This window comes from Rufibacter sp. JT3400010, assembly GCF_054956755.1.
The window spans coordinates 171,842-229,512 of the sequence record NZ_JBUDXA010000006.1 but is presented as its reverse complement, the minus strand read 5'-3'; the positions used below and the strand labels follow the sequence as shown (position 1 = coordinate 229,512).

Genomic DNA, 57,671 nt, shown 5'->3' with positions numbered 1-57,671 from the left:
CCGTCTGCGTTGTAGGGAGAGATATTGGGGGCTAATACAAAGCCAATACGGCCTAAACCTGCCACAGAGAATCCGGCACCAGGAAGGGAACCGCTGTTAGGTGCCTGGTTAAAGCCATTGGTATAGTTGATGTTTCCCTTCAAGCTAAGCCAGTCGGTTACTTTCTGGGTTAGGTTTAAACGGGCAGACTTCCGCTGGAACTCATTGTTCTTGATAAAGCCTTCCTGGTCAGAATAACCGGTAGAGAAGTAATACGTGGTCTTTTCTGTACCACCAGACACGGCCAAGGCATGGTTATGGGAGATCGCCTTGCGATAGATCAAGTCTAACCAGTCTGTGTCCACCAAAGAACCATCTGCGTTATAAGAAGGAAAGAAGCCCGGTGCGCTTGGCGTAGCAGTATTGGCTAGCGCTCTGTTCTTATGGTCCATGTACTGCTGGGCGTTCAATAAGTCAGGCAGTCTGGTGGCCTGATTCATGCCCACCCATCCGTCATAGGTTACTCTTGCGCTGCCTTGCTTTCCTTTTTTAGTGGTAATGATCAATACCCCATTGGCCGCTCTGGAACCATAGATAGAGGTAGAGGCCGCGTCTTTCAAGATGTCAATAGACTCAATATCTGACGGATTAATGGTAGACAGTACGTTGTTAGCGGCACTGTTATCCCCAATCTCATCACTTGATACCGGAACCCCATCCAATACAATCAGAGGAAAAGAGCTTAAGGAGATAGAGTTGACGCCCCGCACCCTGATAATAGGAGGGTTGTTCAGCAAGCCGTTAGGTTGAACGATGTTTACCCCAGATGCCTTTCCTGTCAAGGCCTGGCCGAAGCTTTGTACCGGGCGGTCCTGAATGGATTCACCGGTTACCGTGGAGGCTGCTCCCGTAAATTCCTGCCGGGTTTGCACACCATACCCGGTTACAACCACTTCACTGATTGTGCGGGCATCTGTGACAAGGCGTACGTTGATAGTGGACTGGCCTCCTATGGCTACTTCCTGGTTGCCATACCCAATAAAGGTGAAAACTAATGTGCCTCCGGCAGAAGGGACATTGATGGAGTAATTCCCGTTTACATCTGTAGGAGCAGCCGTACTGGTTCCTTTCAGCTGAACGGTCACACCGGGCATTCCTTCGCCATTGGCTGCGTCTGTCACGCGTCCGGTTACAGTTCGTCCCTGCGCCCACACTTGCCCGGCAAGTGTCAGCAGCAGCACGAAGCTTGCTAGTAGGTTTTTCATCATGTGGTTTGGTTGGTTTGGTTTTTTGAAATATTTATATTCTTAAATATATAAGTAAAAAATTGCTGTACAAACGTTTGACTTTCTTTGTCTTGAAGAGGTAAATGGTCTCGTAACTTGCCTTTATTGGAAGATGGCAGGATTTCTGTGAAAAAATTATGGTTTTAGCAATGGAAATCGATTAGTGGTTGATAAGTTTAAATATTTAGTAGAAATTGATGTGAAAAAAAATATTTGAAAGCATTATTCAAGTAAATTTCGCAACTACGTTGATGTGGGTCCTTGCCCAGATGCCAAAAAGGGACTTGTTGAGGAATATACTGGAGAAATAAACAAGTTTAGGCACCCATGCAACCTTAAGTAGCATTTGGGTATCTAGTAGAAAACCTATCACTATGAGACCTTTTTACGCCTTCTGTCTTTTCTATCTGCTCACCCTAACTTCCTGCGAAGAGGAACAGGTGAATAAGGTATGCGTGGTAGAAAACCCAACTCAGGAAATAGAATGGCTGAAGGTAAAGGTGCAGGAACTCCAGAAATCTGAGTACTGCCAATTTGTGCAACGCGGCAATCTTGAGGGTCGCACGGTCTATGTGCTGGGAAATTGCGAGCCGAATATCAACTCTATCAGTTCTGTGTATGACTGCGACGGCAATCTGCTCTGTTATGCCGGCGATGAGACGTGTCCCAATTTTTCCTTAGAAGTGAAAGACGTGCAGCTGGTTTGGACAAACGGGAAATGATAGGGCTATCAGTTTAGTTTTTTGGCTGAATGTGCTTGTTCATCTGGAATTTGGGCCTTTTGTGCATGGGGTTTGCCTGTTGCTGGCGTGGCGGCTGGTTGATGAGGTGCCCTTATGCTTTTGTTGTTGTATCTTTTCCCTCCGTGCGCTCACGGCCGCAAGGCCCCGTCTTCCCCTCGCGCACTGCCCTTTCGGCCTGAGCTGCCTTTTGCGCTTAGTTTCGCCAATTCAGGGCCAAAAGCGAGGCGCGCTCGGGAAAGACTGGAACTGGCAATGTGTAGGGGAAAGTAGCAACGGGCTTCTACCTTTCTAAAGCAGAGATTCACCCTTTGAAAGGGGCGAAGGGGGATGTTTACACAAGCAGATCACACACATTGCTATCTCATTCAGGGGTTATCCCCAAAGAACATGATTCAAGTCTGTGACTTGGACCTACCATGACCGGAAGTTTGCAACTTCCGTGAGGCGAGAGCCTCAAATGGGAATTGCTGAATCACGGGCAGCAGTCATCGGCGGGGAGCAGCAATACCGTCCACGCAAAAGACCTCGTAATGTGCGCAGCTCCTACGAGGGTCTACATCTATACAGTATCAAGCATGTTCTCTGAAAATACCCCGTAAACAAGAAGGGCACCTCCAAAGAGGTGCCCTTCTTGTTTACGGGGTATTTTCAGGAAAACTAAACCAATTTGTTTTCTACCAGGTACTCGGCAATTTGTACCGCATTGGTGGCGGCGCCTTTCCGGAGGTTGTCGGCTACTACCCACATGTTGATGGTGTTGGGTTGGGTTTCGTCCAGTCTGATGCGGCCAACCAGTACCTCGTCTTTGCCGTGGGCATCTTTGGGCATCGGGTATTGGAGGTTAGCGGTATCGTCTACCACTACTACCCCGGGGGTTTGCTGCAGCAGCCGGTACACTTCTTCCAGGGTGAAATCCTTCTCAAATTCCACGTTCACAGATTCTGAGTGACCACCCATTACCGGAATCCGAACGGCCGTAGCTGTTACTTTGATGGAGTCGTCGCCCATGATTTTCTTGGTCTCGTTCACCATCTTCATTTCTTCCTTGGTGTACCCATTGGCCTCAAACACATCAATATGCGGAATCACGTTCAGGTCAATAGGATAGGCGTACGCTTTTTCGCCTTCTTTGCCGGCGCGCTCGTTCATTAACTGGTCTACCGCTTTCTTGCCAGTGCCCGTTACAGACTGGTAAGTGCTGACCACAATACGCTTCGCCTTAAGGGCTCTGTGTAGGTTATTCAAGGCCACTACCATCTGAATGGTGGAGCAGTTAGGGTTGGCAATGATCTTGTCTTCTGGGGTTAACTCAGAGGCGTTGATTTCCGGAACCACCAGCTTTTTGCTGGGGTCCATGCGCCACGCAGAAGAGTTGTCTACCACGGTAGTGCCCGCCTTGGCAAATTTAGGGGCCATCTCCTTGCTCACGCTTCCGCCCGCCGAGAAAATAGCGATCTGCGGTTTCTGTGCGATGGCTTCCTCCATCCCGATGACGGTGTATTCCTTACCCTTGAAGCTCATCTTCTGACCCACCGACTTCTCAGAGGCCACTAATAACAATTCGTCTACCGGGAAGTTACGCTCCGCCAGAACTTTCAGCATTTCGCCACCCACCAAGCCGGTGGCACCTACTACAGCTACTTTCATGTAAGGGTGTGTAAATTAATAAGTATCACATGGGATCCAGCGAAAAACACGGTCATGTCTGCCTCTGGAGATCTGGCCCAAATTGTTTCCAGCTTGTTTTCTGAGAATCAGGCAGAAAAACGCTTTAGGCCGGTTGCAAAGTAAGCCAACTTTTCACGATAATTAAAGTACAGCCTATGCATGAGGCAATTCTTTCTTCTATTATTTATATGGTTGGCCTTTATACCCGTTCTGCAGGCCCAAATACAGGAATCTTTCACAGACGGAGACATCACCCAGAACCCGGTTTGGTCGGGCGACCAAGAATACTTTCAGGTGAATGCTGCCAGGCAATTGCAGAGCAAAGGTCCTGCGGTAACCGGTACCGTTCTGCAATTGTCTACCCCAAACAGGTTGGCTGTTGGCGCACAGTGGGAGTTCTATGTGCAACTGGAGTTTGCCACTTCCTCCAATAATCTAGCTGAGATCTACCTTACTTCTGACCAGCCTGATTTGAAAAGCGACCTGCGCGGCTACTTCGTGCGTCTGGGCGACACCGAGGATGAAGTGAGTCTCTACCGAAAGGATGGCACCACCGCCACTAAGATTATAGATGGGGTAGATAAAACCGTAGCCTCCACAGATAATAAAGTATGGGTAAGAGTTACCCGCTCGGCCACTCACCTCTGGACACTGGAACTTGACATAACCGGAACTCGGCAGAAATACGAGGTGCAAGGCACCGTGCAGGATGCGCGCTATACCACCTCGGCGTACGCCGGAATTCTTTTTCGGTACTCGCAGACCAATGCTCAACGGTTTTATTTCGATGATTTCACGTGTAAAGACATAGGTGTTACTAGTCTGGTAAGCACGGAGGCCACTGGCCCCAGAACGTTGAAATTGACATTTTCAGAGCCTTTACAGAAAACGGAGGCGATTCAGTTAGCCAATTACCGGCTCAACAGGAGCGTGCTACCGGTTGCCGCAGAGTGGGACGCCGCCGCTCCGCACATGGTCGGTTTGCAGTTCAACCAGGATTTTACAACTGGCACCAACCAGATAGAAGTGCTGCGCGCCCTGGACGCAGAGGGTAACCTCACGCAGAACCTGGCCGGTTCGTTTGTCTATTCTGCATCTGCGCAGCCCGGTGATGTGAGAATTACCGAAATCTATGCCGATCTCAACCCCCTGCAAGATTTACCAGCCGCCGAGTTTATTGAGATTTACAACCGAAGCGACAAGGCTTTCAACTTGCAAGGATGGCGGTATTCAGATGCAACCAACAATTCGGGGACTTTCCCCAGTTATCTCTTGCAGCCCGGCGCTTACTTAATTATATGTGCCGCCGCAGATACCGCATTATATCGGGCGTTTGGTCCGGTAGTGGGGCTTCCCTCGTTTCCTTCCCTCAATGACAGCGGCGATGACGTAGAAATTTTCAATGCCACCGGACAGTTGATTGATTTTGTACGCTATAGTAACGTCTGGTATCGCGATGTCGCCAAAAGAGAAGGTGGTTGGAGTTTAGAACTCCTTACTATAAGGAGTACCTGCACGGGCGCTTCCCAGTGGAAAGCCTCTGTACACCCGCGGGGCGGAACGCCGGGGCAGCCCAATTCTGTGCAGGAAGTAGACCAAACGGCGCCAATTCTCCAGCAAGTGGTAGCCACTAGCCCAACGCGCATTCTTCTTACCTTCAATGAACCCTTAGACAGTGCCCAAGCCAGTCAGGGAAATAGGTACAGCATTTCTTCGGGAGTTACCATACAGAAAGCAACGGTCTTGTCTCCGGCGCTAACGCAGGTAGAGCTGCTGCTTTCAGCGCCTTTGCAGGAAAACGAGCGTTATACCGTAACGGTGCAGAACGTACGGGATTGCTCTGGTAACACACTGGAGACGCAGCAACAAACCGTGCTTCTTCCGGCTGCTCCTGCCCAAGGCGATGTGGTCATCAATGAGATCCTGTTCAACCCCAGGCCCAGCGGAGTAGATTTTGTGGAAATAGTGAATAGGTCTGCCCGGTACCTGAATCTGCAGAACTGGAAATTGGCAAACCGAGCCAGTGATGGTGCGGTAGCCGGTGCCCGTGAAATAACCAACCAACATCTTCTTCTTGCCCCCGGCGAATACCTGGTAGTAACCACCAATTCCGCTGCCTTGCAAAGTGAATACTCCCTGGCGCGCAAAGAAAGGTTTCTGGAGATGTCTTCTTTGCCGTCTTTCCCAGATGAAGACGGTGCCGTGGTGTTGCTTTTGCCAGATGGTGCCGTGATGGACGAGGTAAGCTATAGTGAAAACCAGCACTTCAGGCTTATTTCTGATCCCGAAGGAGTCTCTTTGGAGCGGATTTCTCTGGCTGGACCCTCCACCGCGGCAAACTTCCATTCAGCGGCAACCGATGTGAAAGCCACACCCGGTTACGTAAATTCCCAATCCAGAGAAAACCTAGCTGCAACGGAAAAGCTGACCCTTCAGCCCAAGATCATTACCCCAGACGGCGACGGGATAGATGATGCCTTGTTGTTGCAGTTCAAATTGCCGCAAGCCGGTTTTGTGGCTTCCGTTACCATCTTTGATGCCCACGGGCGGCATATCCGAAAACTCTTCGCCAACACCTTGTTAGGAGCGGAAAGTGTTTTGCAATGGGATGGCTTGACTGAAGCTGGCTCCAAAGCGGCCATTGGTTATTATGTGGTATTGGTAGAACTCTTTAACCTACAGGGGCAGAAGGAAGTATTGAAGCAAACCGCCGTAGTAGGCGGTCGTTTTTAGGTTGTTTTGCTGGAAATAAGTTAAAATCACTACTTCCGGTACGCAGGTTTTGATTAGCCCATACATTTTCAGAATCTTTGCAGTTTCACCTGCCGCAATGTTGGCGTAATTCTTCATCCTTGGATATCCTGTACCTGTGCCTGTTCGCTTTTCTGGCAGGTTTGATTGACTCTGTAGTAGGCGGCGGCGGATTGATCCAGTTGCCGGCTTTGTTTGTGTTCTTACCCCACGTGCCCGTTCCCACGGTTTTCGGTACGGGGAAGCTGTCCAGTATTGCCGGAACATCGGTTTCTATGTGGCGCTACTCCAGAAACGTAGAGATCAACTGGCGCGCGTTGTTGCCTGCCGCCATAACGGCCTTCGTGTTTTCGTTTCTGGGAGCCCGGGCGCTCAGCCATTTTGATACCGCCCTGCTGCGTCCCTTGATTCTGGTGCTCCTGATTTCAGTGGCGGTGTACACGTTCTTCCGAAAAGACTTCGGGGCTATTCATGCTCCTAAACTGCCGCAAACCAAAGAAATCTGGTACGGGGTAGGTGTGGGGCTGGTCATTGGTTTCTATGATGGGTTCTTCGGCCCCGGTACCGGCTCTTTTCTCATGTTCATCTTTGTAGGCATTTTTGGGTTTAACTTTCTGGCGGCCTCGGCCTCAGCCAAAGTGGTGAATGTGGCCACCAATCTGTCGGCCTTGTTATACTTCGGCTACAAAGGCTATATTTTGTATCACATAGGTATTCCCATGGCCATCAGCAGCGTGATTGGGTCCATGGTGGGTACCCGCATTGCGCTCGTCAAAGGCTCCGGCTTTGTCCGGAAGTTGTTTCTGGTAGTGGTCACGTGTATTATCCTCAAATTCGCCTACGACACCTTTCAATAAACTTCTGTTTACAGCCTGTTTTAAGGGAAACTGGCCAGAAATAGGTGCAGGATTCTGCGTACTACACTGTAAACATGCTCCAAGATGTAGTCTTCCCTTGGAAGCTTGTGCGTGGGTTAGTGATTCAAACTATTTCACAGTTATGAACCAAAACTATTTTACTTACCTGTTTTATGAAGGGAGCTTTCTCTAAATTCTTACTAGTGGCTTTTCTGATGGCCGGGATTTTGCTGACTACTCCAGCCGCGCATGCACAAACGAATAGTGACGTGATTAAAGCTGGCCAAAAAGATGTGAGTACCATGATCAAGGCCTATGTGGAACCGGGAGGAATAGCCGTGGGGCATGCCCTCAACGGTGGTTGGTTTACTTCTGGAAAAGCCATGGGACTGGGTAGGTTTGAGGTACGTGTTTTTGCTACGGCTGTATTTGCACAAGAAGATCAAACCACCTTTGACATTTCAAAGCTGGATTTGGAAACCATCACACTTTCTCCGGGCGAATCTCCTATTGCCCCCACTATTTTTGGCGACAAGGAAGAAGGGCCGCAAATGGAAATCCAGACGAGCGCGGCGGGTGAAAAAGTAACCTTTAGAACTCCCCCCGGAATTGGTTTCCGCAATGTCCCCATTCCAATGGCACAGGCAAGTCTCGGCCTTATAAAGGACACGGAAGTAGCGCTAAGGTTTATTCCTAAGACTGAATACGAAGACTATTCAGTTAAACTGTGGGGACTTGGGGTGAAGCACGGCCTCAAACAATGGATTCCGGTGATCAACGCTATTCCGGGTTTTGACATTGCCGCTTTTGGTGGATATACCCAAGCCGAAACCACCGCTGGTTTTGAAGTCGCCCCAGATCCTACTGCCTCCAGGTCTTCCCAGCAGCAACAGGATGGTTATTATGAAGACCAACATCTGGTTTTCACCACCAAAGCCTGGACCGCTAGTCTGGTGGTTTCTAAAACATTAAGTGTGATCACGGCCTATGGCGGTTTGAAGTACAGCCACACAACCACTGATGTACATGTGAACGGACGCATCCCCCTCACTTCTTTTCGGGCTACGCCTCCCAATAAGTATATTCAGGATGTGGTCAATCCTGTTGCCTTGAACGTTAAGGACGGCCAGGTTGGACTAACCGCCGGGGTTCGCCTCAAACTATTGTTCTTCTCTCTATATGGAGAAGGAACGTTGGCCAAATATCCCTCAGCTACTGCAGGAGTTGGGTTTGGGTTCAATTAACAGTTTAAGTAAAACAGATAAGAAACAGGAAGCCCTCCGTCAGTTCACTGACGGAGGGCTTCCTGTTTTCACGGTGTTTAAGCCTCAGAGTAGCCACATTATAGATTTTATCTTTAAGATGTGGCTTGTTAATTATTCAAATAAGCTTTTGTAAGCATATAGAAGAAAACTTGTTGGAATTTTAAATTATTGAGAACATAGTTGATGATTTGTTATAAAAAAGGATGTATTGTATGATTTTAATTTTAAGATTGAATAATTCTGATGTTGTTAAAAGGCCCATTGTACGGGTTTGTGGAAAATAAGGTTCAAAATATTGCTAAAAACATTATGTTAAGAATTTGTTAATATGGCTATTAGGTTTATATTTGGTTATCAATCAATAATATCTACAAACAAACAAACTCAAACCACATGAAGAAAACTTTACTATTCAGCTTCGTTTTGCTGCTGGCGCTTGTATCACAGGCGTGGGCGCAAACACGAACTGTAACAGGACGAGTGACGGACGCACAAACAGGAGAGGGGATGCCTGGTGTGACCGTTCAACTCAGAGGAAGCACTACTGCATCACCTACTGATGTTAATGGTGCTTATTCGATCAACGTGCCCAGTGCTGGCGGAACCTTAGTGTTCTCTTTTATTGGGTATTCAAACCAAGAAGTTGCCATTGGCAGCCAATCTACTATTAACGTACGGTTAGCATCTGATGCCCGCCAAATTTCTGAGGTAGTTGTTACAGGTTATGGTGTGCAGGAAAAGCGCGAAGTAACCGGGTCCATTGCTCAGGTAAGTGGGGCATCTATCCAGAACCAACCTATTGCTTCACTGGATAAAGCTTTGCAAGGTAGAGCTGCCGGGGTAGTGGTACAATCTAGCACAGGTATACCGGGGGGAGCTATCAATGTGCAAATACGTGGGGTAGGCTCTGTGAACGGTGGTACCCAGCCGTTGTACATTGTAGATGGAGTACAAATCAATACTGCCGCCGCTCGGTCAGGGGTGACATCTGCCAATCCATTGGCGGGAATCAATACCAATGACATTGAGTCTATTGAAGTAATCAAAGATGCAGCAACAGCGGCTGTGTATGGTTCTCAAGCGGCAAACGGGGTCGTAATTATCACAACTAAAAAAGGGAAAGCCGGTAGAACCACCTTCATGGCGAACTATTATACTGGCTTTGCAGACAAATTGAAGAAATTCAATGTGTTGAATTCACAGCAATACTTTGCTTTAAGAACAGAGGCTGTAACAAATGCTAACAATCCTGCTGGTGCCAGAACTACAGTGTTGAATGAAATTGGTCTTCCTGCTACTGCTACTGATGCTGAGATTGCCGCCTTGCCAACATATGACTGGCAGAATGAAGCTTTTGGGAGAGGGGTTGTAAACAATTATGAACTTTCTGCAAGAGGTGGAAACGAAAAGACGACATTTTATTTATCAGGTGCTTATCAAAAACAGTCTGCTATCTTGACCAAGGCTGATTTCCAAAGAGCAAGTGCGCGACTAAATTTAGACCATGCCGCCACAGATAAACTAAGCTTTTCAACAACTTTGAATTTAAGTAGCGTTAGCCAGGAGGCTCCGTTTGCGGTGTCTGGTTCTACTTTGGGTAACCCTGCTTTCGCTAGTAGCTTAATTCTTCCAAGTAACCCTGTTAGAAATGAAGACGGTACCTTTTTCGGGGTGCCTGGAAGTGGGCAGGTGTTTAGAGGCATCTTGAACCAGAACGTGGCAGCAGTAAATGAATTTAACTCAGGTTCACAAAACACAACTGGATTATTGGGTTCATTTGCTGCAACTTATAAAATATTGCCTGGCTTAACTTTCAGATCTAGCTATAGCTTAGATTATAACAGTGTAAATGGGGAGCAATATCGTGATCCAAGGACTCCTGATGGGTTTGCTGTAAACGGAAGAGGTTTTAAAACAGTTGACTGGCTGACAAACTTCCAAACTGTTCAATTGTTGACTTTTGGAAGAACCTTTGCCGAAGTGCACAAAGTTGAGGCCCAAACTGGTTTAGAGTATAGAAAAGATACCCGTAGCAACACATTTACTAACGTATCTGGGTTTCCTACGCCAGAATTCAGAACACTGGGTAGTGCCGGTACACTTGTAAGTGTTGGAGAAGGCTTTACCGGATATAAGAGAGCTGGTGCCTTTGGTTCAATCAACTATGTTTTCAACGGAAAATATACGCTAAGAGCCATTATGTCATACAACGGTTCTTCCCGCTTTGGTAAAGATACGCAGTATGGATTCTTCCCTGGCGTAGCAGCAGCCTGGAATGTGGCTGATGAGAGCTTTATGGAGGAAGTGGACTGGGTATCTTCCTTGAAACTGAGAGCAAGCTGGGGTAAAAACGGCCGTGATGGTATCGGTAACTTTGATGCCAGAGCTCTTTATGGTAATGCTGGCCTTTATGCAGGAGCCTTGGGTATTGCCCAGACTAACCTTGCCAACCCTACTCTTCAATGGGAAACTCGTACCATGACAGACGTAGGCTTAGACTTTGCTTTTTTTGACAATAGAGTTTCCGGTACAATTGGTGCCTTCATTGAGAAGAACGATGACCTTTTGTTTAGCTTGCCATTGCAGTTGACTACAGGTTATAGTACAGTAACCGTTAACATTGGTGCTCTAGAGCAAAGAGGAGCTGAATTTGAACTAAACACTATAAACATAGATAAGGGTGGTTTTCAGTGGAGAACAAATTTTAACTACGGTTATGTGAAGAATGAGGTAACCCGTTTGTACAATAATGTGCAAAATACACCTAGCTACTCACTTATTGTAGGGGAAGACTTAGGCGTTATTTACTCATATGAATATGCCGGTGTAAACCCAGCCACAGGAAGACCTATGTGGTATGATAAAGACAATAACCCTACCTATCAAGTTGCCGCGGCAGATCGTAGAGTAATTGGTTCTACCCTTCCTAGACACACAGGCGGCCTTGAAAACACCTTTACTTTCAAAGGTTTTGATCTTTCTGTCTTATTTCAATACCAATATGGCAGAACTCAGTTTGATGGACAGTACGGCTTCTTATCAGAGAATGGTAACAGAACATTCAATAGCTTGACTGATCTCTATGATAGAAGATGGACAACTCCTGGTCAAATTACTGATGTTCCAAGACCGTATAATGGTGGTGCTGAGTCACAAGGAAGTAACCACGCCATTGCCTCTACCCGCAACTACTTCAAGACTGATTACATCCGGTTGAAGAACGCACAACTTGGGTATGATTTCTCTTCTACTTTATTAGCCAAAACAAGAGCATTTACCTCTGCCAGAGTATACGTTCAGGCTACTAATCTTTACACGTATTCAGATTTCCCAGGATATGACCCAGAGTTCTATGGAGAAGCTACCGGTATTATACCGCAGTCTAAGAACGTAACCTTTGGTGTTCAATTAGGATTTTAATTCAACTGATAATGAGAAAATTTTTTATAAATAAGATAGGTGCCGTGGTACTTTCTGCTGGTATCGCGTTTTCTGCGGTCTCGTGCGAAGGTCTATTAGATATTGAGCCTAAAACGGCTATTGATGCTGAAACAGCATTGACTACCGGTGCCGCAGTAAGATCAGCCATTTTGGGGGCGTACACTCCTTTGAAAAACCTTACCATGTATGGTAATAGGTTGATTACTTTGCCAGAGGCTCTTTCAGATAATGGTAGAGCAACAAATAAATCTGGTAGGTTAGTAACAGAGGCCCGGAACGCAATAGGAGCTCATTTTACGCATTGGGGTACGGCTTATGATGCGATCCAACGAATTAACTTAGTGCTTGCAGCACTCCCTACTTTGCAGGACCCAACGGTCACTGCTGATAACAAAGCTGCTTTTGAAGGCGAACTTAAATTTCTTAGAGCTCTGTATCACTTTGATCTGGTTAGATCATATGCCTATATTCCAGGTGCAGTGGTAGAGTCTAAGAACATGGGTGGGGTACCTATTGTAAAGCAAACTTTTAACAGCGGAGCAGAAGCACTAGCTTATTTACCTGCAAGAGACCCAATCAATGACGTATATGATGCTATTTATGCTGATTTAGATGAAGCAGTTGCCAAACTAGGTGCTATTTCCAATGTGGGTAAAGCTTCTAAAGTAGCTGCCCAAGCGCTTTACTCACGAGTGGCTCTTTACAGAAAAGACTACCCTAAAGTAATTGAGATGTCTACCGCGGCAATTGCTGCCAGAGGTAATACCTTGACAACTCCGGCAAACTACGTGGCCAGTTGGAGTGATGCAACTAACCCTGAAACAATATTTCAAGTTGCATTTCAAACACCTGCTGAAAATATTGGGGTAAATGAGTCATTACAAACCTCCTTTACAACCTTGGTTGTTAGAGGAGACCGTTCAAGAACTGGCGGGTTTGGCGACTTGGTTCCTACTCCTACTCTTTTAACTGATTTAGGAATTACTGTTACAAATAATGGTGCTGCCTCTGCGACCATTACTGCTCGTACTTCAGATGTGCGTAATTTGCTTTTTGAGGTAGGAACAAGCGGTAGAGGTAACCCTTGGGTAGAGACCACCAAATTCCTTGGTAAAAACGGTGAGATCAACCTTGATCACATACCTGTAATCCGGATTGCTGAAATGTATCTAAACAGAGCTGAGGCTTATGCCAATACACCTGGGGGACTGGTCTCTGCTTTGGCAGATGTGAATAGAATCAGGACGAACAGGGGGTTGACGGCCAGTGTTGCAGCTACAAGTACTGCTTTAAATACTGAGATTTTATTACAACGTCGTTTGGAATTTGCCTTTGAAGGACATCGGTTCTTTGACCTAAAGCGACTAGGAATGGATATAAATAAACCAGCTTTAGGTACTACTGTTGCCTTTACTGAAGATGTTATATTACCTGGTATTCCTTTAAACGATATTGGTGGCAACCCGAACCTGAAACAAAACAGTGGCTATTAATTGATATTTGACATGAAGAAATTTTTATATCTATTTGCTTTTGCAGCTCTTTTGCTAAATTCTTGCATAGAGAACGAAGAGATTTTATGGGAAGACAGCTTAGTAGAATTTGATGCTGCAACATATAATGCTCGCTCTGTTGTGGGAGGTGTTAGCAAAGATTATACGTTGCTAACACGCAGACCTCAATACGGCAGAAGTGTATTGACAAGTGCAACAGGTGGATTTGCAGCAGACACCTTAATTACCAGAACTTGGGCCGCCACCAATGGTGTCTTTAGATTACGCGTCAATTTGGTAGGTCCTCAAAAAACTGAGGCTCAAACCGTGTCTTATGTGGTTGTGGCAGATGAAAGCACTGCTGTGCAAGGAACGCATTATGGTCCTCTTTCTGGTAATGTAACTATTCCTGCGAACTCTAGCTTTGGTTATGTAGAGATTCCCATCCTGAACCCAGGAGTATCTTCTACAACAGCTGTGCGTTTAGTTCTTGAACTAAGGGGAAATGAAGTATTGCAACCTAGTCCCAAATATGATAGAATAGGTTTAAGCATAAGCCAGCAGTAATCAAATTGGTCTGAATATAAAGCCTCGGGGTCATACCTCGGGGCTTTTTTTATGACAAAGAAGTATTTCTTGTCAAAGTTGAAGACCACGCATATCTGTGTTCTTAGAGCTTAGCCTTAGGGAATAATTTATTCAATCCTATTCCCAAATACATGTGTTTAATTTTTATTATTAATATATTTGCGAATATTTTAATAAGTGTCGAATAATTATAAATTTATTAAATAGTTTAATTTGTGACATTGAAAATTATGAATTAGATAGCTTGAGTTTATGTAAATAAAGAAAAAAGCATTTGGTAGGAAGTTGTTAGTCTTCAAAGTAAGTAGAAATGGTATGTTAAGAGTTTGTTAAGACTATTTAAAAGCTTAAATTAGAGTACCATACAATAAAGTTCTAACAAACAAACCTAAAACACATGAAGAAAACTTTACTATTCAGCTTCGTCTTGATGCTGGCGCTTGTATCACAGGCGTGGGCGCAAAGCCGTACTGTAACTGGACGAGTGACAGACGCAGCCACAGGCGAGGGAATGCCTGGTGTGACAGTGCAACTCAAAGGGACCACTACGGCTGCTCCAACGGACGTAAATGGATCCTACTCAATTCCTGTGCCCAACACGGGCGGAACCTTGGTGTTTTCTTTTATAGGATTTGTGAACCAAGAGGTTGCTGTAGGTAACCAATCTGCGGTAAATGTGCGGTTGGTAGGTGATGCTAAAAGCTTAAATGAAGTTGTTGTAGTAGCCTACGGTACTGCAGATCCTGCAACATTTACCGGATCTGTCGCTCAAATTGGTACAGAGAAGTTAGCACAGAGACCCGTAACGAATATCACCAATGCTATTGCAGGGCAAGCTGCAGGGGTGCAGGTATCTGGTGGATCAGGGCAGCCTGGAGATGGACCTGCTATTCGCATTAGAGGTTTCAGTTCAGTGAACTATTCCAATGACCCACTTTATGTAGTAGATGGTGTCCCTTATACAGCCGGTCTGTCAAATATTAACATGGAAGATGTAGAAAGCATCTCCATTTTGAAAGACGCCGCTTCTACTGCGCTTTATGGTTCGCGTGCCACAAATGGTGTGGTAATGATCACCACCAAAAAGGGAAAGAAAGACCGTATTCAGGTAAATGTAAGAGCTTTGCAAGGGGTTTCCTCCAGAGCAGTGCCTGAGTATGACCGCGTGAATGCATTTGAGTACTATCCATTGATGTGGGAGGCCTACCGCAATAGCTTGGTGCGGGGAACCACCACCAGAGAACAGGCCAGTGCGAAGGCAACTGCTGATATCAAAGGTTTGTTAGGGTATAATCCATTTAATGTGCCAAACAACCAGATTGTCCTTCCTAATGGTACTCTAAATCCAGAAGCGCAGTTGCTATGGGGAGATGATTTGGATTGGGAAGACGCCCTCACACGTGATGCTTCAAGATCTGACTATACTGTAAGCTTTAATGGCGGAGGTGAAAAAAGCGACTATTATGTTTCTCTAGGATACTTGAATGATAAAGGATATCTGCTTAGATCAGACTTCGAGCGATTTTCAGGTCGTATGAACGTCAATAGTAATTTGACTAATTGGTTCAAGGCTGGGGTGAACATGAACTACACTCTTTCAAATTCTAATCAGGCAAGCACGGGTAGTGCTACTGGTTTTGTAAACCCCTTCTTCTTCAGTAGAGGTGTGGGGCCTATATACCCTATTCATCAGCATGACCCTACTACCGGAGCCTATGTTCTTGATGAAAATGGGCAGAGAGTGTATGATTTAGGGGGTTCTTCTCCTACCATGACTCGTCCTGTTTACCCAGGTAGACACATTGTGGCTGAAACTGAATGGAACAACTTCCTTTACAGACGCAATGTGTTAGGTGGTAGAACTTACGGAGAAATCACCTTCCTGAAAGACTTCAAATTGACTGCAAACTTTGCTGTAGACATTACGAACTATGAGCAACAGACGTATGAAAATACCCGAGTAGGGGATGGCGCTCCTGCTGGAAGAGCAGGACGTGAGCTTTATAATCTGACTAGTTTCACAGTAAACCAATTATTAAATTATACCAAGACATTAGGCGGAGTGCATGTCTTTGATGCTTTGTTGGGTCATGAAAACTACAGCAGAAAGTTAGATGATTTAACTGGTTCAAAATCGGGAGAGATTGTCCCAGATAACACGGAACTTCAAAACTTTGGCACTACCAACAGTTTCAATACTTATTCAGAAGAGCATAAGATTGAGTCTTATTTTGGAAGAGCGAACTATACATTTGATGAGAGGTACACCCTTACGGGATCTTACCGGAGAGACGGTTCTTCAAGGTTCTTTAAAGATGTGCGGTGGGGAAGTTTCTGGTCTGTTGGTGCTTCTTGGCGCTTAGACAATGAAACCTTCTTTACTATGCCTAACTGGGTTGATATGGTTAAGTTAAGAGCCTCATACGGTCAGGTTGGTAACGAAAATATTGGAGATTTCTATGCTTGGCAAGCTTTATACACACTAGGTAGAAACAATGCCGCAGAGCCAGGCTTCTCACAATCTACTTTGGGAAACAGAGCACTGGTTTGGGAAAAAAACAACAGCTTTGACGTAGGACTTGAATTTGCTTTGTTCAACAACAGATTAAGTGGTTCACTTGAATACTTCAATAGAGAGTCTGAAGATTTGTTGTTTGAAGTGAAACTTCCGCTCTCTAGTGGGGTGGATAGCAGAATAGAGAATATTGGCGCTATGTATAACCGTGGCATTGAGCTTAGATTAGCTGGTGATGTGATCAAGACAGATAATTTTTCTTGGAACCTAGATGTAAACTGGACCACCTTCAAAAACGAACTGACTAAGCTGCCTTATGAAGAACTGGTGTCTGGCACCAAGAAGTTTAAGGTAGGGGAAGACATGCAGGCTTTCTGGTTGCGGGAGTATTATGGTGTTGATCCAGAGAACGGAAATGCTTTATACAGAGCCATTGCTTATAATGAAACAAACAGTAAAATCATAGGTGCTGATACCGTTACATCTTTGGCTAATAATGCCAGATACCATTATGCCGGTACAGCCATCCCAGACTTCTCTGGTGGTATTACCAACACCTTTACTTATAAAGGCTTTTCTTTATCTGCACTACTTACCTATTCTGTAGGCGGCAAGTTCTATGACAGTGAGTATGCAGGTTTAATGAACCACGGAACTTACGGAAGTGCCATGCACAAAGATATGTTGCAACGGTGGCAGAATCCCGGCGATATGACGAATGTTCCTAGATTGGAAGTAGGTAACACAGCCAACCTTGCTGCGGCATCAGACAGATGGCTGATTGATGCCTCTTATTTGAATTTTAGATCAGTAAGCTTAAACTATAGCATTCCAGCGGCTCTGGTGACAAAAGTAAAGCTACGCAATGCAAGTATTTTTGCTACTGGTGAAAACCTGGCACTCATCTCCAAAAGGAAGGGTATGAACGTCGCACAAAACTTCACGGGTACAACTTCTGCGGTGTATGTGCCTTCCCGAATTTTATCTTTAGGAGTGAATCTTTCTTTATAACTTAATTGAAATGAAAAAGACAATATATAGCGCATTTTTAGCCTGCGTTTTGATTTTTTCTTCTTGCGGAGAAGAGTATCTGGAAACTTCGCCCACCAATGCCGTTACGGAAGCCGATGTTCTTTCTAATACAAAGAATGCGATGGCAGCCTTGAACGGAATACACAGAATGTTGTACTCGCAACACAATGGTCAACAGAACCAGGGTGGAGAGGGGTCTATGAAGATTATGATGGATGCCTTGGGTGATGACTGGGTGCAGACCATAGGCACAAGCTGGTGGTCAGGGGAGCATAACTGGGTAGCCCATAGAAATGCAGCTTCTACTACTACCTACAACCATGCTTGGTATTATTTCTACTATAGAATTATAGCTAATGCCAATATGCTCATCAATGGGCTGGACAATGCCACTGGGTCAGAGACTGAAAAGAAGATGGTGATTGGCGAGGCATTAGTATATAGAGCTTGGGCCCATTTTCAATTGGTACAGGTATTTGGAGAGCGTTATGCGGCTGGTAAAACAAACAGCCAGCTAGGAGTTCCCTTGATGCTTACCAATACTACTGAAGGCCAGCCAAGAGCTACGGTAGAAGAGGTGTATGCGCAAATCAATACTGATCTGGACAATGCCATTGCAATGTTGACCGGGCTTCCTGCCCGTCCGGCAAAGTCTCACTTCAATGCCGCTGTCGCAAAAGGTATCAAAGCAAGGGTGGCTTTAACCATGCAGAACTGGTCTGATGCTGCTAAATTCTCCCAAGCTGCTATTCAGGAAAGCGGGGCTACGTTAATGAGCAGAACACAATATACCAGTGGGTTCAATAATATTGATAACCCTGAATGGATGTGGGGTAGCAAAATGCAGGCTGATCAGACAAACTTTTTCTATTCGTTCTTTGCCTACATGTCTGCTAACTACAGTTCAACTGTTATCAGACAGAATCCGAAGAAAATCAATTCAGTAGTGTATAACCAGATTCCTGCTACCGATGTGCGTAAACTTCTTTGGGATCCAACCGGCGCGAGTATCCCTGCTCCCCCAAGTGGTGTGAAAGCACCGTATGGTAACAAGAAGTTTTTAGTATCTGACACTAACCTGAGTATTGGAGATGTGCCTCATATGCGTTTAGCTGAAATGTATTTGATTCTAGCCGAGGCAGAAGCCAGACAAGGGATTGCTACTGCCGCAGATAACCTTTACAGACTGGTAAGCGCTCGGGATCCTCAATATGTGAAGTCTACTAAAACTGGGCAAGCTCTGGTAGATGAGATTCTCCTACAGCGTAGAAGTGAGTTGTGGGGCGAGGGCTTCCGTTTCTTAGACCTGAAACGTACTAATAGTGCTTTAGATAGAACGGGTGCAAACCACATACCTCAATATTCATGGGTAATTACAGGCGGTAATTTCAGGGTGGAGCCTGGTGCAAAAGAGTGGCAATTCTTATTCCCTCAAGCTGAGATTAACGTGAACAAAGCCATTGTTCAAAACCCGCTCTAATTGCAACAATAGTACTTCCTTAAAGAAAAGAGCCGCCTAATTAGGCGGCTCTTTTCTTTAAGGAAGTACTATTGTTGGAGAGTGTTACGCTAATACCCAATTACTCTGAAAGGCCATAGAGATCTGCAGATGCTGGAGGGGCATAGTGTATGACTCATTTTCGGTCATTGTTGGTGATAACACCAGTAATTCTTTAGGGGCTACTTCCTGGAAACTGCCATCAAACCGAATGGTTCAAAATTTATAATAATTTCACAAGCAACGGTGAAGAGATTTCCCCAAGTATTAGGCACAATTGTTACCCACAAGGCTCCCGTGCATGGTGAGTGGCGCCAATAGGGGGCATAAGTAAAGCCTGCTCGTTGCCATTAGAAGTGTTCCGTTTGAGAATGAAAGTTGCTGACCTCCACAAAAGTTAGAGGGGGTAATGTTATCCATTCACCGCTTCTGAATTACAATTTCTTTTTTTGCCTTATCTTCCCAAAAGAGCATAAAAACGCATTCTGCCAGAACAACAAGGCAAAGCAATGTTAGCGGCTGAGCTTGGTTGTAGTCACCGCATAGAACATACCCGAAAAGTCATGTAAGAAAGGTTGGTTGTCACCAGTTAGATTGTTGCATGGTTCCGCACTTCTGTCAGTCATAGGGTAGAAAAGGCACTTACTTTCAGCAGAGTCATGGGAAGGTGCTGGATGAGAATACCTCTTACAGTGCGGGTAAAGAACCTGAAAACTAATAAGCTCAATATATGGCTACAGTAAATTTATTCCTCTTACGCATTGTAGATGCTTAATGCAGGAATAAAATGAGGATAAAATTTGACAGAATATTTTTAAAGACTAAATTGGGCGATTAAACAATAATTTTTTTCTACAAACAACTTACAAACCACATGAAGAAAGCTTTACTTTTCAGCTTCGTCTTGATGCTGGCGCTTGTATCACAGGCGTGGGCCCAAAGCCGAACTGTAACAGGACGAGTGACTGACGCACAAACAGGCGAGGGAATGCCTGGTGTGACTGTGCAACTCAAAGGAACCACTACGGCTTCTCCAACAGACGTAAACGGATCCTACTCCATCTCGGTACCCAGTGCGGGCGGAACCTTGGTGTTCTCTTTTATTGGATTTACAAACCAAGAAATAGCCATTGGAAATCAAACTACAATTAACGTTAGATTAGCTACTGATGCTGAAAACTTGCAGGAGGTTTTGGTAGTTGGTTACGGAACAACAACTCAACAGTCATTTACAGGTACAGCAAAAACAGTTACTGGAGAGGCTTTAGATAGAAAGAATGTCTCCAACGTTTCTCAGGCATTAGCAGGTGAGGTTGCCGGTGTACGCGTTGTGAACACCAGTGGACAGCCAGGTACAGTTGCCACTGTTCGTATTCGTGGTATAGGTTCTGTGAATGGTAGCCGCGATCCACTATATGTGGTAGATGGTGTACCATTTTCAGGAAGCCTTAACTCTATCAATCCATCTGATATTGAGTCTACTACAGTTTTAAAGGATGCTGCTGCAACTTCTATCTATGGCTCAAGAGGAGCAAACGGCGTAGTGGTAATTACTACAAGAACCGGCAGAGGTAAAAAATCCTATATTGAGGCAGATGCTAACTTTGGAACAAACATGGCTAACCTTCCACGGTACAACACCATTAAGTCTCCTGAGCAGTATATCGCATTAGGATGGGAAGGTATTTACAACCAAGGGGTAGCTGTTGGTAATGCAAACCCTACAAATTATGCTAACACAAGGTTGTTTTCTACTGCTGGCGTTAGACCAGGTTACAACCTTTGGAACGCAGCTAATGGTGCAGCCTTAATTGACCCTACAACTAGAAGTGTAAGAGAAGGTATCACCAGAAAGTATGATCCAGAGAACTGGGAGGATTATGCATTCCAGAATTCTGCCCGTCAGGAGTTTAATCTTAAGTTTGGTGGCTCAAATGGAGGAACAAGCTATTACTCTTCTTTTGGATACCTAGATGATCAAGGTTACTCAATCAATTCATCTTTTGACCGTTTGTCTGCCCGTTTAAATGTAAGACAAGAAATAAGCAAATGGTTGACTGGTACCTTGAACTTCAACTACGCCAGAACTGAAACTAATAATAACGGACAAACTGAAGACTCCGGTAGTATTTTCTGGTTTGTTGATAACATGCCGTCTATCTATCCTTTGTTCATGAGAGACGCCAGTGGTCAGTTGATTACAGATCCAATCTTTGGAGGAAATCAGTTTGACTATGGAACTGCAACTGCCCGTGGCTTTGGTGGGTTAACCAATGCCATTGCTGATGCTACTTATGATACCAACAGAACAAACCGTAATGAATTGAATGGTAACGCAAGTTTAGATTTCAATATCATGGAAGGTTTGACCTTTGAGAACAGATTGGGAGCGCAGTATTATAACAGCAAGTATGTAAACAGAGGGAATAAATTCTATGGTGGTTCGGCTTCTCAAGGCGGAAGTCTCTTCCATCAAGGTACAGAGTTAACTTCTTATAACCTGTTGAATTTACTTAGATATAGTAAGTCTTTTGGTCAGCATAGTATAGAAGCCTTGGCTGCCCATGAGGCTACCAATTGGGAGCGGAATACCTCAACAGCTTCTGGATACGGTCTGGTAGACAACTATGAAGAAGATTTAAGTAATGCAGTTGTTTTTAACCCGTCTAACTCTTACACAGAAGACTACTCCTTGGAAAGCTACTTTGGGCAGGTAAACTATGACCTTGCTAAAAAGTATTTTTTATCAGCTACTATAAGAAGAGATGGTAGTTCAAGATTCCGGGAAGACAAGTGGGGTACTTTCGGCTCAGTTGGAGCAGCATGGTTAATTTCAAGCGAAGACTTCATGAGTTCCCAGACTATTCTGAGCAATTTAAAGCTAAAAGCAAGCTATGGTCTAATCGGAGACCAGGCAGGTGTAGGGTTCTATCCTGGGTATGACTTGTGGGACATAGATCCGCTTAATGATAGACCAGCCTTTGGATTTTCTAGCAAAGGTAATCCTGATCTGACCTGGGAGACTTCTAAAATGTTCCAGACTGGTATCGAATTCGGTATTGGAAAATACCTGACTGGTACATTTGACTATTACATCAAGAATACGGATGCCTTGATTTTTGATGTGAGAGTTGCTCCGTCACAAGGGTATGCTACAATAAAGAGAAATGCCGGTAATTTGAGAAACCAAGGTTTCGAGTTTGACCTTACAGGCCATATTTTACAAGGCAAAGATTACTACTTAGATCTAAGCGTAAATGGTGAAATCTTTGATAACGAGATTACTAAAATGCCACTTAGCGCAGAAACAGGTAGAACTAAGGCTATTGATGTGCAAGCTCCTTACGGATGGTCAGAAGGTCACTCAGTATATGATTTCTACATGAGAGAGTGGGCAGGCGTAGATGCTAAAGACGGTAGAGCTATGTGGAATGTAGTTTACAATGATGTCAACAACAACAACACATTGGATACCGGTGAAGGTATTGGTAACCTGGCTGACTATTTGGATAAGAACCCTAATGTAAGCGAAGGTAGCTTGAAAACAACTACTACCAAGACGTATGCAAATGCAACGCAAAAGTATGTGGGTAAGTCTGCTATTCCAGATGTAAGAGGTGCCTTTAATTTAGGTGGTGGCTTTAAAGGCCTTGAGCTGAATGTTCAATTAATTTACAATTTAGGCGGCTATGCTTACGATTACACCTATGCAGGATTAATGCACAGTGGTGTAGTAGGTAGCAACAACTGGCATCAAGACATTACAAACAGATGGCAGAAAGAAGGAGATATTACTGATGTTCCTCGTCTCTCTAACAACGCAGATGCGAATGTTAACTCCTTATCTACCCGCTTCTTGACTAAGGCTAATTACTTGGCTTTGAACAATGTACGCTTAGGATATAACATTCCTGCTGCTATCACTAGTAGATTTGGTGTTGGTGGACTTTCTGTTTGGGTATCAGGTGATAACCTTTGGATTAACACTGCTCGTGAGGGCTTTAACCCATCTACTGCAGAAGCTGGAGCTTCAGATACGTACCGTTATTCTCCATTATCTACTGTAACAGCTGGATTGAGAGTTAAATTTTAATTTGTACCAACATGAAAAAGAGTTTATATATAATGGCAGCAACTGCTCTTTCATTAACAATGAGCAGTTGTCAGGATGATTTCTTAGAAACACAGCCAAGTGAGAGAACTTCCCCAGAGCAAATAGCTGAAGCGGCTAAATTAGACCCTACTTTGTTGAATGGATTTGTGGCAGGTTTATATACCACTATGTTCAACACAGGTACGGGAGGAACAACAAACCACGATGATTTTGGCCAGAAAGGCTATGATATCTTTAGTGATATGATTGCTTCTGATGTGGTTTTAGCCGGAACAACTTATGGTTGGTATTCCGGTATTGCCAGATATCAAGCTACTACCGACTTTACCTTGAACGCTGGTTACCAGCCTTGGCGGTACTATTACCGGATCATTTTTGCCGCCAATACGCTGATTGAAATCTTGGGTGGAAATGATGCTGTTCCAGCAAATGCTATTAATAAGCACCAGATGGGCCAGGCAAAAGCAATGCGTGCTTATGCTCATTTCTATCTTTCTCAATACTATAGCAATGGCTATGGAACTGGAAATGAAAGAACAATACCAATTTACTCATCTTCAGCATCTGACGCTCAACCAACCAGTACTTCTGCTCAGGTTTATAACTTCATTATTAAAGATTTAACCGAAGCGGTGACTTTGTTGGAAGGTTTCAACAGAGCAGCTAAGAATGAGATAAATCAAGATGTGGCGAAAGGTTTGTTAGCTTATGCCTATGCTGCAAGAGGAACTCAAGCTGATCTTCAGCAGGTAGTGGAACTTACTAACGATGTTATTGGTAGCGAATTCGACCTGTTAGAAGCCAATCAAGTGGTAGCTCAGATTGGACCAGATGGCAGAGTTTTAAATCCTGAATCTGGATTTAACAATGTGGCTAGCCCTAGTTGGATGTGGGGGGTTGACCTAACAGTAGCAAATGGTCTGGATCTAGTTTCTTATTGGGGTCAGATGGATGTATTTACTTATAGCTATGCTTGGGCAGGTGATCCTAAAACCATTGATAAAGGATTGTATGATGCCATTCGTGCCGATGATGTTAGAAAAGGACAATTCGATCCGATTGGCGGAGGAATTGAGAAATTCTATACAGCAGATGGTTATGGGCCTGGAGATTTAGACTTAATGCCAGTTAACAAATTCTTTGACCCCAATAGAGAAATTGGTGGTCAGCGTGTTGTTACTACAGATTATGTTTATATGCGTCTTGAAGAAATGGTTCTGTTGAACGCTGAAGCTAAAGCTAGACTAGGCCAAGATGCTGCTGCCAGAGAAATGTTGAAGACCTTGATGGTGAAAAGAATTGCCCCGGCAACTTACGCTACTTATGTGGTTACATTAAACGGTCTTAGCGGCCAAGCCCTTCTAAATGAAATCTATCTTCAAACCCGTATTGAGCTATGGGGAGAAGGGAAAACGTATTTAGCTATGAAGAGGCTTAAGAAAAATGTTACCAGAGGTGAAAATCATTTATTCTTTGCTGGTCAAACATTTGCTTGGGATTCTGATCAATTAACCTTTAACATTCCTCAAAATGAGGTGGTTAATAACCCTGTGCTTAATCAATAGTAAATTGTATTGAGAATTTTAAAGGGCTGTTCCTCAAGAACAGCCCTTTTTCTTTTTACATATAAGGAAGTAGAAGCCAATAAGACTGTTTTGCAAAAGCTCTTTCTTATAACAATATCCGCTTTAATAACCCGAGAGATGTCTTATAAGACGCCTCTCTGGTTATTAAATGGAACGCAAAAATCTTTCTAAAAAGTAGCTTCAATTAGCATAAATTGTCTTCTCAATAAATTGAAAATGGACAGGATCATGATCAAAAAGCAGTATAAATTTTTAGGTCTCTCTACTTTGGGACTAGCGCTTTTCTTTACCGGTGCTTTTGTGGGCAGGAAGCTGGAAGTAGAGAAGATTACTGTACCCATGGTGCAGAGTGCTCAGCAGTTATTAGGACTAGACTTTAAGCCTGCTCAACTAGATACGGCTCTAGCCGAATTAACAGATTTGAGGAACGGTTACGGGCGTTTAAGAGCCGTTAAGTTGGAGAACAGCGTGCCACCGGCGCTTATGTTCAACCCATTGCCAGTGGGCTTTACGTTTCAGCGGGAAAGAGAGAAGTTCAAACCATCATCTTTAGGAAAAGTAGAGCTTCCTGCCAACAGGGAAGACCTGGCATTTTATTCCGTCAGAGAATTGGCAGAGCTTCTGAAAACGAAGAAGATTTCCTCGGTAGAATTGACGCAGTTCTTTCTAGCGCGTTTAAATAAGTACAACCCTAAACTTCAGTGTGTTACGTCCTTTACAGAGGAGTTGGCGATGCAACAAGCCAAACAAGCCGATTCTGAAATTAAGGCCGGGAAATACAAGGGCCTGTTACATGGCATTCCATTTGGGGTGAAGGACTTGTTGAGTACCAAAGGGTATAAAACCACGTGGGGTTCTGTGCCTTACAAAGACCAGAGAATTGAAGAGGATGCCACGGTGGTGGTGAGGCTACGAGAGGCCGGGGCAGTGTTGGTCGCGAAGATGACAATGGGGGAGTTAGCCATGGGCGATGTCTGGTACGGAGGCAAAACCCGTACTCCTTGGGACATTTCCCGGGGATCCAGCGGCTCCTCGGCGGGATCTGCTTCTGCGGTAGGGGCGGGCTTGCTGCCATTCGCCATCGGAACGGAAACGCTGGGTTCTATTGTCTCGCCCTCCACTGCTTGCGGTACCACTGGGCTTCGGCCCACCTATGGGCGGGTGAGCCGTCATGGGGCCATGGCTTTGAGCTGGTCCATGGATAAAATAGGTCCCATTGCCAGAACGGTGGAGGATTGTGCCATTGTGTTCAATGCTATTTATGGGCCGGACGGGAAAGATCAGTCTGTGTATGATGCTCCTTTCAATTATGACGCGAAACTGAATTTGAAGAAACTGCGCATCGGCTACCTGAAAACGGACTTTGAGCGCGATTATCCAACCAAAGCGCAGGATCAGGCTACCCTGGAGGCACTGCGGAAAGCAGGACATGAACTCATCCCTATCGAATTGCCCAAAATTCCGGTGAACGATTTAGTCATGACCATTTCCGTGGAAGGAGCCACGGCGTTTGATGAAATTACCCGCAACGGGAAAGTAGATTTGATGGTGAACCAGGATAAGAATGCCTGGCCTAATACGTTCCGCAGTGCAAGGTTTATTCCGGCAGTGGAGTATCTTCAGGCGCAGCGCGTACGCTATCAACTCATCCAGGAAATGCACAAGATGATGCAGAAAGTAGATGTGTACGTTTCCCCTTCGTTTGCGAGCAGCAACCTGGTGGTCACCAACCTGACTGGGCACCCGTGCGTGGTGGTTCCAAACGGATTTAACAGCCGGAACCTGCCTACTACCATCACCTTTATCGGGAAGCTGTTCGGAGAGGCTGAGCTGCTGGCCTTCGCAAAGTCCTACCAAGATGGTACCGATTTCCACCGGAAGCACCCGTCTCTGGCTTTCTAATTTCTTCCCATTTAGACCTATTTTCCCAAAATCAGCCTAAAAATGCGTTTTATCAAAACAACCTGGGCGACGGTGGCCGTGCTAGTGCTGCCCCTGCTTACCGTCAATGCCCAAACCAAGCCAACCCTTACGGTAGATAAGATCATGCAGGATCCTGCCCAGTGGATTGGCACCTCACCCAGTAACGTCTACTGGTCAGATGATAGCAAACAGGTTTATTTCCAATGGAATCCCGAGAATGCGAAACGGGACTCGCTGTACACGGTGCAGGCAAAAGGCACGAAGGTAACCAAGGTTTCGGCCGCGGCCCGAAGAAGATTATTCACCCCTGGAGGAGTCTACAATCAAAAGTGGACCCATAGAGTATATGAGCGCGGAGGTGACCTTTTCCTGGTAGAGGTGAAGAATGGAAAGTTGCGGCAACTGACCAAAACCGTAGAGCGGGAATCTTCGCCTGCTTTCACGTTTGATGAGCAAGAGATAACCTACGTGAAGGACAATAACCTCTATGCCTGGAACATAGCCAACGGCCAGACAAAGCAACTTACCGATTTCAGAAGAGGCAGGAAACCCATTGATCCGGAACTGGCGAGGGACGGGCAGGAACGTTTCTTGCGTGAGCAGCAGGTAGAATTGTTGCAGATTATCCAGAAGCGGGAAGAGGAGCGCAAGCAGCAGCGTCTGGCGCAGAGAGAAACGGCGAAGAACAGACCCAGAGAAATCTACATAGAAGATAAATCAGTAGATAATATCATCCTGAGCCCAGATGAACGGTTTATCACCTACCGTTTAGTGACCAGACCAGCCAACAGCAAAATAGCCCAAGTGCCTAACTATGTCACGGCATCGGGTTATACCGAGGAGATTGCCACCAGAACCAAAGTAGGAGATGATCAGGCTACCTATGAACTAGGGCTGTATGACCTCAGACAGGACACAACGTACCTGGTTTCTTTCAAAGCATTACCCGGAATTCAGGAGAAGCCTGCTTACCTGCAAACGAACCAAAAGGCCAGCAAAGCCGATTCTGCTCGTTCGGCGGCTAGCCAGCGAAAAATCATGATGTTCGGGCCCTACTACTCGCCTGACGGTAAGAAGGCGATATTGGTAGCCAGATCGCAGGATAACAAAGACCGTTGGATCATGAATTTTGATCCCGCTACCCGAGCTATCAAACTGATAAACCGTGAGCATGATGATGCCTGGATCAACGGCTATGGTGCCGGTGAAATAGGTTGGATGCCCGATAACGACAATGTATGGTTTCTCTCTGAGGAAAGCGGTTACGCGCATTTGTACACGGTGAACACTACATCAAGTAAAGCTGCCCTGACCAGTGGTAAATTTGAGGTGCAGAGCATCCAGATGTCGCAGGATAAGAAATACTGGTATCTCACCACCAATCAGGTGCATCCGGGAGAGCAGCATTTCTATAGAATGCCGTTGAAAGGCGGCAGAATGGAGCAAATTACCAGAATGACCGGCGCACATGAAGTGACCATGTCGCCAGATGAAAAGAACCTGGCCATTCGGTACTCCTATTCCAACAAGCCTTGGGAGTTGTACCTCATGGAGAACCGGCCGGGTGCCAAACCGGTGCAAATCACCAAGTCTACTACCGCTGAGTTCAATGCCTATCCTTGGCGTGAACCGGAGATAATCACTTACAAAGCCGCAGACGGGGCCGATGTGCATGCCAGGTTGTACCGTCCGGAAAATGCCTCAGGAACAGGACCAGCCGTGATTTTTGTGCACGGGGCGGGCTATCTGCAGAATGCCCATAAATGGTGGAGTACTTACTTCAGGGAATACATGTTCCACAATTTGTTGGTAGACAAAGGCTATACCGTGCTGGACATTGATTACCGCGGCAGTGCGGGTTACGGGCGCGATTGGCGTACGGGCATTTACCGCCACATGGGCGGAAAAGACCTGAGCGACCACGTAGACGGCGCGAAGATGCTGGTAGAGAAATACAAAGTAGACCCTAAGCGGATTGGTATTTACGGCGGTTCTTACGGCGGATTCATTACCCTCATGGCCATGTTCACCCAACCCGATGTTTTCGCCGCTGGTGCCGCCCTGCGCTCTGTGACGGATTGGGCGCATTATAATCACGGTTACACCTCCAATATTTTAAATGAGCCCCAAAACGACAGTCTCGCCTATGTGCGTAGCTCTCCCATTTACTTTGCCGAAGGCCTGAAAGGAGCGCTCCTGATGTGCCACGGAATGGTAGATACCAACGTGCATTTCCAGGATATTGTACGTCTGTCGCAGCGCTTGATAGAACTGAAAAAGGAGAACTGGGAACTGGCCATTTATCCGGTGGAAGACCACGGGTTTGTAGAGCCCAGCAGTTGGACCGATGAGTACAAGCGTATTCTAAAGCTTTTTGAGGCTAATTTGAACAAAACAGCCCCAAAATAGAATCTGCCCCTAAAATAGGAAAGCCAGTCTACACGAGACTGGCTTTCCTATTTTAGGGGCAGATTGAGAAAAGCGAGCTAAAATCGTTTCGTCAAAGCCACGCCTTGCATGAATTCGCCGGGTAATTGCTCTGCCGTAGGAATGAGCTTCCAGCCCATCTGGTTATTTCTTTTATGCAATTCCGGTACTAAAATCCCGATGGTGGCTCCCACAGCATAACCCACAATGTTATCGCTTAAGAAATGCTTACCGGCGCGCAGCCTCAAATAACCCACCGTAGCAGGAACAGCCGCCGCCGCTCCCCACACCACCGGTCGCCACGGCGAATCTGGATGCAGGTCATGGAAAACTTTGGCCGTGAAGAAGGCAACACTGGCCGTGGCCGCCGTATGTCCCGCAAAGAAGGAATTCTCGGCATACTTGTGTAGGCGTTCCTCTAAAGGGGCGTCTGTAGCGTAAACATTGGGCCTTTTGCGGTGCGTTAAACCTGCGGTTAAGGCGTACAATCCGCCGGCCAGAGACACGGTTTCAGCATACATAAAATAGATGTCCTTGGCGTGAGGAGTGGCCGCTTTATCGGCTAGGAAAAGCAAGGGAAGGCCGTAAGTGGTATAGAAGATAACATCGCTGGCTGCTTTGGCATTCTTGCTGTAATTACCGGCGGCCCAGCGGTCAAATCTGTTTACCTGATTTTTGTTGATGGTCAGCAGATCGGCTTCGGTCAAGGGTTCTTTGTTGCTGAGCAGCAAGGAACCCGTCAAGGACATGGTAACCCCACCGGCGGTAATCAGACCATCGCGCAGCAAATCTGTGTTGTACAACCTCTCCGTTGTGCTTTGCGCCTGAACCGGAGCAAAGCACAACTGGAACAGAAGGACAAAGGGCAGCAGCCACTTATAAGAAGCAGAGAAGCGGTTCATTAGAATTTATATTGGAGGCTTACTCCGTCCAGGTTCTGCCCAAGCACCGGAATTACCGTAGGAGAAATGGAAAGCCCAATGTCTTTCTTATGCAGTTGCGGCACCAGAATACCTACGGCGGCTCCTACACCATACCCCACCAGGTTGTCGCTGAGAAAGTGTTTTCCGGCTTCCAGGCGCAGGTAGCCAACGGCTGCGGGCACAATGGCGGCACCCGCCCAAACAAACGGTCTGGCCCGAGAATCTGGGTTATAGTCATGGAATACCTTGGCGGTAAAGAAAGAGATGGTAGAGACAGCTGCCGTATGGCCCGCAAAGAAAGCGTTCTGGGAGTTAGCCCGTGTTTTCTCCCCAATCTCTACTTCGGGACTATACGTCAAGGGTCTGGCTCTGGGGAACGCGGCAGAACTCAGGGTAAAGATGGCTCCTGTCACAGACATGGTCTCTACATACAGGGCCAGCAACTGCCCTGTGTTGTCATTGATATCGGAGTCAAACAGGAGTAACGCCGGAGCTGCCAAAGAGCCATACAGCATAAAGTCACTTACTTTCTTTGCGCTTTCACTATGATTCCCCGCCGAGAAACGGTCAAAGCTATTCACGTCACTTTTTCTAAGCGCCATTGCTTCTTCCTGGGTGAAAGGCTCTTTTTCTTGCATCAGGTACAAGCCTAATCCGCTTAAGCCCATTCCTGCAACTGTTATGGGAGCATCTACCTTAAATGAAGTTTTATAAGGAGAAGAAGATTGAGCAAACGTCTGGGTTATAGCAAAAAAGCTTATGAGAAGAGTATAAAAGTGTTTTTTCATAGTTGGACGGAGTAGGTAGAATAGAAATTATAAGATGTTTCTGAAACGGGAAGAGGTTTAAAAGGTTTCTGTTCCTAGCGGTGTGGCCCTTCAGGACTGCTGCTAGCCGTGCAGCGTCTTGTTTTTAGGCCATTTTCTGGAAGGTGAGACAAAAACAGGAGAGAGCTAGGTGAAAAGGACTTCTTCCTAAAGAAAATACGGGCAGCGGCTTTCATTTCTAAGCCAAGTTTTTGCATCTCCCTCAATTAGACTAAATTTGTCGCTTGCGGGCCAAGTGCTGTGCCGCCTTGTTGTTGAAATAATATATCTAGATAATGCCTTATCTTTTTACATCTGAGTCGGTATCGGAAGGACATCCGGATAAAGTAGCCGATCAAATTTCTGATGCCCTGTTAGATGAGTTCCTGAAACAGGACCCTGAGTCTAAAGTTGCCTGTGAAACCTTGGTTACTACTGGCTTAGTAGTGCTGAGCGGCGAGGTAAAATCATCTGCCTATGTTGACGTGCAGAAAGTAGCCCGTGAGGTGATCAAACGCATTGGCTATACCAAGTCAGAGTATAAGTTTGATGCCGAAGCTTGTGGCGTGATTTCCACCATCCATGAGCAATCCGGAGACATCAACCAGGGGGTTGAACGCGAGAACCCCGAAGACCAGGGAGCCGGTGACCAAGGCATGATGTTCGGCTATGCCACCAATGAAACCGATAGCTATATGCCGTTGGCACTGGAGATTTCCCATCTGCTGTTAAAGGAATTGGCAGCCGTTCGGAAAGAAGGCAAAGAAATGACCTACTTGCGTCCAGATGCCAAATCTCAGGTGACCATCCGCTACTCAGATACCCACGTGCCCGAGAAGATAGACACGGTGGTGATCTCTACCCAGCACGATGAGTTTGAGAGCTCAGATGCCAATGACCGCGCTGCCTCTAAACAAGCTGAGGAGAAAATGGTAGCCAAAATCAAGGAAGACGTTTTGAACATCCTGCTTCCACGAGTAAAAGCGCAGTTGCCCCAGCGTACAGTAGATTTATTTTCTGAGGATATCACCTACCATATTAACCCTACCGGCAAGTTCGTAATCGGTGGTCCGCACGGCGATACAGGTCTAACCGGCCGTAAGATTATTGTGGATACCTACGGAGGGAAAGGTGCCCACGGCGGAGGTGCTTTCTCGGGGAAAGATTCTTCCAAAGTAGACCGTTCGGCCGCTTACGCTGCTCGTCATATCGCGAAGAACCTGGTAGCTGCCGGCGTAGCCGATCAGGCTTTGGTGCAGGTAGCGTATGCTATTGGCGTGGCGGAACCGGTTGGCTTATATGTGACCACCTATGGCACCACTAAAGTGAAAGGAGCCAATGGCGAAACCATGACCGATGGCGAAATCGCGAACAAAGTGAATGAACTGTTTGAGATGCGCCCCTATGACATTGTAAAGCGCTTTGGCTTACAGAACCCTATTTTCTCTGAGACTGCCGCTTACGGACACATGGGTCGCGAGTCTGGCGTGAAGAAAGTAGTATACCACGTGAACGGGCAAACCGAGACCAGAGAGTTTGAAACGTTTACTTGGGAGAAGTTAGACTACGTAGATAAAATCAAAGCTGCCTTCAACTTATAAGAAGCGTGATTCTTACCTGTTTTAACGAAAAGAGCCCCAAAACGGGGCTCTTTTTGTATGTAGGGTGTTTATATTTTAGTGAGTGGTCAGCTTTTCTTTGTATCTAATCAGCTGCTTCTTCAGATCTTCCACGGCTTTGTCGGTGGCTGTTTCAAACGTACCGGCTTCTTCTGAGCAGTACAGGGTAGCACCGGGCACAAAGATTTTCACTTCCACTAGTTTGTTGTCATGAGACTCTGGCTTCTGTATACGCAGGGCCACTTCGCCGCTTACTATCCTATCAAAAAAGGTATCTAGCTTGTCAAGTTTCTTCTGAAGGAAATCTAACAGACTTTGGTCTGCGGTGAAGTGTACAGATCGGATTTGCAGTTTCATAGTTTACTTCTTTAGGTGTTACGAATTACGCTTTGGGGTGAGCCTTCTCAAAAACGGCTTTGAGTTTCTCAATCGAGTTATGGGTATAGACCTGCGTGGCCGCCAAACTAGAGTGGCCCAGCAACTCTTTGATGGCTCCCAGATCTGCCCCTCTGTTCAGTAAATGGGTCGCAAACGAGTGACGGAGTACGTGCGGACTGTTTTTAATGGCAGTAGACACTAAACTCATGTACTTGGTGACCACCCGGTATACGTACTTGGGGTAGAGGGGAGCCTCTTTATCCGTAACGAAGAGAAAAGAAGAATTGTTTTTAGGAAAAGTAGCCCGTCTTTCCTGTAGGTAGAGGGTTAATGCCTGCACCAATGAGGGGTTTAAAGGCAAAATACGCTCTTTGTTGCCTTTGCCCAATACTTTCAAGGTGCTGGCAGACAGATTGATATCTTCTAGTTTCAGATTCGTTAATTCTGCTAGCCGCATGCCTGTGCCATACAGCAGTTCCAAAATCAATTTTTCGCGTTGACCTTTAAAATCATCGGAGAAGTCGCTTTGATCAAGAAGCTGAGTGAAAGCCTCCTCTGGAATAAAGGCCGGGAGTTTCTTGGCTAATTTTGGTGCTTTGATGCGAACGGTAGGGTTGCTTTCCAGTACCCCGCGTTGTACCAGAAAACGAAAATAGGAGCGTAAAGAGGCAATTTTACGATTGATGGTACGGCTGTCCAGATCCTTTTGGACCAGCGTCACCACCCAAGACCTGATGATGGCGTGGTCTGCCGCCTGCATATCTTCCAGTTCATATACCTCTTGCAGGTACTCTTTGAACTGCTGTAGATCTGTCTGGTACGAGGTAATGGTATGCGGACTGAAGCGCTTCTCGTACTGAAGGTACTTAAAAAATAATTCCATAAACTAGTAAGTAGCCGCTGGTAAGCGGTACGCACTAATTTATGGAATTACCACGTAAATTCTAGGGATAAAGACTAGTAGTTGTCGTTCGCGAACAATTGTTGCTTGTAGATCGCTCTCTCTTTCTGCTTTCTTTTAGAGACAGAAGGCTTCTGGAAGAAAGTTCTAGCGCGTAATTGTTTCAAGACACCAGTTCTCTCGAATTTCTTTTTGAATCTTTTTAAGGCTTTGTCTACAGACTCGTTATCCTTTACGTTGATGATAATCATATAATAGATTGATTTTAAAGTCAGTTGTTTTAAGGATTGCAAAGGTATTTACAATTATACTCCCAGTCAATACCTTTCCCTAATTATTTTAATACTGCTCTGGAGATAACAAGTTTCTGAATTTCAGAAGTTCCTTCTCCAATAGTGCAAAGCTTTGAGTCACGGTAATATTTTTCGGCCGGATAGTCTTTCGTATAGCCGTAGCCGCCAAAAATCTGAACGCCTTCATTAGCAACCCTCACGCAAACTTCAGAAGCGTACAACTTAGCCATCGCCGACTCTTTGTTGACGTTTTCGCCCCGGTTCTTCATAGCGGCCGCCCGGTAGGTAAGTAATGCCGCCGCCTCAATCTCAGTGGCCATGTCGGCTAATTTGAAGGCAATTCCCTGAAATTGAGAAATAGGCTTGTTGAATTGCTGACGCTCCTTCGCATATGCCAGAGCGGCCTCATACGCTCCCTGGGCTATTCCTAAGCTTAATGCTGCAATAGAAATTCGTCCGCCGTCCAGCACTTTCATGGACTGGATAAATCCTTCGCCTACGTTTCCTAAGATGTTTTCATGAGGAACGCGGCAATCTTCAAAGATTAACTCCGTAGTTTCAGAGGCGCGCATTCCCAGCTTATCTTCTTTGCGACCCGCCGAAAAACCTTGCGTGGGTTTCTCAATCACGAACGCTGTCATACCATGTGAATCACCTACCTCCCCGGTTCTGGCAATGACTACGGCAATGTTGCTGGATTTCCCGTGGGTAATAAAATTCTTGGCGCCGTTCAGAACCCAATGGTCTCCGTCTCTTACCGCTACCGTACGCATGTTTCCCGCATCTGAGCCGGTATTAGGTTCTGTAAGCCCCCAGGCACCAATCCATTCCGCCGTCGCCAATTTAGGAAGCCACTTCCTTTTCTGTTCTTCGCTTCCGAATTGCAGAATATGGCCGGTGCACAAAGAGTTATGGGCCGCCATAGATAGGCCAATAGAACCGTCAATTTTAGACAACTCGGCAATGGCCGTCACATACTCCAAGTACCCGAAGCCAGACCCCCCGTATTCCTGCGGAACCAGCACCCCCATAAGCCCCAGTTCACCTAATTGCTTGAACACCTGAACCGGGAACTCCTGAGACTCGTCCCATTTCATCATATCAGGTTTAATGGACTTAGCACCAAAGTCACGGATCATGTCCGCAATCATTTGCTGATTCTCGTTGTAAGTAAGTTGCATATGGTTTATGTTAGTCTTAGGTCAAGTTTTCATAAAAGTACGGTAAAAATCATTTCCTACCTAACGTATGTTAGGTGTTTTGGTGATTACTGCTTAATTTGTAAGATTATAAAGATGTTTTTAAGTTAAAGGGTAGACCATAAGTCAATTTTGGCAATATAGATGCCGGTTGAATTGCCCGACACTCTGTATAAGTATTTCTGAAAGCTAACGTTAAGGATGAATAAAGAAGGGATTCCGCAAATCCCCCGTTCCTGGCTCTTCGGTTTTTGGCGTAGCCATTACTTTTGCCTTACTTTGTAGTTAGCTTTATCTGTACATAGCCCAGGTAATGTTCAGATATTTATTTCTAATCAAGGCTCTTCTGTTACGTATGTCATCTGCCTTACGCAAATTCTTTTTCTATTTATTGCTCTTGACTGGAGCCTCGCAGTTGAGTTCCTGCAATGTTTACCGGCAGAACGTTATGTTCAGGACAGATGGTGATGTAAACGCTGACTTACTCCGGGCCTCAACAGCAGAAGCTGGACGCAACTATAAAATTCAGCCCAACGACGTTCTGAACATCAGGATTTATACCAATAAAGGGGAGATTCTAATTGACCCTAACAGCTTCTTACGTCAGGAATTAGGGTCAGGTGGTAATATAAGTGGCGGCGGTGTGAACAGGGGCAATAGAGGAGGGTACCAAACCAATAACAACTACCAGCAAGGCGTTCAACAGCAACAGCAAGATGGTCAGGAATATACCGTGCTGCCAAACGGGGAAGTGAAAGTGCCCATGATTGGCTTTGTGCAGGTGCAAGGCTATACCGTGTCACAAGCAGACAGCGTCTTCCAAAGTAGATTTGAAACTTATTATAGAGACACCTATGTTTATTCACGGGTGGTTAGCAGGAGAGTAGTGGTGTTGGGTGCCACAGGCGGAACCGTGATTCCTCTTACAGACGAGAATATTAATGTGGTAGAGGTTTTGGCTAGAGCCGGCGGTATTCCCGAGAATGGCAAAGCTCAGAACATAAGGTTGATAAGAGATATTGCCTCAGACAAGCCTATTGTGCATGTGATTGATCTCTCTACCGTTGCCGGTCTGCAAAGAGCCAGTATTAGGGTTCAACCCAATGATGTGATTTATGTGGAGCCTGTAAAGAGAGTATTCAATGAGTCCCTCCGTGATGTTTTAACAGTCATAGGCGCTGTTTCAAATGTCCTCACCTCTTATATCGTTATAAGAAATATAATTTCAGAATAATTTCATGAGTGTAAAGACAGCCAATGATTTGGATGAGCTGGATCATCGTTTGGGGAGTATTGAGGAGGACGAGGATGACGGAGGAGCAAGCATTGATTTCGTCACTCTTCTGCATGTAGTTAAGCGCAGCATTCCATGGGTATTATTGCTGATTATCTTGGGTGTCTCCGCTTCTTATCTTTATTTAAGGTACACCAAAAAAGTATACGAATCGTCGTCTACTATTAAGCTGGAAGAAGAGCAGTCAGAAGCGAGTGTTCTCGGGCTGGAAAACAATGGCTTGAAGGTTGAATCTGGTATTGGGAAGCTACAAGGTGAAGTGGACCTTATCAAGTCTAACATCGTGTATGAACGGCTTAAGGGAACCATGCCTTTGCAGGTGAGTTATCATGTAGAAGCCCGGGTTCTTGACGCTGAGCTATACAAGGACAGCCCCTTTTTTATAACATATGATACCGCTAACTTCAGCTTACAGGATCAGAAGATTTATGTGACGTTTACTTCTCCAAGTAAATTTGAAATAGCTTTGGGTGAGGAGGGGCGTCGTACCACGCATGTAGTGGGTGTTCCTTTACGGCTTTCAGACAATATTATTACCGTTAATACCTCGCCTGATTTTACTAGTGCCAGTGTAGGAGAAACCTACTACTTCATTGTGCATAGCAATGGGGCCCTGAAGAGGTATATTGATGAGAATCTTACCACTGCCATTCTCAACCCAGAGTCAAAGACCATTCAGATTTCCTTTAAAGACTTCAATAGGTTTAAAGCGCATGATATTGTCAATAACATTGATGCTGTTTACCTCCAACATAAACTTGAACGGAGCAACCAAGCCAGTAGGCAGACCCTTAGTTTCTTAAATGATCAGTTAAAGGAAACGGAAGACAGCCTGAGAAAGGCGGAGGGTGACATTGAGCGGTTTGTCAGACAGAACAAATCGTATGACATCAAGTCTAGTCTTCAGGAGGCTCTGAAAGAGGTTCAGGAGTTGGAGAAAGACAGGCTGGAGTTACGGTTCCAATTATCGCTTCTGAATACAATTCAGGCTAAGGTGCAGCGGAATGAGGATTTAGCCATGATTGTGACCGGTCTGCAAGGGCAGGAAAACCAAGATCCTCAGTTAGCTGACCAACTGCTAGAGCTTAGCTACCTGCAGGCCCGTCAAAGAACGACCAATAAGACCAGCAAAGGAAATACGACCGCAGACGCACTGTTGGAAGACCAGGTGAACTTTGCCCAGAACAGAATCATTGCTGTTGTTAGCAATAGCAGAGCATTGGTTCAGACTAAAATTGAGAACATTGACAGAATCCAGGCAGAGCTTACCGGCAAGATTCTGCAGGCACCTTCAAAGGAAACGGAACGGGCTAGGCTGGAGCGAATCTTCGATTTGTATGAGAGCTTCTTTACCACAATCTTGAATAGAAGAGTTGAGTATGGCATAAAGATGGCAGGGACAACGGCAGATTTTCAAATCTTGGCCCCCGCCAACCTGCCCGGCGAAGAAAGCCCTATCTCACCAAACACATTCATCATTTATGCCATAGGAGTTGCCGGAGGATTGTTTTTAGGTGTAGGCTTGATTGCTACCCGCTACCTGATGCATGACACGGTTACGAATGTGCGGGAATTGGAACGTAACACTTCTATTCCAGTGCTGGGAGTGGTGCCGTCTTATGACAAGCAGAAGATGCCTTTCTCCAAGTTGATCGTGAACCAGAATCCAAAGTCGGCTTTGAGTGAATCTATCCGTTCGGTAAGAACCAATCTGGAATTCATGAGCGCCTCCAAGAAGAAAAGGATCATTTCTGTTACCTCTACCATAAGCGGGGAAGGAAAAACCTTTGTGGCCGTAAACCTGGGGGGGATTATTGCCATGTCTGGATTGAAAGTGATTGTGCTTGACTTAGACATGCGGAAACCCAAGGTGCACATTGCTTTGGATGGAGACAATAGCAAAGGCATGAGCACCATTCTCATTGACAAACATTCGGTGACTGAAAGTGTGCAAAATACGTCAATTCCTGACTTGGACTTCATCTCTGCGGGGCCAACCCCGCCCAATCCTTCTGAGTTGATCATGGGAGGCCGTTTTGACGCTGTTTTGGAAGAATTGCATCAAATCTATGATATCATTCTGGTAGATAGCCCGCCAGTTGGTTTGGTAACAGATGGGGTTCTGATCATGCGCAAAGCCGATATTCCTTTGTTCATCGTTCGGGCCAACTATTCCAAAAAGACCTTCTTAAAGGGTATTGATAAACTGGTGCGAACCAATCACCTCACCAACATGGCCGCCATCTTGAATGATGTCAACGGCGGCAATATGTATGGCTACGGGTATGGCTACGGCTACGGGTATGGCTATGGGCAGGGGTACTATGATGAAGAAGAAAAGCCTTCTGTCAGTACTAAGTTGAAGTCTATCTTTAAATAGAAGATATGTGGGAGCGTCTTCGTAACCTCTGGAGTAAGAATGAGCCAGCCATCTCTTCTTTCGCCGATTTGCAGGCAGACATGCACTCGCATCTGCTGCCCGGCTTGGATGATGGGGCTGGCACCCTGGAAGAGTCTATGCAACTTCTGGAAAGCCTTTACTCCTTGGGTTTCAAAAAGCTATGCATGACTCCCCACATTATGGGCGATTTTTACAAAAACACCCCAGAAACGATCAGAGCAAAATTACAGGAACTACAAGCGGCTGCTACCGCCCAAGGTTTTGAAATAGAGCTTTCCTGCGCCGCAGAATATTACCTGGATGAATGGTTTTTCTCTAAAATTGAGAACGGAGAAGAGCTTTTGACGTTTGGCGGAGAGCGGAAGTTTCTCTTGATGGAGACTTCTTACATGAACGAGCCCGCCCATCTCAGGCAAGTGATCTTCGCTACTCAAGCCGCTGGGTATACGCCAGTGTTAGCGCATCCTGAACGGTATACGTACTTTTATGGCAGAGTAGAGGCACTCATGTCACTAAGGGAAACAGGGGTTCTGTTCCAGGTAAATGCCAATTCCTTGGCGGGATATTATTCCAAACAGGCCAAAGAAGTTGCCCGGCAGCTGATTAAAAGAAAAGCGGTTGAGTTCCTGGGGACTGATACCCACTCCATAAAGCATATTGCGGTGTTGGAAAGGGTGGTCAAAGAGCCGCTGTTTCAAGAAGCCATGAGACTGCCGCTTTTAAACCCTACCTTATAATCTTAAGCAGAACCTCCTTTGAAACACGTGTTGGTAACCGGTGGTAGTGGCCTTTTAGGCCATTTTCTTTTGCAGCGTCTGCTGGAAGAAGGCTGTGCCGTCACGGCTATTTATAGACAAACGGTTTCTGACGTAACTCATCCAAATTTAAAATGGGTGGCTGGGGATGTGCTGGATGCGTTGTTGCTCAGGTCGTTGGTGCAGGAAGTGGAGGAAGTGTACCACTGCGCGGGTTTTGTGTCGTATGCGCCACAGGATGCAGCCTTGCTTCAGCAGGTAAATGTGACCGGAACCACCAATGTAGTAGACGCCTGTCTTGCTAAACCGGGAGTCCGGTTGTGCCATGTCAGCTCCATTGCGGCCATAAACCGGAAAAAGGGCGAGAAACGCATCCAAGAAGATGTAAAGTGGGATTCTTCGGTGGAGAGATCGGTTTACGCTTTCTCTAAGCATTACGCCGAGATGGAAGTTTGGCGGGGCATTTCTGAAGGCTTGCAAGCGGTCATCGTGAACCCATCGGTTATTCTGGGGCCCGGCGATATGGGGCGAAGCAGTACTCAGCTGTTTAAATATATTTCAGAGGAGCGGCCCTTCTATACGCAGGGGTATGCTAACTTCGTAGATGTACGGGACGTGGTGGAAGCCATGCTGCGCTTAATGAACGGAAGCCACTGGGGCGAACGTTTCATCATCAATGCCCACCAGACCACGTACCAGCAATTCTTTCAGGAAGTGGCGGCGTTAATGGGGAAGAAGGCCCCTTCCATCAAGGTACCATCCTGGGTGGCCGAAATAGTGTGGCGGTTAGAAAGTGTGCGGGGGAAAGTAACGGGAACAAAGCCGCTGATCACCAAAGAAACCGCCAGAATTGCGAAAGAAGAGCACTTCTATTCCAATTCAAAAATAAAGGCGGCAACTGGCATCACGTTCCGTCCGTTGGAAGATACCCTGCGTTGGAGCTGCGAAGGACTTGCCAAGACAAAAACTTCTTAAGGCACTTCTTGGTTGGGTAAATGTGTTGTATAGAGAAGGGGTTATTAGGTTAGCCCATGTTGAGATTTACTTGTAGATGAACGATAATTTTGAAGATTTCTCCAGCGAAGATCTGGACCTTGTACAGAGGTTTGAAAGCATGTTGGAGGCCAATACCACCGTATTTTTTGATCTCTCAGACTATGAGAGCATCATTGACTATTACGCTAATAGCTTTAACTACAGCCAGGCCCTGAAAGCCTGTGATGTGGGCATCACGCAATACCCTTTCTCCACGGAGTTGTTGATTGACAAAGCGCAGGTACTAGCCATGCTGGGTGCCTTTGATGAGGCATTGCATTTGGTAGAAGAAGTAGCCCAGATGGAGCCCGACAATGAGGATATTCCCTTAACCAAAGGCATCATCTTCAACCAGAAAGGTGATTTCGCTTTAGCCATAGATTGTTTCAAGCAGGCCGTAGATCAGTCTGAGGTGAAGGATGACATCTATTTCAACATAGGTCTTTCTTACCAGAGTTGGGGCAAGTTCAAGGCGGCCATGAAGTACTACAAGAAGAGCCTGCTCCTGAACATGGAGAATGAGTTGGCCCTTCAGGAACTGCTGTATTGCCTGGAGATCACGGGCGAAGGAGAGGATGTGATTGCTTTCTTCCAACGGTTTGTGGATGATGATCCGTACTCAGCCATGGCGTGGTTTAACCTGGGGCTGGCCCAAAGCCGACTGGGAAACCACGAGAAAGCCGTGGGAGCCTATGAGTACGCCACGCTAATACAGCCAGACCTCGCTCCGGCGTATGTGAACCTCGCCAATAACTATGTGTATATGGGCGAATTCACCAAAGCCATTGAAGCTTTTCAGGCTGCGTTGGAGCAAACAGAACCTAACGCCGATATTCTCTGCAACATAGGTGAGTGCTACGAGAAACTCTCGCAGTGGGATCTTTCCCATAAGTACTACCAGAAAGCCATTGACCTTTCCCCTGAAATGGACGAGGCCTGGTTTGGAATTGGCGTGATCTTAGACTTGCAGGGAAAATGGATGGAAGCCGTTCATTTTTACCGCAAAGCCATTTCGTTTTACGCCGATAATTCAGAATACTGGTTAGCCTTGGCCGCCGCCGAATACCAACTGGGAAACATTATCTCCAGTGTGGAGGCGTATGAACAGGCTAGTGTGCTCGCCCCAGAGAACAAAGATATCTGGCTGAACTGGTCCATCATACTGTATGAGCAAGGCAATTTTGAGGGAGCTATTGATCTTCTTCTCAATGCCTTAGAGTTGCAACCCGACGAAGCCGAGCTGCAATATAGACTCTGCGCGTACAGCCTGGCGGCAGGAAAGTATAAGCAGGCATACAATTATCTGGAAAATGCCTTAATTTTGGACTTCGAAAAGCATAGGCTTCTCTTTGATTTCTTTCCTGAACTGGAATCACAGCGGGCATTGGCCCGGCTCATTGACCAGTATCGCAAATAAACAATTCATGAACTACGAACTTTCCCACCTTCCCCCACGCACCTGTAAACCTAGAGAGAGCGGTTTCACCATGGCCATGGACAAAGGCCTGAGCTTAAGAGAAACTGAGAATTTTTTGGAAGTGGCCGGAGAGTACGTAGACATTGTCAAGTTGGGCTGGGCTACCTCTTTTGTAACCCCGCACCTAGACAAGAAACTTGATATTTACCGCGCCGCCGGTATTCCGGTGTACCTGGGCGGTACGTTGTTTGAGGCGTTTGTGGTACGCGGTCAGTTTGATGACTACCGTCGCTTATTGGATAGATATAAACTCACCTACGCTGAGATCTCTGACGGATCCATTGAAATGGACCATAATCTGAAGTGCCAGTACATCCGCACGTTGGCCGAGCAGGTAACCGTACTGTCTGAAGTAGGCTCTAAAGATGATCAGAAAATCATTCCGCCGTACAAGTGGATTAACCAGATGCAGTCTGAATTGGATGCCGGTGCCTGGAAAGTGATTGGCGAATCAAGGGAAGCGGGTAACGTGGGTCTGTTCCGTTCTACCGGTGAGGTGAGAAGCGGACTGGTAGAGGAAATTTTGACCAAGATCCCGTTTGAGCGGATTATCTGGGAAGCACCCCAAAAATCGCAGCAGGTTTTCTTCATCAAGCTGTTGGGTGCCAATGTGAACCTGGGGAACATCTCGCCTAATGAGATTGTGCCCTTAGAAACCATCCGGCTAGGTTTGAGAGGAGATACTTTTACCCACTTCCTTGACAAGGATTTATTGAACAAACTTATTTAATCTTCCTTCGCAAGCCCTACCTTCATGGAGTTACTCCGCCAATTCATAGACTTATTTTTGCACCTGGACCAGCACCTCAGCCAGATCATCTCTGACTATGGTATTTGGACCTACGCCATTCTCTTCCTGATCATCTTTGTGGAAACGGGAGTAGTGGTCATGCCTTTCCTGCCCGGCGACTCTCTGCTGTTTGCCGCCGGTGCTTTTGCCGCCACCGGGGTGCTGAATATCTGGATTCTGCTGGGCTTGCTTTTTGTGGCTGCTTTTCTGGGAGATACCTTAAACTACCTCATAGGCGATTACTTTGGCCCCAAGGTGTTTAAACGAGATTACCGGTTCCTGAAACGGGAATACTTGCTTAAAACCCAGGGCTTCTATGAGAAACACGGTGGCAAAACCATCATCTTTGCCCGCTTCATTCCCATTATCCGGACGTTTGCTCCGTTTGTGGCCGGTGTGGGTACCATGAAGTATAGCAAGTTTCTGTCTTACAACATTATAGGAGGATTTCTGTGGGTGGTGGGCTTTACCGTGGCTGGCTTTATCTTCGGGAATATTCCTGCCGTGAAGAAAAACTTTTCCTTTGTGATCTTCGGTATTATTCTGATTTCCGTCATTCCGCCTATCATTGAGATTGTAAAGCAGAAGATGGCTCCCAAAGAACAATAAGCAAAGCAGCCGACATGGAAAACGAATACGGGCTCATTGGTTATAAACTAAGCCACTCCTTCTCCCAGAAATACTTCACTGAGAAATTCCTGTCAGATGGTATCAAGAACAGTGTTTTCCATCTTTTTGAGTTAGATAGTATTTCTGAATTACCGTCGTTACTGCAAGCCCATCCTAACCTAAAGGGATTAACCGTTACCATTCCGTATAAGGAGTCGGTCATTCCTTTTTTGGATGAATTGGAACCTGTAACTGCTAAGATTGGGGCGGTAAATGTGATCAAACTTGAGAATGGCCGTCTAATTGGGCATAACTCAGATTACCAGGGATTCACACAGTCGCTCCAGAACTTCTTTCCGTGTTTCCCGTTCTCACAGGCGTTGGTGCTGGGAACCGGCGGTGCGGCTAAAGCCGTAATGGCGGCGCTGGAGTACATGAACATTGACTTTAAAGTGGTTTCCAGGGAAAAGAAGCCGGGTTGCCTGACTTATCAGGATCTCACGCAAAGCTTAATGTCCTCGGTTTCCCTGATCATCAACGCCACCCCGGTAGGCACTTTCCCCAAGCAGGACGAAGCACCGCCCATCCCGTACGAGCTGCTTTCTTCGCACCATTACCTCTATGACTTGGTGTACAACCCCGCCGAAACGCTTTTCATGAAGCGCGGAAAGGAAATGGGCGCTAAAACCATTAATGGTTATGACATGCTGTGCCTTCAGGCCGAAGTTGCCTGGCAGATCTGGCACAGCTAATGCTGTTTTAAGCCTGTTTTCCAAAATCAAGCCTTAAATCAAAGGCTACTTCTTTATTCCTTCCTTTCTGGCATCTGGGTAATTTTCCAGGTATCTTTCTTGTGCGCTGAAGCGGGTGAATTCCCTGAAAAGAATTTTATCACCTTCGGCTAAAGCCGTGCAACCTTTGCGGCATGACAAGGCTCTTACCAGTAGAAAATCACTTAGTGGCCCACCGTTGAAGATTCTCAAACCCAAAGACACTACCGAGGCAGACCTGATCAAGAGGGCTGTCGCGGGCAAGCGGGACGCCCAGCAACTGCTGTACCAACGGTACGCGGGTAAGATGCTGGCCGTGAGTAAACGCTATGCCCGTACGGATTTTGAGGCCGAGGATATTCTGCAGGATTCCTTCGTAAAAGTGTTCCTGTACCTGAAGAACTTCAAAGGAGATTGTCCGCTGGAGTTCTGGGTGAAGCGCATTGTGATTAATACGGCCCTAAAACACCAGCGCACCAACCGGCACCTCATGGTGAGCGGTCAGGACGAAGAGTGGGACGATGTCTCTGAGGCAGATAACATTGACAGCCAGTTTGCCTATGAGGAGTTACTGGAACTGGTGCGTGGCTTGCCGCCCCGGTATCAGGCCGTTTTCAACTTGTATGCCATTGAAGGCTTCTCGCACAAAGAGATAGGAGAGATGCTGGAAATAACGGAGAGTACCTCTAAATCACAATATTCCCGCGCCCGCGCCAGCTTACGGCAGGCGTTGTTGCGGCTAAAACAGCAGAACCATGAAAAAGTCACCGGCTGAGAAAGAGCAAGGCCAGTCTGTGGAAGATATCTTCCGGAATGGCTTTGCGGAGGCTGAGAGCGCACCACCCTCCCGCATTTGGGAGAACGTGAATCGGGAACTGGAGAACCAGCAGCTGCGCCGCTACCGCCGGCAGGTGATGTGGTACCGTTCTATGGCGGCAGCTTTCCTGTTGCTGTTGGTTTCTGGCGGCATCATTCTGTGGAAGCAGGAAACTGTTTTGGTAGGTCCGCAGGAAGTAAAGTTCGCCACGCGGCAAGAGTCAACCAATAGCACTGTTTCCCAGGACTTGGCTTCCAATGAATCTGCTACAAAACCTCTGGCTACCAAAGAGCCATCTGGTAAAAAGGCCTTGAAGCAATTGGCTTCCGTTTCAAGGGCGTCTTCTGAAAATCAGCCTGAAAACGGGACGCATTCTTTTTCTGAAAACAGTGATCAGCCCTTTATTTCATATAATAAGGCAGAAAACCAAACTTCACCAAGAAACCGGGTTTTCCCATCACTTGAGAAAGCGCAGCTAGAACGTGCTACTCAGAAAGAACTTTCATTAGCCTCTAACAGCTCCGCCACAAGCGCGCAACTTTCAGCCGTTGCGAATACAGTTGAGAATAAGGAAGCACTAGCTGAAGAGAAAGTAGAAGGCCAAGCTGTTTTCCCGGTGAACCCATTGGGGAAGGTAAGGGACAAGCCATTTGACAGGGCCATAATGAACAGTTTGGCGGCATCTAAGTCTTTGCCCTCGCTATTGGATTCCCTTCCGCCGGTTCCCCAAAAAAATATGCTGGTGCAGAAAGAAGCGGAGAACCAGGCTGTAGCGCAGGCGCAGCCAATCGAACCTGCCCCAGAAAGCAAGACTGCAGACGTTGGCAAGTGGAGTGTGACCATGGCCTACAGCCCTCAGTACGCGTACGCGCCGGTCAAAATTGGGAGTAACGCAGTCCTGAATGAGCGAGCTTCCCTGAATCAACCTCAGGTGTACCAGCAGTACCAGGAGGCGGTGCAGGAATTCAACAGCAGTTACACCCCTTCCTATTCTTATTCGGCTTTGATGGGGGCCAGCTACAGAATCAATGATAAATGGCAGCTAGAGAGTGGCGTGTTGTACACCCAGAATCAAGCGACCACTACGCAATCTTATCTGTTTTACGGCGGCACTATGGGGGGAAGCTCGCCTCTGAACCAATATGCAGATTATAGCAAAAGTACGCCCCTAGTAGCCAGCGCTTTCGTGTCTGAAGCGGCAGGGCAGTCCATTGCCGTAGTGCCTACCGATGAATACAGCACTAGATACAAGTACCAGCAGGTGGGTCTTCCGGTGCGGCTGGCTTACCGGCTGAATCTGAAAAGGGTATATGCCCTGTTCTCTGGCGGTGTGAACATGAATTTTTTGGTGCAGAACGCAATCGTGCCGGAGACAAACCAGGTGCAAGCCGTCAAATTCGGGTTCAATGACAAGGATTCGCCTTTTAGGGCGGTGCAATGGGCTACCACCACTTCCGTTGGGCTGGGGTACGAGGTAAGCCATCAGATGAGTATTCTGGTCGCCCCTGAGTTCACATACTCGCTCTCTTCCATGCTGCGCGATGAACAGCAGCAGGCAAATACCTACCAACTAGGCGTGAGCATTGGCGGCCGATGGCGCCTGACTAAATAATTTTTTTACAACCAGAATAGGGGTAGACTTTCTTTGGATGGTCTATCTTATTCAGGCATACTCTTACCCATTCCGTTTACCAGTATGAACAAAGCTTGCTCTCTCCCCAAAGTAGTAAGAACTTGGGCCCTGTTGTTGTCTGTTCCTTTGTATGTGGGAACATCGGCCCTTTGGCTGAAAGAAGAAATCAAAGATGTAGTCAGTGAAAGAGAAGAGAACATGATAGCCTCTATGAAGAAACAGTTGCAAAAAGCATTGGTTGACAAGAAGATAAAGCAAAATACTTTGCTTTTGCCTTGACTCTTTTACCATCAAACGGTACCTTCACTTTAAAAGAATATTTAATATAATATCAGATATAAATGCAAAAGGGAAGAATTGCTTTAGCAGGACTTGCCGGTCTGCTTGCCTTTACCAGTTGTGAAGACGAGGAAGTGGTAAGTGATTGTTTTGAGGCGGTAGTCATAGACCAGGGCTGTGGTACTGTATTGGCCGTGCTAGATACCGCTGCGGCCAGCATTGTGGACGCCAAGCCCAGCCATGACACCGTGTACGTAAATACCTTTGACCTGCACCCCGTGTACCAGGTGCCGGGGAAGAGACTCTACCTTACCATGCGCTCTGTCCCTAGGAACGAGGCCCCAGACTGTCCTGGTTTTGTGCCCGTCATCTACCCGCACATAAAGGTAATCTCTGTAAGTGAAGTGCCTTGTAAGTAACCTGAAAGTTCTTTAGCATCCTATGAAATCTGGAAACGTCGCTTGATACAAGCGGCGTTTTTTGCTTTATTTTAGTAAGGTAGCCTTAAAACACCAGTATATTTAGCAAGAAGCTAAACTCTCTTGCGCGGCTTGGTGTTATAATACGTTACCTTTGATCGTATTTATTTCCGCTATGGATTTTCAATTAACATCAGAATTCAAACCTACCGGCGACCAGCCCAAAGCCATTCAGGAACTGGTGCGCGGCATCCGGACGGGTGAGCACGCGCAGGTGTTGCTGGGAGCCACCGGTACGGGTAAAACCTTTACCGTAGCCAACGTGATTCAGGAGGTGCACAAGCCTACGCTGGTGCTGTGCCACAACAAAACCCTGGCCGCGCAGCTCTACGGTGAGTTCAAGCAGTTTTTCCCCAACAACGCGGTAGAATACTTCATTTCCTACTATGACTACTATCAGCCCGAGGCCTACATTGCTTCCTCTGATGTATTCATTGAAAAAGACTTGGCCATCAACGAAGAGATTGAGAAACTCCGGCTGCACTGTACCTCGGCCTTGCTGTCTGGCCGGCGCGATGTGATTGTGGTGGCCTCGGTGAGTTGTATTTACGGTATCGGCAACCCAGAGGAGTTCGGGAAGAACGTGATTCCGTTGGCTCCGGGCATGAAAGTGAGCCGCAACAATCTGCTGTACCAGTTCGTGTCTATTCTCTACAGCCGCACCGAGGTGGAGTTCACACGTGGAACGTTTCGGGTGAAAGGCGACACGGTGGATATTTTTCCGGCGTACGCCGATTTTGCCTATCGCATCTACTTCTGGGGCGACGAGATTGAATCCATCCAGCGCATTGACCCGCAATCTGGAAAGAAGATAGCCGATGAAGAAGGCATTTCCCTGTTTCCGGCTAACCTTTTCGTGACTGGCAAAGACACGCTCAACCAAGCCATCAACGAGATTCAATTTGATATGGTGGCCCAGCACGAGTACTTCTTAAAAGAAGGTCGCGACAACGAAGCCAAGCGTATCAAAGAGCGGACTGAGTTTGACCTGGAGATGATCCGGGAACTAGGCTACTGCTCCGGTATTGAGAACTACTCCCGCTACTTTGACCGTCGTGAGCCTGGTGCCCGTCCCTTCTGTTTATTGGACTACTTCCCCGATGATTTTCTGATGGTGATTGACGAAAGCCACGCCACTTTGCCGCAGGTGCGTGCTATGTGGGGCGGTGACCGCTCGCGTAAAACGGCACTGGTGGAATATGGCTTCCGGTTACCGGCCGCCATGGACAACCGTCCGCTTACCTTCAACGAGTTTGAGAGCGTGATGCACCAGGTCATCTTCGTTAGCGCCACACCCGGCGATTACGAGATACAAAAATCTGAGGGTGTAGTGGTGGAGCAGATTATCAGGCCAACCGGTTTGTTAGACCCTGAAATTGAAATCAGGCCTAGCCAGAACCAGATTGACGACCTGTTAGATGAAGTGGACAATCGCATCAAGTCAGGTGACCGTATCTTGGTGACTACGCTAACCAAACGCATGGCCGAGGAACTCACCAAGTACATGGAGCGTCTCAACATCAAGGTGAAATACATTCACTCTGAGGTGAAAACCCTAGACCGCGTGGAGATTCTTCGGGAACTGCGCCTGGGCATCATTGACGTGCTCATTGGCGTAAACTTGCTCCGTGAAGGCTTGGATTTACCGGAAGTAAGCTTAGTCGCCATTCTGGATACCGACAAAGAAGGTTTCCTGCGTGACCAACGCTCCCTGATTCAGACCATCGGCCGCGCCGCCCGGAACGAGAACGGGAAAGTAATCATGTACGCCGATAGAATGACCGGTTCTATGCAGCGTGCCATTGACGAAACCAACCGCCGTCGTGCTGTGCAGATGGAGTACAACCTGGAGCACGGCATCACGCCAAGAACCATCCTGAAATCCAAAGAGGCGATTATGGAGCAAACCTCTGTGGCTGATTCCAACCGGAAAGAACCGAAAGTGTACGCCGGTCCAGACGAAAGCCTCATGTCCATCGCTGCTGACCCAGTTGTGCAGTACATGAAGAAGGACGAACTGGAGAAAGTCATCAAGAAAACCGAAAAGCAGATGGAAGCCGCCGCCAAAGAACTAGACTTCCTGCAAGCCGCCAAATACCGCGATGAGTTAGCTGAGCTACGCAAACTGCTGAAAAGCAAGCGCGATTAAGGCTTCCGTTTCTGCTATTGAAAAGCTCCTGTTTTAGGCTGGTTTTACAAGAAATCGGTTTAAAACAGGGGCTTTTGTTTATTGAGATGCCTCTACTTTTGTGTTTTGCAGCTATGGTTCTTAGCGGCATTAGCTTCCATTTTTGGGTTATTTTCAGGAAACCGGTTCAGAAATAGAGTAATATATTTTAGGAAGGCTGCATAAGCCGTAGGGGAAAAGCGGGTTGGTCTGGTCTTTGAGAAAAGATTCTGAGTTCAGCCAGGTGTGCAGGAGAAGCGATGAGGAACGGGTAAAAGCTGGTGAACAGAACTTCTATTCTCACCTCCTAAACCCTATGCGTAAATTACTGCACCTGCTCTGGCTTTTCGCCGTCCCTTTCCTGATGAGTTCCTGCTCAGAAGATGATGATGCACCAGCACCGGCTTCTTATTCACAGTTTACCTCTACCGTAGTCTATTCCAAGTACACGAATGATGGATATCTGCCCAAAGATTATCCAGCTACGGAAATGCGCGTGTACACAGGAGACACTATCCGGTATAACTTCCGGTTTGAAACAAACAAAGGCATCAAAGACTTCAGAGTCTATGATAACCTGCGGGGACGGGATTGGCACCTTATGGTGGGTAGTGGTCAACTCACCCAAGAGAACGGGGTATGGGTAAACGAGTACACCCTTGAATACCTGGTCAATAGCTACATAGTGCAGGCTAAACCCGGAGAGGACATTGTCCTTACCGTAGAGGCACAGGAGGAAGACGGCACTATCTACAAAGAACCCACTACTGGCAAAGCCCCGGAGATCAAGTTGACGGTAGCAGAGCCCTATATCTATCAGAACTTGAAGCTGTATAACCAATGGAGTAATTCCAGGAACTCATTTGTGGTAGTGCATGATACAGAAGCTCCTGGCATTCCTTGGCAAGGGTTAAGAAATGAATCGTACCCGTCTTCCCTTGCCTTGATAAGTAACAAGATGCCGCCGCGCGAATGGTTTGATAATCGTTTTGAGCACGGTTTCGCTTCCGGCAGTTGGTACGGAGAGCGGCAGGCTGTTTTCGTGAAAGTTCCTATTGGCGCCAAAAACTGGAACCAACCCAACCAGATTGCTGCCGGCATGAGACAGTATGGACCTGCTTCCGGAGTGGTGGAGAACGTGCAGGAAGGAGACGTTTTTGCCTTCAAATACCGTCCTACCCATTCCCCAGTTATCTACGGCCTTGTAGAAATAAAGAAGATCGTAGACGATTATGACACCGCCGCCGGCAACGGCCACAATGAGGATTACATGGAGTTTGATATCAAATACTTCCCTGGATATCGGTATTAGGCAAGGGGCTGTTTATTAGCCGATTTTCCTAAAACACCTATAAAACAGAAAAGCCGCTCTACTTTATAGTAGAGCGGCTTTTCTGTTTTAATATAATTCTATCTAAACCATCATCAGCTTATCTGGCGTGATCGGTAATTCCCGAATCCGTTTACCGGTTGCATTAAAGATGGCATTGGCAATAGCCGGAGCTACACCAATGATCGCGATCTCCCCAATCCCTTTAGTACCGTTCGGGTTATTGATGAGGTCAGGTTTGTTCACGAACGCAGCCGAGATGTTGGGCGCATCAGCGTGAACTGGCACGTGGTATTCGGCAAAGTCCTTGGTCACGTACCGCCCGAAGCGGTGGTCAATTACGCCTCCTTCGGTCAGGGCCATTCCTATACCGCCCACGGCGCCGCCAATCATCTGGTTTCCGGCAGTCTTGGCATTGATGATGGTTCCAGCATCGGCGCAAGCCACCATGTTGGTGACGCGTACCTGGCCCGTTAACGGATGTACCTGCACCTCGGCAAAATGTACCGAGTAAGAGTACATGGAGTATTTAGACCGAAGATTTCCGTCCGGGGTAGATTCTTCGCTAACTTCCAGTTCAGGTAAGTTCTGTTGTTTCAGGATATCAGCGAAAGAAAGTCTAGCTGACGGAGAAGCCGTTACCGAAACATAGCCGTCTTTGAACGTCAGGTTCTCTACAGTGGCACCCTTGAAGCTGGTGTCTGCGTTGCCGGCTACCATGCTGGCTATCCGCTGCTTCAACGTTTGGCAAACCGCATGCACCGCCGAGCCTACGGTTGCCACCGTGGCAGAACCACCTTGGCTAGGCGAAGGCGGATACAAGGAACTACCCAACTCAAATATTATTTTCTCCGGAGGCAAGCCCAGGTTCTGCGCAGCAATCTGCACCATAGCGGTTCCAGTTCCGGGACCAATGTCCGTGGTGGCGCTTTGCATCACCAGTGTGCCGTCTTTGTGCAGGGTGGCTCTTACTTTGGCGCGGCCGCGGTTCGCCCCGAAGGTTCCCACGCCCATGCCGTAGCCCACCAACCATTCGCCGTTCTTCACCTGTCCGGGTTTCAACTGGCGCTTGCTCCAGCCAATTCGTTCGGCGCCCATTTGCATGGCTTCCTTCAGGTATTTGGTAGACCAGGGTAGGTTTTTCTCTGGGTCTTTGTCAGTGTGGTTGATAAGGCGGAACTCCAGTGGGTCCATGCCTATCACGTACGCCATTTCGTCCATCGCACTTTCCAACGCGAAAGCACCCGTTGCCTCTCCAGGGCCGCGCATCCAGATGGGCGTGCTCACGTCTAAGGGCAGGATGCGGTAACGGGTAGTCACGTTGGGGCTGGTGTACATCATGCGCGTCTGCTGCAAGGTAGACTCAGTGAACTCCTCGTACGTAGATGTCTGCCCGATGGCCTCGTGCGTGATGGCGGTGATTTTTCCATCTTTGGTGGCGCTCATGCCCACTTTCTGCCAGGCGTGTGGCCTATAGCCTACCATGGTAAACATCTGCTCACGGGTGAGCATCACTTTTACCGGGCGGTTCACTTTCTTGGCGGCAATGATGGCAGCGGTCTCGTGCGGCCAGGTATGCAGCCCGTTCCCGAAAGCCCCGCCCACAAAGGTGGCAATCACCTTCACGTTCTCCACCGGAATTCCCCAGTCTTTGGCAAAAGCATTCTGCGTGCCAATCACCGCCTGAGTTTTGTCATAGACGGTGAGTTTATTATCAGCTTCCCAATGCGCGATGATGGACTGTAACTCCATGGGGTTGTGGAACTCCGTGGGAATTACATACTCGCTCTCAATCTTAAGCGCCTCGTTTTTGTACGCGTCTTCTTTGCCCCGGGTGTAATCATTCAGTCCGTGCTTGGGATTGCGTTTGGCCGCCGTAGGCAAGAAAGCCTTGGGTACATTTTTATTGAAGTCAGTCGCGTGCTCGTCTACGTTGTACTGCACTTTCACCAACCGGGCAGCATACATGGCTCGCTCCAGCGTATCGGCCACCACAATGGCGATGGGCTGGTCGTTGAAGTGAATCTGGTTGTCAATAAAAACCTGGAGTGGCTTACCCGCCGGTTTAGGCTCCGTGGGGTGCGCCTCTTGGGCATACCCGGGCACCTTGGGTGAGTTCTGATAATGCAACACCGCCAACACGCCCGGCGCATTCTCGGCTCTTTTGGTGTCAATGCTTTTGATGCTGCCTTTGGCGATGGTGCTGCCCACCAGTACGCCATGCGCCATGTTGGGCAACTCGTATTCAGCAGAGTATTTGGCGGCACCCGTTACTTTCAGGCGACCATCTACCCGGTCCATCGGTTTACCAACGGTATCTTGGAAGAAATAATCTTTCATAAGGAAGGAGGGTTAAACGGCGCCTGCCGCATTTTTCAAGGCCTGAACAATGGTGTTAGGACCCATCTGCAGTTTAAATTTATTGTGCTCAAAGGCTTTCGCGCCACGCATGGCAATCTCAGCGGCTTGCCGGAAGGTAGCTTCCGTAGCAGGTTTACCGGCCAAAAACTGTTCTGCTTCGTTCAAGCGCCACGGCTTATGCGCCACGCCACCCATCGCCAGCTTAGCCGATTTGATGTTGCTGCCATCCAAATCTAGCGCAGCGGCCACGGATACCAAGGCAAACGCATAGGAAGTCCGGTCACGCACTTTCAGGTAGTTGACGTTTTTAGTATAGGGATTCTCTGGAACATCCACCGCCATAATCAACTCGCCTTGCTGCAGGTTCGTGTGGATGTGGGGCGTGTCGCCGGGCAGCCGGTGGAACTCCGCGAACGGGATTTTCCTGTCGCCTTTAGGGCCGGAAACCAGTACGACGGCATCAAGCGCCACCAAAGCCACGTTCATGTCGCTGGGATTGACGGCAATGCATTTGTCGCTATGTCCGAAGATGGCGTGCATGCGGTTGAAGCCACCGATGGCACTGCAGCCAGTGCCGGGTTCGCGTTTGTTGCAGGGCATGGCAATGTCATAGAAATACGGGCACCGTACGCGCTGCATCATGTTGCCGCCCACGGTAGCCATGTTCCGCAGCTGCGCCGAGGCACCCGCATTCAAAGCCTGAGACAGCAGCGGATGTTTTTCCATCACCAACTTGTCCTCGGCCACGGCTCCGTTCAACGCCAAGGCACCTATCCGGACGTTGTTGTTCTCTCTTTCAATTTTCCGGAGCGGCAATTTGTTGATGTCCACCAGTTTTTCGGGCGTCATCACGCCACGTTTCATGAGGTCTACCAAGTTGGTGCCTCCGGCGATGAACATGGCTGTCTGGTCTTTGGCTACCGTGTCAATGGCCGCTTTGGGTTTGCTGGGCTTTACGTATTGAAACTGTATCATACCCGCTGTCCTCCGTTTTTAACTTCTTTGATGGCATTCACAATGTTAGGGTAAGCGCCGCACCGGCAGATATTGCCGCTCATGAATTCGCGGATTTCATCGTCAGAATCGGCGTGGCCTTCTCTGATACACGCCACTGCACTCATAATCTGGCCTGGGGTGCAGTAGCCGCACTGGAAACCATCGTGCTTGATGAAGGCTTCCTGCATAGGGTGCAGTTTATCGCCATCGGCGAGGCCTTCAATGGTGGTGATGTCTTTGCCGTCTACCATGGCGGCCAAGGTGAGGCAAGACAGCACTCGCTGTCCGTCTACGTGCACGGTACAGGCACCGCACTGACCGTAATCACAGCCTTTTTTGGTGCCGGTGAGGTTTAGTCTCTCGCGCAACAAGTCTAGCAGCGTAGTACGCGGCTCCACGGAAAGCTTTTGTTTTTTGCCGTTGATGGCCAAGGTGATTTTCACCTGCTCGAACACCGCTGCTACTTTCTCTTCGTACTTCAGCTCAGCCGCTTTAATGGCAGCGGTAGGAGCCAACGCCAACGCCGTTAAGATGGAGGATTGCTTCAGGAAGGTACGCCGGGCATCGGAATGCGAAGCTCCGTTTCCCTCTTCCGGAAGGTCTGGGTTGGGGAATTTATCTTGTGACATATACTAGGTCGATGGATTTCAGATTCAACTACTAGTATACGCACATACCCACTTAGAAAGTGTATAAATAAGGGTACAAACTTGAGGTTGGCTCGTATAAAATAGGTTTTACCCTTCAGGGTTTTAAGGCTTTTTTCTGAAAAACAGGAGTAAAACATCCTGTGGTGGAGGTATAGTACAGAGTAGGAAGCAGTGCTCAGGTTCTTCTCCCTATCTTTGCAGAAAAAACGCTGCATGCCCGCTTACTCCACTGATACCTTTACTTTCCGCAAGGGAACTCCCGCTGATGCGGATTTACTCGCCGACTTAGGCTGGCGCACCTTCGACGAATCGTTTGCCCCCTACAATACGCCCGAGGACATGGCCGCCTTCAAGCCCACCATGTACACTCCAGCCCTACAAGCCGCTGAGTTAGCAGACCCCAACACGGAGTTCCTGATTGTGGAAGCGGATGGAGAAGCGGTGGCGTATGTAAAGTGGAACACTGGTCCGGCTCCTGCTGAAATCACCGGCCAAAAGCCTCTCCAGATAAACCGATTGTATTTGCTGCAAGCATGGACTGGCCGCGGGTTAGGAGATACGTTGATGCATATGAGCTTGGAGCGCGCGAAGCAAAACGGGCATGATGTGGTGTGGCTTACCGTGTGGGAAAGCAACGAACGCGCCATTCGTTTTTACCAGAAGTACGGGTTTAAAGAAGCGGGAGAGTTAACCTTTGTCTTAGGCGAAGACGTGCAGCGCGATTTGTACATGCAACGGGAGGTGTAAAAACGCTAAAAACAATTAAATGCTAGAGGATTTATCTATCGAACAAAGAGCCTTAGCAGAATATATGAGTGACTTGTCCGAACAAGCTTTTTCGGCTGCTTGGATGAAAGATCTTGAATTTGATTTATGGAGAGCTCTGAAAGGAGAAATGAAAAAGTACGGTAGACTTGAATTTGCTTCTAGTACTATTGCTACATTAGAAAGTTTGTCCTTGGCCGCTAATGGTTGGATTTATTTTAACGAGGAAAAAGAAGAGGTTTTCCTTTCTTTTGATCAATAGGAGCAGAAAAGAGCAGAATATTGGAAACATCCAAAGTTCTAAATGGGAGCTGTTTTCATCAAAGCAGCCCTCATTCAGTTCTAGACAATTAACAATCCATGTTCCCGCAAATCCAGCCAAGTGTCCGTAATCAGGAACTCTTGGAAGGTGAACATCTGGCCTTCGGGATAATCAGGGGCTAAGTCCTTGAGCAGATATTTGGTGCCGAGGTCTTCTGACAGGCGGGTGAGCCAGGTGTGCAGCCACTGACCAATCTCTGGCGAGGTTCTAATCTCGTATTCCTCTGTTTTCTCTGTGAAGGTGAGGACCGCATTGTGGAACGTGCGACCTTTCTTGGTTTTGGTCACCACCTCTAGTTCAGGGGCGTTCCCTAACCACAGCACGCGCAGGTTCTGCTTCTCAGAATCTGGTTTACCGATGGCTTCTACGGCTTGGGCAATCATGTTCTTGGGATGGGAAGCACGGGGTACTTTGAAATCGAACCAGAAAGAGAGCGGCTCTTCCAACCCGATGCCGTGCATGTAGTTATACAGCGCTTTCGCCAAACCAGCCCCGAAAAGCTCATGGTCGGCACCCTGCGGGTCTTCGTGCCATAAATCGTTATCAGCAAACAAACCGGGTTCCGGGCCTACTTTCACCACGCCGTATTTTTCCGGGTTCTTGCCCACGGGGCTGTGAGCCGTCATGGAGAACCGATGCCAGTAACCAGACTGAATTACATTCTGTTGAAACAACTGCCGCACCACTTCCAGCGAGTCAATAGTCTCTTGCGCAGTTTGCGTTGGGAAACCGTACATGAGATATGCGTGCACCATGATACCAGCGGCCGTGAAATCACGCGTCACGCGGGCTACCTGGGCAATGCTCACGCCTTTCTCCATCTTCGCCAGCAGGCGGTCAGAAGCCACTTCTAATCCGCCAGATACGGCAATACAGCCACTGGCAGCCAGTAAGCGACAAAGGTCAGCGGAGAAGGTTTTCTCGAAGCGGATGTTGCCCCACCAGGTAATCTTCACGCCTCGGCGCAACAGTTCAATAGCCAAATCACGCAGGGCCAGCGGCGGCGCTGCTTCGTCCACAAAATGGAAACCCGTTTGCCCCGTCTGGGCGATGATCTGCTCGATGCGGTCTACCAGCAAAGTGGCGGGAGCGGTCTCGTAGCGGGAAATATAATCTAAGGTGATGTCACAGAAAGAGCAGCGTTTCCAATAACAGCCGTGCGCGATGGTAAGTTTGTTCCAACGACCATCACTCCAAAGGCGGTGCATGGGGTTGAGCACTTCCACCACGCTCAGGTACTCGTGCAGTTTCAGGTCACTGTAATCAGGAGTGCCTACTTCAGTGTGCGGAATATCAGCATCGATGGCCCCATTGATGTATTGCACTTCGCCGTTCAGCAGCAGGAACGTGCGTTGCAGTTGCTCCACAGAACGCTGACCTTGGAAAAACTCCAGCAGCTTCAGCCATGGGCCTTCTCCGTCATCCAAGGTGATGAAGTCAATGTATTTGAAAATGC

41 protein-coding genes (2 of these 41 running past the window's edge) are annotated in these 57,671 nt (G+C 47.2%); 29 read left to right on the top strand and 12 right to left on the bottom strand.

The window, feature by feature from the left end; genetic code table 11:
- On the bottom strand, positions 1 to 1,244 hold the 5' portion of the coding sequence (locus ACY0JR_RS08735; protein WP_462633588.1) for a SusC/RagA family TonB-linked outer membrane protein. The gene continues 1,879 nt to the left of window position 1, outside the view; only the first 1,244 of its 3,123 coding nucleotides appear in the window; its start codon is at positions 1,242 to 1,244; the stop codon falls past the left edge of the window.
- Between the two features lie 395 nt (positions 1,245 to 1,639).
- On the opposite strand from ACY0JR_RS08735, the gene ACY0JR_RS08730 reads away from it, so the two are divergent.
- Entirely contained in the window at positions 1,640 to 1,987 is a 348-nt protein-coding gene (locus ACY0JR_RS08730) for a DUF6970 domain-containing protein (RefSeq protein ID WP_462633586.1), read from the top strand.
- A gap of 678 nt (positions 1,988 to 2,665) precedes the next feature.
- On the opposite strand, the gene ACY0JR_RS08725 is transcribed toward ACY0JR_RS08730, so the two are convergent.
- Positions 2,666 to 3,655: an aspartate-semialdehyde dehydrogenase gene (locus ACY0JR_RS08725; protein WP_462633584.1), complete on the bottom strand. Its 990-nt coding sequence runs from the start codon at positions 3,653 to 3,655 to the stop codon at positions 2,666 to 2,668.
- A 180-nt stretch (positions 3,656 to 3,835) separates the two neighbouring features.
- Here ACY0JR_RS08725 and ACY0JR_RS08720 point away from each other — a divergent pair, with 180 nt between their 5' ends.
- The 12 genes from ACY0JR_RS08720 to ACY0JR_RS08665 all read left to right on the top strand — a co-directional run bounded on the left by ACY0JR_RS08720 (position 3,836) and on the right by ACY0JR_RS08665 (position 29,148).
- Complete coding sequence (locus ACY0JR_RS08720) at positions 3,836 to 6,409, top strand: lamin tail domain-containing protein (RefSeq protein WP_462633583.1); 2,574 nt, start codon at positions 3,836 to 3,838, stop codon at positions 6,407 to 6,409.
- A 119-nt stretch (positions 6,410 to 6,528) separates the two neighbouring features.
- Positions 6,529 to 7,284 carry a sulfite exporter TauE/SafE family protein gene (locus ACY0JR_RS08715; protein ID WP_462633582.1) on the top strand — a complete coding sequence of 252 codons (756 nt, stop codon included), beginning with the start codon at positions 6,529 to 6,531 and terminating at the stop codon, positions 7,282 to 7,284.
- 173 nt (positions 7,285 to 7,457) lie between these two features.
- Positions 7,458 to 8,528 carry a DUF6588 family protein gene (locus ACY0JR_RS08710; RefSeq protein WP_462633580.1) on the top strand — a complete coding sequence of 357 codons (1,071 nt, stop codon included), beginning with the start codon at positions 7,458 to 7,460 and terminating at the stop codon, positions 8,526 to 8,528.
- Positions 8,529 to 8,942: 414 nt separating this feature from the next.
- Positions 8,943 to 11,969, top strand: coding sequence for a SusC/RagA family TonB-linked outer membrane protein (locus ACY0JR_RS08705; protein ID WP_462633578.1), 3,027 nt, complete (start codon positions 8,943 to 8,945; stop codon positions 11,967 to 11,969).
- Positions 11,970 to 11,980: 11 nt separating this feature from the next.
- Positions 11,981 to 13,483, top strand: coding sequence for a RagB/SusD family nutrient uptake outer membrane protein (locus ACY0JR_RS08700; protein WP_462633576.1), 1,503 nt, complete (start codon positions 11,981 to 11,983; stop codon positions 13,481 to 13,483).
- Positions 13,484 to 13,495: 12 nt separating this feature from the next.
- A complete protein-coding gene (locus tag ACY0JR_RS08695; RefSeq protein ID WP_462633574.1) occupies positions 13,496 to 14,050 on the top strand; it encodes a DUF4843 domain-containing protein in 555 nt (184 codons plus the stop codon).
- A 418-nt stretch (positions 14,051 to 14,468) separates the two neighbouring features.
- Positions 14,469 to 17,597, top strand: coding sequence for a SusC/RagA family TonB-linked outer membrane protein (locus ACY0JR_RS08690; RefSeq protein ID WP_462633573.1), 3,129 nt, complete (start codon positions 14,469 to 14,471; stop codon positions 17,595 to 17,597).
- Between the two features lie 10 nt (positions 17,598 to 17,607).
- Positions 17,608 to 19,098, top strand: coding sequence for a RagB/SusD family nutrient uptake outer membrane protein (locus ACY0JR_RS08685; RefSeq protein ID WP_462633572.1), 1,491 nt, complete (start codon positions 17,608 to 17,610; stop codon positions 19,096 to 19,098).
- An 892-nt stretch (positions 19,099 to 19,990) separates the two neighbouring features.
- Positions 19,991 to 23,209, top strand: coding sequence for a SusC/RagA family TonB-linked outer membrane protein (locus ACY0JR_RS08680; protein ID WP_462633570.1), 3,219 nt, complete (start codon positions 19,991 to 19,993; stop codon positions 23,207 to 23,209).
- Positions 23,210 to 23,220: 11 nt separating this feature from the next.
- On the top strand, positions 23,221 to 24,795 hold the full coding sequence (locus ACY0JR_RS08675) for a RagB/SusD family nutrient uptake outer membrane protein (RefSeq protein ID WP_462633568.1): 1,575 nt from the start codon (positions 23,221 to 23,223) through the stop codon (positions 24,793 to 24,795).
- 237 nt (positions 24,796 to 25,032) lie between these two features.
- Positions 25,033 to 26,718, top strand: a complete 1,686-nt coding sequence (locus ACY0JR_RS08670) for an amidase (protein ID WP_462633566.1) — start codon at positions 25,033 to 25,035, stop codon at positions 26,716 to 26,718.
- 42 nt (positions 26,719 to 26,760) lie between these two features.
- Positions 26,761 to 29,148 (top strand): S9 family peptidase, encoded by a 2,388-nt coding sequence (locus tag ACY0JR_RS08665; protein WP_462633565.1) that lies wholly within the window; start codon positions 26,761 to 26,763, stop codon positions 29,146 to 29,148.
- Positions 29,149 to 29,225: 77 nt separating this feature from the next.
- Here the strand turns inward: ACY0JR_RS08665 and ACY0JR_RS08660 are convergent, their stop codons facing one another.
- Both ACY0JR_RS08660 and ACY0JR_RS08655 read right to left on the bottom strand, forming a co-directional pair.
- Positions 29,226 to 30,068: a phosphatase PAP2 family protein gene (locus tag ACY0JR_RS08660; RefSeq protein ID WP_462633563.1), complete on the bottom strand. Its 843-nt coding sequence runs from the start codon at positions 30,066 to 30,068 to the stop codon at positions 29,226 to 29,228.
- A complete protein-coding gene (locus tag ACY0JR_RS08655; RefSeq protein WP_462633562.1) occupies positions 30,068 to 30,727 on the bottom strand; it encodes a phosphatase PAP2 family protein in 660 nt (219 codons plus the stop codon). The genes ACY0JR_RS08660 and ACY0JR_RS08655 overlap by 1 nt, the downstream gene beginning before the upstream one ends.
- A gap of 464 nt (positions 30,728 to 31,191) precedes the next feature.
- Between ACY0JR_RS08655 and metK the strand changes: the two genes are divergently transcribed.
- A complete protein-coding gene (metK, locus tag ACY0JR_RS08650; RefSeq protein ID WP_462633560.1) occupies positions 31,192 to 32,496 on the top strand; it encodes a methionine adenosyltransferase in 1,305 nt (434 codons plus the stop codon).
- A gap of 75 nt (positions 32,497 to 32,571) precedes the next feature.
- Here the strand turns inward: metK and hpf are convergent, their stop codons facing one another.
- The 4 genes from hpf to ACY0JR_RS08630 form a co-directional block, all read right to left on the bottom strand.
- Positions 32,572 to 32,871 (bottom strand): ribosome hibernation-promoting factor, HPF/YfiA family, encoded by a 300-nt coding sequence (gene hpf, locus ACY0JR_RS08645; protein ID WP_462633558.1) that lies wholly within the window; start codon positions 32,869 to 32,871, stop codon positions 32,572 to 32,574.
- Between the two features lie 25 nt (positions 32,872 to 32,896).
- Entirely contained in the window at positions 32,897 to 33,775 is an 879-nt protein-coding gene (locus tag ACY0JR_RS08640; protein ID WP_462633556.1) for a tyrosine-type recombinase/integrase, read from the bottom strand.
- Between the two features lie 74 nt (positions 33,776 to 33,849).
- Positions 33,850 to 34,044 (bottom strand): 30S ribosomal protein S21, encoded by a 195-nt coding sequence (rpsU, locus tag ACY0JR_RS08635; RefSeq protein WP_123127797.1) that lies wholly within the window; start codon positions 34,042 to 34,044, stop codon positions 33,850 to 33,852.
- Positions 34,045 to 34,127: 83 nt separating this feature from the next.
- Positions 34,128 to 35,267 carry an acyl-CoA dehydrogenase gene (locus tag ACY0JR_RS08630; protein ID WP_462633555.1) on the bottom strand — a complete coding sequence of 380 codons (1,140 nt, stop codon included), beginning with the start codon at positions 35,265 to 35,267 and terminating at the stop codon, positions 34,128 to 34,130.
- A 373-nt stretch (positions 35,268 to 35,640) separates the two neighbouring features.
- Between ACY0JR_RS08630 and ACY0JR_RS08625 the strand changes: the two genes are divergently transcribed.
- From ACY0JR_RS08625 to ACY0JR_RS08565, 13 genes are all read left to right on the top strand, one after another.
- Complete coding sequence (locus ACY0JR_RS08625) at positions 35,641 to 36,519, top strand: polysaccharide biosynthesis/export family protein (protein ID WP_462633553.1); 879 nt, start codon at positions 35,641 to 35,643, stop codon at positions 36,517 to 36,519.
- Between the two features lie 4 nt (positions 36,520 to 36,523).
- On the top strand, positions 36,524 to 38,959 hold the full coding sequence (locus tag ACY0JR_RS08620; protein ID WP_462633551.1) for a GumC family protein: 2,436 nt from the start codon (positions 36,524 to 36,526) through the stop codon (positions 38,957 to 38,959).
- Positions 38,960 to 38,964: 5 nt separating this feature from the next.
- Complete coding sequence (locus ACY0JR_RS08615; protein WP_462633550.1) at positions 38,965 to 39,717, top strand: tyrosine-protein phosphatase; 753 nt, start codon at positions 38,965 to 38,967, stop codon at positions 39,715 to 39,717.
- Positions 39,718 to 39,744: 27 nt separating this feature from the next.
- On the top strand, positions 39,745 to 40,710 hold the full coding sequence (locus tag ACY0JR_RS08610; protein ID WP_462633639.1) for an NAD-dependent epimerase/dehydratase family protein: 966 nt from the start codon (positions 39,745 to 39,747) through the stop codon (positions 40,708 to 40,710).
- A gap of 76 nt (positions 40,711 to 40,786) precedes the next feature.
- Positions 40,787 to 42,187, top strand: a complete 1,401-nt coding sequence (locus ACY0JR_RS08605) for a tetratricopeptide repeat protein (protein ID WP_462633549.1) — start codon at positions 40,787 to 40,789, stop codon at positions 42,185 to 42,187.
- A gap of 7 nt (positions 42,188 to 42,194) precedes the next feature.
- Positions 42,195 to 42,977, top strand: coding sequence for a phosphosulfolactate synthase (locus ACY0JR_RS08600; RefSeq protein WP_462633548.1), 783 nt, complete (start codon positions 42,195 to 42,197; stop codon positions 42,975 to 42,977).
- A 24-nt stretch (positions 42,978 to 43,001) separates the two neighbouring features.
- On the top strand, positions 43,002 to 43,646 hold the full coding sequence (locus ACY0JR_RS08595; protein WP_462633546.1) for a DedA family protein: 645 nt from the start codon (positions 43,002 to 43,004) through the stop codon (positions 43,644 to 43,646).
- 14 nt (positions 43,647 to 43,660) lie between these two features.
- The gene (locus ACY0JR_RS08590; protein WP_462633544.1) at positions 43,661 to 44,398 is read left to right on the top strand and encodes a shikimate dehydrogenase family protein; all 738 of its coding nucleotides are present in this window, start codon (positions 43,661 to 43,663) and stop codon (positions 44,396 to 44,398) included.
- Positions 44,399 to 44,615: 217 nt separating this feature from the next.
- Complete coding sequence (locus ACY0JR_RS08585; RefSeq protein ID WP_462633543.1) at positions 44,616 to 45,191, top strand: RNA polymerase sigma factor; 576 nt, start codon at positions 44,616 to 44,618, stop codon at positions 45,189 to 45,191.
- Positions 45,172 to 46,845 carry an outer membrane beta-barrel protein gene (locus ACY0JR_RS08580; protein WP_462633542.1) on the top strand — a complete coding sequence of 558 codons (1,674 nt, stop codon included), beginning with the start codon at positions 45,172 to 45,174 and terminating at the stop codon, positions 46,843 to 46,845. The genes ACY0JR_RS08585 and ACY0JR_RS08580 overlap by 20 nt, the downstream gene beginning before the upstream one ends.
- A 362-nt stretch (positions 46,846 to 47,207) precedes the next feature.
- The gene (locus tag ACY0JR_RS08575; RefSeq protein ID WP_462633541.1) at positions 47,208 to 47,564 is read left to right on the top strand and encodes a hypothetical protein; all 357 of its coding nucleotides are present in this window, start codon (positions 47,208 to 47,210) and stop codon (positions 47,562 to 47,564) included.
- A gap of 175 nt (positions 47,565 to 47,739) precedes the next feature.
- Positions 47,740 to 49,773 (top strand): excinuclease ABC subunit UvrB, encoded by a 2,034-nt coding sequence (gene uvrB / locus ACY0JR_RS08570; RefSeq protein ID WP_462633539.1) that lies wholly within the window; start codon positions 47,740 to 47,742, stop codon positions 49,771 to 49,773.
- Positions 49,774 to 50,107: 334 nt separating this feature from the next.
- Positions 50,108 to 51,103 carry a hypothetical protein gene (locus ACY0JR_RS08565; RefSeq protein ID WP_462633538.1) on the top strand — a complete coding sequence of 332 codons (996 nt, stop codon included), beginning with the start codon at positions 50,108 to 50,110 and terminating at the stop codon, positions 51,101 to 51,103.
- A 102-nt stretch (positions 51,104 to 51,205) separates the two neighbouring features.
- Here the strand turns inward: ACY0JR_RS08565 and ACY0JR_RS08560 are convergent, their stop codons facing one another.
- Genes ACY0JR_RS08560 through ACY0JR_RS08550 form a run of 3 tightly spaced genes read right to left on the bottom strand, consistent with a single transcriptional unit; the run spans position 51,206 to position 55,107 of the window.
- Entirely contained in the window at positions 51,206 to 53,461 is a 2,256-nt protein-coding gene (locus tag ACY0JR_RS08560) for a xanthine dehydrogenase family protein molybdopterin-binding subunit (protein WP_462633537.1), read from the bottom strand.
- Positions 53,462 to 53,473: 12 nt separating this feature from the next.
- Positions 53,474 to 54,457, bottom strand: coding sequence for an FAD binding domain-containing protein (locus ACY0JR_RS08555; RefSeq protein WP_462633535.1), 984 nt, complete (start codon positions 54,455 to 54,457; stop codon positions 53,474 to 53,476).
- The gene (locus ACY0JR_RS08550) at positions 54,454 to 55,107 is read right to left on the bottom strand and encodes a (2Fe-2S)-binding protein (protein WP_462633534.1); all 654 of its coding nucleotides are present in this window, start codon (positions 55,105 to 55,107) and stop codon (positions 54,454 to 54,456) included. Before ACY0JR_RS08550 ends, ACY0JR_RS08555 begins: the two co-directional genes overlap by 4 nt.
- A 234-nt stretch (positions 55,108 to 55,341) precedes the next feature.
- On the opposite strand from ACY0JR_RS08550, the gene ACY0JR_RS08545 reads away from it, so the two are divergent.
- Both ACY0JR_RS08545 and ACY0JR_RS08540 read left to right on the top strand, forming a co-directional pair.
- A complete protein-coding gene (locus tag ACY0JR_RS08545; RefSeq protein WP_462633532.1) occupies positions 55,342 to 55,875 on the top strand; it encodes an N-acetyltransferase family protein in 534 nt (177 codons plus the stop codon).
- Positions 55,876 to 55,894: 19 nt separating this feature from the next.
- Positions 55,895 to 56,155 carry a hypothetical protein gene (locus ACY0JR_RS08540; protein ID WP_462633531.1) on the top strand — a complete coding sequence of 87 codons (261 nt, stop codon included), beginning with the start codon at positions 55,895 to 55,897 and terminating at the stop codon, positions 56,153 to 56,155.
- A gap of 80 nt (positions 56,156 to 56,235) precedes the next feature.
- On the opposite strand, the gene ACY0JR_RS08535 is transcribed toward ACY0JR_RS08540, so the two are convergent.
- On the bottom strand, positions 56,236 to 57,671 hold the 3' portion of the coding sequence (locus ACY0JR_RS08535) for a B12-binding domain-containing radical SAM protein (protein ID WP_462633530.1). Its footprint extends 781 nt past the window's final position; 1,436 of the gene's 2,217 nt are visible here — the last part of the coding sequence; its start codon lies beyond the right edge, outside the window; the stop codon is at positions 56,236 to 56,238.

Bases quoted from the DNA above. Each gene is read 5' to 3' on its own strand.
- ACY0JR_RS08730 (WP_462633586.1), top strand. From the start codon at position 1,640: ATGAGACCTTTTTACGCCTTCTGTCTTTTCTATCTGCTCACCCTAACT.
- ACY0JR_RS08725 (WP_462633584.1), bottom strand. From the start codon at position 3,655: ATGAAAGTAGCTGTAGTAGGTGCCACCGGCTTGGTGGGTGGCGAAATG.
- ACY0JR_RS08720 (WP_462633583.1), top strand. From the start codon at position 3,836: ATGAGGCAATTCTTTCTTCTATTATTTATATGGTTGGCCTTTATACCC.
- ACY0JR_RS08710 (WP_462633580.1), top strand. From the start codon at position 7,458: ATGAAGGGAGCTTTCTCTAAATTCTTACTAGTGGCTTTTCTGATGGCC.
- ACY0JR_RS08705 (WP_462633578.1), top strand. From the start codon at position 8,943: ATGAAGAAAACTTTACTATTCAGCTTCGTTTTGCTGCTGGCGCTTGTA.
- ACY0JR_RS08700 (WP_462633576.1), top strand. From the start codon at position 11,981: ATGAGAAAATTTTTTATAAATAAGATAGGTGCCGTGGTACTTTCTGCT.
- ACY0JR_RS08695 (WP_462633574.1), top strand. From the start codon at position 13,496: ATGAAGAAATTTTTATATCTATTTGCTTTTGCAGCTCTTTTGCTAAAT.
- ACY0JR_RS08690 (WP_462633573.1), top strand. From the start codon at position 14,469: ATGAAGAAAACTTTACTATTCAGCTTCGTCTTGATGCTGGCGCTTGTA.
- ACY0JR_RS08685 (WP_462633572.1), top strand. From the start codon at position 17,608: ATGAAAAAGACAATATATAGCGCATTTTTAGCCTGCGTTTTGATTTTT.
- ACY0JR_RS08680 (WP_462633570.1), top strand. From the start codon at position 19,991: ATGAAGAAAGCTTTACTTTTCAGCTTCGTCTTGATGCTGGCGCTTGTA.
- ACY0JR_RS08675 (WP_462633568.1), top strand. From the start codon at position 23,221: ATGAAAAAGAGTTTATATATAATGGCAGCAACTGCTCTTTCATTAACA.
- ACY0JR_RS08670 (WP_462633566.1), top strand. From the start codon at position 25,033: ATGGACAGGATCATGATCAAAAAGCAGTATAAATTTTTAGGTCTCTCT.
- ACY0JR_RS08665 (WP_462633565.1), top strand. From the start codon at position 26,761: ATGCGTTTTATCAAAACAACCTGGGCGACGGTGGCCGTGCTAGTGCTG.
- ACY0JR_RS08660 (WP_462633563.1), bottom strand. From the start codon at position 30,068: ATGAACCGCTTCTCTGCTTCTTATAAGTGGCTGCTGCCCTTTGTCCTT.
- ACY0JR_RS08655 (WP_462633562.1), bottom strand. From the start codon at position 30,727: ATGCAAGAAAAAGAGCCTTTCACCCAGGAAGAAGCAATGGCGCTTAGA.
- metK (WP_462633560.1), top strand. From the start codon at position 31,192: ATGCCTTATCTTTTTACATCTGAGTCGGTATCGGAAGGACATCCGGAT.
- hpf (WP_462633558.1), bottom strand. From the start codon at position 32,871: ATGAAACTGCAAATCCGATCTGTACACTTCACCGCAGACCAAAGTCTG.
- ACY0JR_RS08640 (WP_462633556.1), bottom strand. From the start codon at position 33,775: ATGGAATTATTTTTTAAGTACCTTCAGTACGAGAAGCGCTTCAGTCCG.
- rpsU (WP_123127797.1), bottom strand. From the start codon at position 34,044: ATGATTATCATCAACGTAAAGGATAACGAGTCTGTAGACAAAGCCTTA.
- ACY0JR_RS08630 (WP_462633555.1), bottom strand. From the start codon at position 35,267: ATGCAACTTACTTACAACGAGAATCAGCAAATGATTGCGGACATGATC.
- ACY0JR_RS08625 (WP_462633553.1), top strand. From the start codon at position 35,641: ATGTCATCTGCCTTACGCAAATTCTTTTTCTATTTATTGCTCTTGACT.
- ACY0JR_RS08620 (WP_462633551.1), top strand. From the start codon at position 36,524: ATGAGTGTAAAGACAGCCAATGATTTGGATGAGCTGGATCATCGTTTG.
- ACY0JR_RS08615 (WP_462633550.1), top strand. From the start codon at position 38,965: ATGTGGGAGCGTCTTCGTAACCTCTGGAGTAAGAATGAGCCAGCCATC.
- ACY0JR_RS08605 (WP_462633549.1), top strand. From the start codon at position 40,787: ATGAACGATAATTTTGAAGATTTCTCCAGCGAAGATCTGGACCTTGTA.
- ACY0JR_RS08600 (WP_462633548.1), top strand. From the start codon at position 42,195: ATGAACTACGAACTTTCCCACCTTCCCCCACGCACCTGTAAACCTAGA.
- ACY0JR_RS08595 (WP_462633546.1), top strand. From the start codon at position 43,002: ATGGAGTTACTCCGCCAATTCATAGACTTATTTTTGCACCTGGACCAG.
- ACY0JR_RS08590 (WP_462633544.1), top strand. From the start codon at position 43,661: ATGGAAAACGAATACGGGCTCATTGGTTATAAACTAAGCCACTCCTTC.
- ACY0JR_RS08580 (WP_462633542.1), top strand. From the start codon at position 45,172: ATGAAAAAGTCACCGGCTGAGAAAGAGCAAGGCCAGTCTGTGGAAGAT.
- ACY0JR_RS08575 (WP_462633541.1), top strand. From the start codon at position 47,208: ATGCAAAAGGGAAGAATTGCTTTAGCAGGACTTGCCGGTCTGCTTGCC.
- uvrB (WP_462633539.1), top strand. From the start codon at position 47,740: ATGGATTTTCAATTAACATCAGAATTCAAACCTACCGGCGACCAGCCC.
- ACY0JR_RS08565 (WP_462633538.1), top strand. From the start codon at position 50,108: ATGCGTAAATTACTGCACCTGCTCTGGCTTTTCGCCGTCCCTTTCCTG.
- ACY0JR_RS08560 (WP_462633537.1), bottom strand. From the start codon at position 53,461: ATGAAAGATTATTTCTTCCAAGATACCGTTGGTAAACCGATGGACCGG.
- ACY0JR_RS08555 (WP_462633535.1), bottom strand. From the start codon at position 54,457: ATGATACAGTTTCAATACGTAAAGCCCAGCAAACCCAAAGCGGCCATT.
- ACY0JR_RS08550 (WP_462633534.1), bottom strand. From the start codon at position 55,107: ATGTCACAAGATAAATTCCCCAACCCAGACCTTCCGGAAGAGGGAAAC.
- ACY0JR_RS08545 (WP_462633532.1), top strand. From the start codon at position 55,342: ATGCCCGCTTACTCCACTGATACCTTTACTTTCCGCAAGGGAACTCCC.
- ACY0JR_RS08540 (WP_462633531.1), top strand. From the start codon at position 55,895: ATGCTAGAGGATTTATCTATCGAACAAAGAGCCTTAGCAGAATATATG.